The sequence below is a fragment of the Actinotalea sp. genome, from assembly GCF_041597215.1.
Lineage (GTDB): Bacteria > Actinomycetota > Actinomycetes > Actinomycetales > Cellulomonadaceae > Actinotalea.
Window position 1 is genome coordinate 1 of sequence record NZ_JBFHHB010000001.1, and the last position, 56,533, is coordinate 56,533.

Here is a 56,533-nt window from a genome sequence, read left to right on the forward strand (position 1 = left end):
CCCCGCCCGCGGAGGGGTCCTGCACGGCGTGCACGGCACTAGGCGGGCTGTCCGAGCGGACTGCCCGGGGTGAGCGTCCGCGATCGCCACAGGTGCGCGCAGAGCACCGCCCCACCGGCGGCGAGCAGCCCCAGCCAGACCAGCCGCGGCCCGGGGGCCACTCCGTCGACCAGTCCCTGCAACCCCGCGGTGACCAGCGCGGCCAGCACGAGGACCGCCGTGACGTCGACGGCCTGCGCGCGGGCCAGCGCGGCGAACCAGGTGGCGACGTAGCCCGCGAGGATCAGCCCCGTGAGCAGCACCCACGCCCACTGGGTCGCGTTCGCGGGGACGACCGCAGCGAGCCCACCCCGGACGGCGGCCCAGCCGAGCAGGACGACCGAGCCCACCCCCATCCGCACCACGCCGAGCGTCCACGACGACAGGTCCCCCAGCAGCCGCTTCGCGAGGACCACCTCGACGGACCACATCAGGGTCGCCGCGAGGATCATCAGCTCGCCGGAGCCGATCGCTGCGGTGACCCCGCCGACCAGACCGACCTGCCCCACCACGAGGAGCACGATGGCGACCCCGTGCGCCGCGCTGAGCCGCTCACCGAGCAGAGGCACGGCGAGCACGGCCACCCAGATGACGAGCGTCTTGTGCAGGAAGGCCGACTGCGCCGACGACGCCCGCGCGAGCCCCTCGAAGAAGAGCAGGAAGGGGACGCTCCCGCCGACGACGCCGATCACGGCGAGAGCCGTCCACTGACGTGCCCCGCGCGGACGGGTCAGGCGACGACGAGGTCCGGCTGCCGTGACCACCGCGATCAGCACCAGCGCGGCGACGAGGTTCTTCGCCGTCGTGTACGCCGAGGCGTCGCCGTAGGCGCGCACGCCGTTGCCGTTGAGGAAGACCGCGACCCCGCTGATCCCGGCGGTGGCCAGGGCGAGCAGCAGTCCGGTCCGTCGGGTCGTGGTCATCGCGGCACCTGTCTCGTCTCGTCGTCACCGCGCAGGCCTCGTGCCGTCGCGGCCTCCTCCGGCTCCAGCCGGGCGAGGGCGAACCCCGCGTGCACCAGCAGCCACTGGCCCACCTCGGGCGTCGCGTCCAGGGTGAGGGCGCTGACCCGGACCGTCCGCCCGCGGTCATCGGCCCAGAGCCCCTCGGCGTCCACGGCCGTGACCTGGACCAGCTCACCCAGGCACACGGTCGCCCCCAGGTCCGCCGTCCTGCTGTGCCATGCCGACCGCCGGGGTCCTCGTCCGCTTCGCCACGGCCACGCGGGCCCCGGACGGGGCGGCGTTCTGCGCGCGCGGTGGCAGGGTGCAGCTCGCCGCCAGCGGAGCCTGTGCCGCAGAGGTGCGGGTCACGGCGACGACCTCCGACTGGATCTGGTGGAGGGCTCGATGGACCTCGCGCGAGAGTCCTGGCCGGTGGTCGGTGACGGCGACCTCGACGCCCACGACGACGAGCCGGTCGGGGAGCCGACCGAGGGCTCGCCCCAGCTCGATCGCCGCCGCGAGCCCGAAGGCGTGGGTCCCGCCCCGGCCGGTCCTGGCCCAGGCCTTGTCGGCCACCGGCCCGGCCCGCGGCCCGACCTCCATGGTCACGATCGTGCCGGGCGGCGCACCCGTGCGGATCGCGTCCACGACGACCACGCCGTCGTAGGCGAGCCACAGGTCGAGCAGCCCGGTCGGGTCCTCGTGGACGAGGACGTCGACACCGTCCATCCCGAGTCCGGCGATCCCCGCGGCGACCACCGGGCCGACGGCGTCGTCGCCCCGGTCGGCGTTACCGAGTCCCACCACGAGCCACGTCATGATCGCTCCACCGTCAGGTCCAGGAAGTGCGTGGCGCAGGAGATGCAGGGGTCGTAGTTGCGGATCGCCTCCTCGCAGCGGTGCGAGAGGTCGTGGTCGGAGAGCCGCACCCACGCCTCCGCGAGCTCGCGCAGGTCTGCCTCGATGCTCGGCTGGTTCTGGGACGTCGGCGGGACGATCTGCGCGTCGAGGATCGTGCCCGCCTCGTCCAGCGTGTAGCGGTGGAACAGGACCCCGCGCGGGGCCTCGGTCGCCCCGAAGCCCTCGCCGGCCCTTGCCGGCACCGGGACCGAGGGCGGCACGCCGTCGCGCCAGCCGTCGATGATCCGCAGCGCCTCGTGCAGCACCTCGACGAGCTCGACGGCCCGGACGATGATCGACCGGAACGGGTTGCGACAGGTGGTGCCGAGCCCCGCCTCCGCTGCCGCCTGCTGGGCGAGCGGCGAGAGCCGGTCGTGGTTGAGGGTGTACCGCGCGAGCGGTCCGACGACGTAGGGCCCTTCCCCGTCGAGGGTGGCGTGCAGCGCGTTGGAGTGGGCCACGTGGTGCTCGGTGATGTGCTGCGGCCACTCGCGCACGTCCCAGTCGCCGCCGGCCGTGGTGACCACGCGTCCGGCCTCGATCGGGTAGCCGCTCGCGGGACGGAGGGACAGGTAGGTGTAGGGCTGCTGCATCTCCGGGAAGTCGAAGGTCGAGACCAGGCGCACCGTCTCCAGCGCGTCCTCGAGCCCCTGCTCCAGCGCCGGGCGCAGGCCGCGCAGCTCGGCGACGGAGGGCATCCGGTAGAAGCCTCCGAGCCGCACGTTGATCGGGTGCACCGAACGCCCGCCGACGAGGGTCATCAGCTGGTTGCCGACCTTCTTGAGCCGCAGCCCGCGCTCGACGACCGGTCCGTGGTCCTTGGCCATCTCGATCGCCCCGGGATAGCCGAGGAAGTCGGGGGCGTGCAGCAGGTAGACGTGCAGGGCGTGGCTCTCGATCCACTCGCCGCAGTACAGCAGCCGGCGCATGGTGCCGATCGCCTCCGGCACGCTCACCCCGCAGACGTCCTCGAGCGCCATGCAGGCGGAGAACTGGTAGGCCACCGGGCAGATCCCGCAGATCCGCGCGGTGATGTCCGGCGGCTCGGTCCAGGCCCGGCCCCGCAGGAAGGCCTCGTAGAAGCGCGGCGGCTCGAAGATCCGCAGCTCGACCTGGGTCACGTGCCCGTCGTGGATCTCGAGATGCATCCCGCCCTCGCCCTCGACCCGGGCGAGGGTCCCGACGTGCAGCACCTGCCCGCCGTCGGTCAGCTTGTGGCTCATGGCCCCTCCCCCTCGGCGGTCGGCGCGAGCGCGTGCTCCTGCCGTTCGCTCTCCTGGCGGAACGGCTCGGACGCCGCGTTGAACGTCCGGTAGATCCGCATGACGTCCTCGTGCGCCATCCCCTGGGCGAGCAGGCGGTCGGCGAGGGAGGAGGTGTTGGGCGTGTCCTGCGGGCCGAAGCAGCCGTAGCAGCCCCGGGCGAACAGCGGGCACAGCGCTCCGCAGCCGGCCTGGGTGACCGGTCCGAGGCACGGCGTGCCGTGCGCGACCGCGACGCACACCACGCCCTTGCGCTTGCACTCCACGCAGACGCTGTAGGTCGGCACGCGCGGACGGCGGCCCTGGATCGAGGCGGCGAGCACCTCGAGGAGCTGGTTCTTGTCGATCGGGCAGCCCCTGAGCTCGAAGTCGACGCTCACGTGCGCGGAGATCGGGGTCGACCGGGACAGCGTGGACAGGTACTCGGGGTGCGCGTAGACGATCGACCGGAACTCGGCCACGTCGCCGAAGTTGCGCAGGGCCTGGATGCCGCCACTCGTCGCGCAGGCACCGATGGTCACCACGAGCCTCGACATCTCCCGGATCCGCCCGATCCGCTCGATCTCCTCCGGGGTGGTCACCGACCCCTCCACGAGGGAGACGTCGTAGGGCCCCTCGACGACCGCCCGCGTGGCCTCGGGGAAGTAGGCGATGGTGACCGCCCCGGCGAGCGCCATCAGCTCGTCCTCGCAGTTGAGCAGGGTGAGCTGGCAGCCGTCGCAGGACGCGAACTTCCACACCGCGAGGGTCGGCTTCCCGTGGGCGGCGCTCGTGTACATCACAGCTCCCGGGTGGCGAGAAGGGGGGCCAGCCGGTCGTAGCCGAGCACCGGCCCGTCGACGCAGAGGAACAGCTCGCGCAGCTGGCAGTGGCCGCACAGCCCGATCCCGCACTTCATGTTGCGCTCCATGGACAGGCGCACCCGGTGGGCGGGGACACCGCGGGCCACCAGGGCCTGGGCGGCCGGCCGCATCATCGTCTCGGGGCCGCAGACCAGGGCCAGGGTCGCGTGCGGGTCGAACCCGGCGCGGGGCACCAGCTGGGTGACGTACCCGACCTTTCCCTGCCAGGCGTGCTGCCCGTTGTCGACGGTGACCTCCACGACGATCCCGTGGTCCCTCGCCCACCGGCGCAGGTCGTCGCCGAAGAGGATGTCCTCGGGGGTCCGCGCCCCGTAGAGGAGGACGACGCGGCCGTACCGCTCACGCTCGGCGACCACCTGGAGCAGGGCGGGGCGCAGCGGCGGGAGCCCGAGGCCACCCGCGACGAAGACGATGTCGCCCCCTGCCCCGTCGGTCACGTCCCAGGTCGTGCCGAACGGTCCGCGCACCCCGAGGACGGCCCCGACCGGCGCGGCGACCAGGGCGTGCGTGACCGACCCGACGTCCCGGATGGTGTGCTCCAGCGGACCCGGCCGGGTCGGGTCCCCGCTGATCGAGATCGGCACCTCCCCGATGCCGAACGCGTCGAGCATCGTGAACTGGCCGGGTCGGTAGACGAGCATCGGCCCGTCCAACGGCTCCAGCTCGAGGGTGAACACGTCGCGGGTGTCCTGGCGCGTGCGCCTGATCCGGTAGCGACTCGGCAGCATCGCGTCCGTCGGGGGCGCCGCAGGCGCAGGGGCGTGGGCCAGGCTCATCCGCTCCTCCTCACCTCGTCGCGGGCTGCGGCGTCCACCGCAACGCCGCGGCCTCCACGGTGATGTCGATCGCCGCCGGGCACCAGGTGATGCACCGTCCGCAGCCGACGCAGCCGGACATGCCGAACTGGTCCTCCCAGGAGGCGAGCTTGTGCGTGAGCCACTGGCGGTACCGCGAGCGCGTCTCCTGCCGCACGCTCCCGCCGTGGATGTAGGCGAAGTCCTGCGAGAAGCACGAGTCCCACACCCGATGGCGCTCGGCGACGTCCCCGGAGAGGTCGGCGACGTCCTCGACCGAGGTGCAGAAGCAGGTGGGGCAGACCATCGTGCAGTTCGTGCAGGCCAGGCACCTCGCGGCGACGTCGTCCCAGCGGGGGCTCTCGGCCGCGGCGTAGAGCACCTCGCGCAGCCCGTCGGTCTCCACGGTTCGTCCCATCCGGCCCGTGGCGTCCTCGACCACTGCGGCGGCTGCCTCGAGGTCCGCCACCGTCGCGGGCGGGGCCGCGAGGTCCGCGAGCACCTCCGCCCCGCGCGCCGAGCCGACCTCGACCACGAAGCGGTGCCCGCCGTCGAGGAGCTCGGTCAGGGCGAGGTCGAAGCCGCCCTCCGGGTGCGGGCCACCCCCCATCGACACGCAGAAGCAGGTGCCACCCGGGTCGGAGCAGGTGATCGCGACCAGGAAGGCACCCTCAAGGCGTGCGACGTAGCGGGCGTCGGCGAACTGCCGGCCCGCGAGAACCGTGTCGTGCACGGCCAGGGCCCGCAGGTCGCAGGGACGGACCCCGACGAAGGCGTAGGGACCCCCCTCGGACGGAGTCGCCTCGTGCACCTCGAGCTCGGTGCCGGTGCGCCGGCCCCGCCAGATGACCTCCTCCGTGGGGAAGAGCACGGGCTTGACCGCCTGGGCCGGGGCAGCGAAACCGAACAGGGCGTCGTCCCCGCGGTCACGGAGCCGGTACAGCGCCGCGTCCTGCTCGTCCCCGACACCGTGCGGAAGGTCGTCGACAGAGGACACCGGCGCCATCACCACCGCGCCCTCGCGCACGCGCGGACCGATCACCTGGTAGCCGCGCGCACTCAACACGTCCAGGAGCCTCTGGAGCCCCTCGAGGCCGATGACCGTCTCGTCCGCCATTGGACGCCTCCCGTGTCACTTTCCACGCTCGCCCCGGGTCCGGGCCCCCACCAGGGACCTAGGTCATGGGTGGGTGGAGGGCAGGACCGCAGGGCGGACCGGGGTGCCGTCCCGCTGACCACAGGCCGTCCACGGACGGCGGACCTCGCGTCGGGAGGTCAGACGACGACGTTCCTCGGCACCCCGGAGAGGAAGGCCTCCACGTTGCCGACGGCGCCCTCGGCCATCCGGGCGAGGGCCGCGGGAGTCCTGAACCCGAGGTGCGGGGTCAGGACGGTCCCCGGCACGGTGAGCAGCGGGTCGTCGGGGCGCAAGGGCTCGGGGTCGAACACGTCGAGGGCCGCCCGGACGTCACCCCTGGCCAGGCGGGCCGCCAGGGCGCCCGGCTCGAGGATCTCGCCCCGAGCCGTGTTGACCAGGATCGAGCCGGGTCGCAGCAGGTCGAGCTCCGCGGTGGTGATCATCCCCCTGGTCTCGTCGGTGAGCGGCAGGTGCACGCTGACGACGTCGGCGTCGAAGGCCTGCGCCCAGCCGAGCGGTTCGACCCCGGCGGCGGCCATGGCCTGCGGGTCGGTCACCTTGTCCCAGGCGCCGACCCGCATCCCGAGGGCGACGCCGAGCCGCGCGACGACCCGCCCGATCCCCCCGAAGCCCAGCACCGCGAGCCGTGACCCGGCCAGCTCCCGACCCGACCACCCGGCCCACTGCCCCGCGCGCACGGCGCGGTCACCTGCCGGTACGTCGCGGGCCGCGGCGAGCATGAGGGCGAGGGTGAGCTCGGCCACCGCCTGGTCGCCGTAGTGCGTCACGTTCGTCACCGTGACGCCGAGCTCCCGGGCCAGGTCGAGGTTCACGTACGACGCGGCGCCCGTCCCGGTGAAGGAGACCAGGCGGAGCCGACCGGCTGCGGCGAGCAGCGCCTCGTCCGGCAGGTGCGTGGCGAGCAGGACGACGTCCGCCCCGGCCACCCGACGCACCAGCTCGGCCTCGTCGGGGACGTCGGGGGCGAGCCCGACCTCGCCGATCGCCGCCAGGCGGGAGCGCAGGGGTTCGGCGGCGAACAGCTCGGTGAAGTCGCCCTCGGCACTGGGACAGACGATCCGTGGTCTCACGGGCACCGACCGTAGTCCGACCGTGTGTCCTGCGTGTCACGCGACCAGGGCCGGCCGCGCCGGTGCCCCGCGCCCCCCGTCAGGACGCGGCGTCGAGCGCGGCCAGCAGGTCCGCGGCCGGCACCGTCCCCGCACCGCGGCCCGCCGCGAGCGCCTGGCGGGCCCTGCGCTGGAGCAGGGCGTTGACCGGGGTCGCCACGCCGTGCAGCGCCCCGAGGAGCACGATCTCGCCGTTGAGCCAGTCGGTCTCGATCGACCCGGATCCTCGCTGGAGCGACTGCCACGAGGACCCGCCGCCGCGCGTCCGTCCGGGGGCTGCGCGCATCTCGAAGCCCGCGAGCCCGCTGTCCTGCTCCTCAGGCGAGGCGGGCCGCACGCCCGCGGCGGCGAGCACCTCCCGACCCTCCTCGACGGCCAGCGCAGCGAGCTCGCGCCATGCCTCGTCGCGTTCGGTGCCGCACAGGGCCTCGACCGCGTTGGCCAGGTTGCTCAGCAGCTTCGCCCACTTCCAGGCCATGACGTCCTCGACGACCGGCGCCCGGAACCCGGCGGACGTGAGATCGGCTGCGATCGCCCTCGCGTCGCTCCTGGCCGTGGTGCTCCCCGTGACGGCCGGACCGATCGGCAGCACACCTGCGACGGGCGTCCCGATCGCCTGCACCTTCCCCGGCTCGAGGTAGGTCGACGGGAGCCAGACGCACATCCCCAGCACCCGGGAGAAGCGCCGCAGCGCCGCCCGCTCGTTGTCGACGCCGTTCTGGGCGCAGACCAGGACGAGGTCCTCGGCCGCGGTCCCGCCTCCGTCCACGGGGCGGTCGGCCCAGTCGGCGAGGGCTGCGGCGGTGTCCTGGCTCTTGACCGCGAGGACGAGCACGTCGTCACGGCGCAGGGCGAGCTCCTGCGGGCCGGCGGCAACCGGCGGCCGCACCTGGTGGACACCCCGGTGGGTCCACACCTCCAGCCCGTCGGCCCTGATCGCCTCGAGCTGGCGCCCACGAGCGACGAGCACGACCTCGTGCCCGTCGGCCGCGAGCAGCCCGCCGATCGTCCCGCCGACGGCACCTGTCCCGATGATCACGTATCGCACGGGGACCACCGTGCCACACCGTCCTGCCGCACCGGGCAGCGCACGGGGCCCCGGCCGCGACCGGGGCCCCGAGGGCTGTCGTGCGGGTGGGCGATCAGCGCGCGCGGTGCGCCAGGTAGTAGTCGATCAGCCCACGGGTGGACGGGTCCTGCGCCTCGAGCGCAGCGGTGTCCCCGGCGACGGCGGGTGCGATCTGCGCCGCGAGCTTCTTGCCGAGCTCGACACCCCACTGGTCGAAGGAGTCGATCCCCCAGACGATGCCCTGGACGAAGGTGATGTGCTCGTACAGGGCGATGAGCTGGCCGAGGACGGACGGCGTCAGGGCAGGCGCCATGATCGACGTCGTCGGCCGGTTGCCGGAGAACACCCGCGCCGGGACGATCTCCTCGGCCGTGCCCTCGGCGCGGACCTCCTCTGCCGTCTTGCCGAAGGCCAGCGCCTTCGTCTGGGCGAAGAAGTTCGCCAGGAAGAGCTCGTGCACGTCCGGTGCACCCTCCGCCGCGTCGTCGACCAGCGGGTGGGCAGGGGTCGCGACCGCGAGGAAGTCGGCGGGGACGAGCCGGGTGCCCTGGTGGATGAGCTGGTAGAACGCGTGCTGGCCGTTCGTCCCCGGCTCGCCCCAGAAGACCTCACCGGTCTGGGAGGTGACCGGGGTGCCGTCCCAGCGCACCGACTTGCCGTTGGACTCCATCGTCAGCTGCTGCAGGTACGCGGCGAAGCGGTGCAGGTACTGGGCGTAGGGCAGCACCGCGTGGGTGTGCGCGTCGAAGAAGTTGACGTACCAGACGTTGAGCAGGCCCATGAGGACCGGGACGTTGCGCTCGAAGGGGGTGCTGCGCAGGTGCTCGTCGACGGCGTGGAAGCCCGCGAGCATCTCGCGGAAGCGCTCCGGGCCGATCGCGATCGCCAGCGAGGTCCCGATGGCGGAGTCCATCGAGTAGCGCCCGCCGACCCAGTCCCAGAAGCCGAAGGCGTTGGCCGGGTCGATCCCGAACTCCGCGACCTTGTCCAGCGCGGTGGAGACGGCGACGAAGTGCTGAGCGACGGCGTCCTTCTTCGCCTGCTCGCTGTCGTCGATCACGCCCTCCTCCTGGAGGCGGCGCCACAGCCAGGCCCGTGCGAGGCGCGCGTTGGTGAGGGTCTCCAGCGTGGTGAAGGTCTTCGAGGCGACGATGAAGAGCGTCGTGGTCGGGTCGAGGTCGGCGACCGTCTCGGCGAGGTCCGTCGGGTCGATGTTGGACACGAACCGCACCTGGAGCCCCGGCTTCACGTAGGGCTTGAGCGCCTCGTAGGCCATCACCGGGCCGAGGTCCGAACCGCCGATGCCGATGTTGACGACCGTCTCGACCCGGCGACCCGTCACCCCGCTCCAGCTGCCGTTGCGCACCTTCTCCGCGAAGTCGCCGACCTGGGCCAGGACCGCCTGGACGTCGCCGTCCACGTCCTGGCCGTCCACCAGGAGGCTCGGCTCGGCGCCGGCCGGGCGACGCAGCGCGGTGTGCAGCACGGCGCGGTCCTCGGTGACGTTGATGTGCTCGCCGGAGAGCATCGCCTGGATCCGCTCGGCGAGACCGACCTGCTCGGCGAGCTCGACCAGCAGCCCGAGGGTCTCGTCGGTCACGAGGTTCTTGGACAGGTCGACGTGCAGGTCGCCGACGGTGCGGGTGAGGCGAGCGGCACGGTCGGGGTCGGCGGCGAACCAGCCGCGCAGGTCGGGGATGAGCGCTGCGTGGTGCTCGGAGAGCGCCGTCCAGGCAGGGGTGGTCGTCGCGTCGACGGGGGTGCGGGTCACAGGTCCTCCAAGGTTCTCGTGGTCCACCGTAGTGATCGTCGGACGGGGGCAGTACCGGACCCCGACCGGGACCCGTGCCCGTCACGCAGCGGTGAGCGCCCGGAGGCGGACGACGGCCTCGTCGAGCACCGCTCGCTCCTTCACGAACGTGAAGCGCAGGGAGGAGCGCAGCGCCGCCTCCGTCGGGGAGCCCTCCCGGCAGAAGGCGCCCACCGGGACGCCGACGACACCGGCGAGCTCCGGCAGGCGCCTGCACAGCTCGGTTCCGTCGTCGAAGCCGAGCCGAGCGCCGTCGACCACGACGAAGTAGGTCCCCTGCGGCACGACGACGTCGAACCCCGCCCGGTCCAGCCCCGCGCACAGCAGGTCCCGCCGGTCACGCAACGAGGCGGCGTGCGCCAGCACCCACGCCTCGGCGGCGCCGTCCTCGTCGCGCAGCGCCGAGGCGACGGCGACCTGGAACGGTGCGCCCGAGACGTAGGTGAGGAACTGCTGGACGGTGCGCACGGCGGTCACCAGCGCGGCGGGTCCGCTCACCCAGCCGACCTTCCAGCCGGTGAAGGAGAACGTCTTGCCTGCCGAGGAGATCGTCAGGGTCCGCTTGGCCATCCCGGGCAGGGTCGCGATCGGGAGGTGGGTGGCGCCGTAGGTGAGGTGCTCGTAGACCTCGTCCGTGACGACGAGGAGGTCGTTCTCGCGAGCGAGGCGGGCGATCTCCGCCAGCTCGTCAGCGCTCAGGACGGCGCCCGTCGGGTTGTGCGGGGTGTTCAGCAGGATCATCCGGGTCCGCGGGCCGACCGCCGCGCGCAGTGCCGCGAGGTCGACGGCGAACCCCTCGGGGCCGGGGACGAGGGGAACCGTCCGGTGGTGTGCTCCTGCCATCGCCAGCACGGCGGCGTACGCGTCGTAGAAGGGCTCGAGGGTGAGCACCTCGTCGCCCGGGTCCACGAGCGCGAGTACGGTGGCGGCGATCGCCTCGGTCGCCCCCGTGGTCACCAGGACCTCCGTCCGAGGGTCGGGGTGCAGCCCGTAGTGACGAGCCTGGTGCGCCGCGACCGCCGCGCGCAGCTCCGGCTCTCCCCCGCCGGGCGGGTACTGGTTGCGACCGGCGAGGATCGCCGCGACCGCGGCGTCGCGCACGGCGACCGGGCCGTCCACGTCGGGGAAGCCCTGACCGAGGTTCACCGCCCCGGTGCGGGCGGCCAGTGCCGACATCTCGGCGAAGATCGTCGGCCGGACGACGCCGTCGGCTCCTGCGAGCCGTGCGGCGCGGGCCACCTGCTGCCATCGGTGCACGGGACAAGCGTAGGTCGCTCAGCCCTTGCCGAGCTCGACCCAGCCCTGCCGACGGTAGGCGGGGGTCGCGCACGCCAGGACGAGCACGGCGACGACGAGCGCACCCAGGATCACGGCCGACATCGCGACGGCGTCCCCGCCGAGCACGCCGACCAGGGGGCTGATCCCGCCGGCGAGCCCCGCCTGGAGGAAGCCGATCGTCGCGGCGGCCGTGCCGGCACGCTCCCCGTGCCGGGTCATCGCGAGGGCGGAGGCGTTCGCGGACAGGAACCCGAGGAGGAGCAGGACCAGCCACAGGGTCGAGACCAGCCCGACGAGGCCACCGCGTTCCGTCACGGCCAGGAGCAGGAGCACGCCGGCGGCCGCTGCGGCGGTCGGGGCCGAGGCCCGCAGCAGGCGTGCGGGGCCGACCCGTCGGACCAGGGCGGCGTTGAGCTGGGCGCCCAGCACGAGGCCGATCCCGCCGAGCGCGAAGACGAGCGAGAACTGCACAGCGCTCAACCCGAACTCCTCCTGCAGCACGAACGGCGAGCCGGAGACGTAGCTGATGATGACGACCAGCCCGAGGCCGGGAAGCACCGCGAGCGCGACGAAGCGTCGGTCCGCCAGGAGCGTGAGGTAGCCGCGGGCCAGGGTGGCCGCCCCGGAGTGCACCCGGCGCTCGCGCGGGAGTGTCTCGGGCAGGGCGACCGCCACGACGGTCACGAGGACGGCACCCAGCACCGCGAGGACCACGAAGACCCCGCGCCACCCCCAGTGCGCGGCGACCACGCTTCCGACGGACGGCGCGAACAACGGGGCGACGCCGATGACGAGCATCAGCCGTGACATGAGGCTCGCCGCATCGGCACCGGTGTAGCGGTCGCGGATCATCGCGATCGCCACCACCGTGGCCGCAGCGGCGACGAAACCCTGGAGCACCCGCAGCACGACGAGGACCGCGATGGTCGGGGCCATGGCGCACAGCACGGAGAGGACGGCGTGCAGGCTCACCCCCACCAGGACGGGGCGACGTCGCCCGAACCGGTCCGAGAGCGGCCCGATGACGAGCTGGCCGAAGGCCCCGCCCAGCACCATCCCGGTGATCGTCAGCTGCACACCGGCCGTCGACGAGAGCAGGTCCCTCCCGACATCCGGCAAGGAGGGCAGGTACATGTCCGTCGAGACGGCCGGGAGCATCGCGAGCGACCCGACCAGGAGGACGAAGCCGACCGTCGGTCCGGACGCGACGAGGGGCTCGGAGGTCCGGGTGGGCATGGGCAGAGCGTATCGGCGAATCGATTCGATCGGCTCGCGGATTGTCCGGCGGGCGGGGGTGTCGGGGTGCCCGGGCCGGCTCTCGGCACCTCGCGGAGGTCCGGGAGCGGGGGCATGCTGGGCGCATGTGCGGCCGCTACGCCTCCTTCCGCGAGGCCCAGGACCTCGCCGACGCGTTCGCCCTCGAGGACCTCGCGGACGACGCCGCGACCCTGCCGCCCTCGTGGAACCTCGCCCCGACGGACCCCGTCCGGATCGTCGTCGAACGGACCGCGAGGGACGCGCCGCCGGAATCGCCGCCGGTCCGCTCGCTGCGCCTGGCGAGGTGGGGGCTGGTCCCCGGCTGGGCCAAGGACCCCTCGGTCGGGGCTCGGATGATCAACGCGCGCGCGGAGACGCTCGCCGAGAGGCCGGCCTTCCGGCGCGCCCTTGCCTCCCGCAGGTGCCTCGTCCCCGCCGAGGGGTACTACGAGTGGACTCCCCCGCCGCCGGGCAGCCCCGCGCGGACGCCGAAGGTGCCCCACTGGATCCACCCCGCCGACGGTCGGGTCCTGGCGTTCGCCGGGCTCTACGAGTTCTGGCGCGATCCGACCCTCGCCGACGACGACCCCGCGCGCTGGCTCGTCTCCACGACGATCGTCACCGGCGGGGCGGGTCCGGACGGCGCCGCCGCTGCCCTGCACGACCGCCGACCCGTGATCCTCGCGCCCGGACGCTGGGATGCCTGGCTCGATCCCGGCACCGATGCGCCCACGGCACTCGGTCTGCTCGACGACCCGGCACCGAGCCTCGACGCGTGGACGGTCTCGACCGCTGTCAACAGCGCGACCTCCGAGGGCCCGGAGCTCATCGCGCCCGTCTGACTCCGCGGGGAGTCAGACGACGTCGAGGAGCCGCACGACGGGGACGGTGCCGACCCCCGGGATCATCCGCTCGCCGAGGGTCTCCAGCACGGCGCCGGGCACGGCTCCGAGCGCCGTGGCGGTGCCGCCGTCCAGGAGGACGGTCCCCGGTTCCGCGACGTCCGAGAGGCGGGCGGCGAGGCTGACCGCCGGACCGAAGACGTCGCCGAACCGCGACAGGACCCTGCCCCAGACCAGTCCGACGCGCACCGGGGACTCCGAGCCGACCGAGAAGGTCCGCGCCAGCTCCGTCGCGACGCGTGCGCCGGCTCCGGCGTCGTCCGCGACGAACAGGACCGCGTCCCCCACCGTCTTGATCACCCGTCCGCCGCCGGCGGTCACCACGTCCCTGGCGACGGCCTCGAAGTCGTGGACGAAGTCCGCGAGGGCGTGCGAGCCGAGGTCAGCCGTGCGCCCGGTGAACCCCACGATGTCGGCCAGGCCGACGGCACGCAGCAGCGGGAGCTCGTCGGACTCCTCCATGCGGTGCGCCTGGCCGAGCTCCGCGTCGATCCGCGCCGCCAGTGCGGCGAGCTGACGGCGCCAGCCGTGCAGGAGCTGCGCCTCGAGCAGGGAGATGATGGAGGGGAGCCGGTCCAGGACCATCAGGCGGGCGCTGGCGTCGTCGAGGCGGTACCGCTCGCGCATGTGCTCGACAAGACCCTCGACCTGCCAGGAGACGAGGCGGTCCGTCGTGTGCCCCACCGCGCGGACCAGGCTCACCCCGGTCCGGTCGGAGACCTCGAACTCGCTCTCGGCCGCGTGCAGCTGCCGGACGAGCCAGACGTCGGCGCGGGTGAAGCCGCCGACCTCGGGCACCACCAGTCCGAGCGCGTTCCAGATCCGCCGGATCTCCGCGCTCGGCACCCCTGCCATCCGGGCGGCCTCGGCCAGGTCGATCGACGCGGGGCCGCCGAGCAGCACCCGCTCGATCTCCGCGAGGGTCGAGTCCTCTCCTGCAGGGTCCTGCGGGGGCGTGGCCACCCGTCAAGGCTAGACCGCCGGTCCGTCCTCGACCGTCCGGAGCATGACGTCTCCCGCGTGCACGGGCACCACCCGCCCGCCCGACTCGACCAGCAGGGCGCCGTCGTCCGCGAGCGCGACGGCTGTGCCCCGCAGCAGCTGACCCCCCGGCCGCGTGACCTCGACCGTGCGGCCGAGGGTCATGCACGCCGCCGTGCAGGCGTCGGCGAGACGACCCGTCACCCGCCCGTCCTCGCGGCGCCACTGCGCCGTTCGCTCCCACCACCGGTCCAGCACGGCGGCCAGCACCCGGGCTCGCGACGCGGGGGCACCGGCCAGCGCCACCGAGGTCGCGCTGGCGACGGGGAGCTCCGCGGACTCCTGGTGCACGTTGATCCCGATCCCCAGGACGACGGCCGGCGCAGGCTGGGCGACGAGCTCCGCGAGCACCCCGGCCACCTTGCGGTACGGACCCCAGCCCGGGAGCGAGGTCCCGGCAGGGAGCAGGACGTCGTTCGGCCACTTGAGGACCGGGTCGAGACCGAGCGAGCGCAGCCCCTCGACGACGGAGAGACCCGCGAGCAGCGGTGCCCAGCCGAGCCGCTCCACCGGGACCTGCGGACGCAGCAGGACCGAGAAGGTGAGCGCGCGCCCCGGCGGCGTCGTCCAGGTGCGCCCGGCGCGCCCCCGCCCGCCCACCTGGTCGTCGGCGAGCAGCACCGAGCCGTCCGGCCACGGGTCGGCTCCGACGGCCCGTGAGCGCAGCTCGGTCGAGGTCGACCCCACCTGCTCGAGGACGAGGAGCCGTCCGGGAGGGCTCACCCCGGCGGCGGCGAGGGCCCGCTCGACGCTCGCGGTGTCGAGGAGGTCCTGGGCCATGCCCCCACGGTAGTGGCGCCCCGGAGCGCGAGGCCGTCGACCGGCGCCTCGGACGGGGGGCCGTTGTGGGGACCGGCACAGACGGACCGGCCGACACGGTGCGGACCCACACTGAGCATGTGGGGTTCCGACAACTAGCCTTCGTTGCGTGAGCGAAGCAACGGCCCGGACCAGTCCGACGACCAGGAGTCGGCTCGCCGACCTCGAGCAGCGCGCGGCCGAGCTGGAGGCGGCCGAGACGGCCGCGGCCGCCAAGCAGCACGCCCGCGGCAAGAAGAGCGCACGCGAGCGGATCGACGCCCTCCTCGACGAGGGCAGCTTCACCGAGCTCGACGCCATGGTCCGCCACCGCTCGACGAACTTCGGTCTCGATGCTCGCCGGATCCCCGGGGACGGCGTGGTCACCGGCCACGGCACCGTCGACGGTCGCCCCGTCGCGGTCTACAGCCAGGACTTCACCGTCTTCGGCGGCTCCCTCGGCGAGGTGCACGGGGAGAAGATCAGCAAGGTGATGGACCTCGCCCTGCGCACGGGGATGCCGCTGGTCGGCATCCTGGACGGCGGCGGGGCGCGGATCCAGGAGGGCGTGGCCGCCCTGACGCAGTTCGCCGAGATCTTCCGGCGGAACGTGGCCGCCTCCGGCGTCATCCCCCAGATCTCCCTCATCCTCGGGCCGAGCGCCGGCGGTGCGGTCTACTCCCCGGCCCTGACGGACTTCGTCGTCATGGCGGACGGCACGTCGAACATGTTCATCACCGGACCCGACGTGATCCGTGCCGTCACCGGCGAGGACGTCGGCTTCGAGGAGCTCGGCGGCGGGCAGACCCACAACGCGCGCTCCGGGGTGGCGCACTACCTCGGCTCCGACGAGGACGACGCGATCGACTACGTCCGCGCCCTGCTCGGCTACCTGCCGTCGAACAACCTCGCCGACCCGCCCGTCTGGACGGAGGACGTGGGTCGGCCCGAGGCGCTCGACGTCACGGATCAGGACCTCGAGCTCGACGCCCTCGTCCCCGACTCCGACTCCCAGCCCTACGACATGCGCACCGTCGTCGAGCAGGTGCTGGACCACGGCGACTTCCTCGAGGTCCAGCCGCTCTACGCCCGCAACGTGCTCATCGGCTTCGGCCATGTCGAGGGCCGCGCGGTCGGCATCGTCGCGAACCAGCCGCTGCACATGGCGGGGACCCTCGACATCAACGCGGCCGAGAAGGCCGCTCGCTTCGTGCGCACCTGCGACGCGTTCGGCCTGCCGGTCCTCACCTTCGTCGACGTGCCCGGGTTCCTGCCCGGCACCGACCAGGAGTGGAACGGGATCATCCGGCGCGGGGCCAAGCTGATCTACGCCTACGCCGAGGCCACCGTCCCGCTCGTGACGGTCATCACCCGCAAGGCCTACGGCGGTGCGTACATCGTCATGGGCTCCAAGCAGCTGGGTGCCGACGTCAACCTGGCCTGGCCCACCGCGCAGATCGCCGTCATGGGCGCCTCCGGCGCGGTGAACATCCTGCAACGCTCGGCCCTCAAGCAGGTCGCCGACTCCGGCGGCGACGTCGAGGCCGAGCGCGCCCGGCTGGTCGCGGACTACGAGGAGGCCCTGGTGAACCCCTACGACGCCGCCGACCGCGGCTACGTCGACGCCGTCATCGCGCCGTCGCAGACCCGGGTCCAGGTCGTCCGCGCCCTGCGGACCCTGCGCACCAAGCGCGCGTCGCTGCCCGCCAAGAAGCACGGGAACATCCCGCTGTGACCCCCGACGTGCGCGTGGTCAGGGGCGATCCCGACGACGTCGAGCTGGCCGCCCTGGTCGCGGGGCTGGCGGCGGGCTCGGCAGCGCTCTCGGCGGTCAGTGCCACCTCCGACACCGAGGCCGAGGGCAGGGCGGCCCGGCGACGCTGGCAGGGGATGGCCGATCGTCTCGACGGCGGACCGACCCCAGGACCCGACTCCTGGCGGTGGAGCAGGCCCTGAGGACCGGGCCCTGCGCGCCACTACGGTGGTGCCATGATCACGCCCGGCCAGCCCCGCCCGTCCACGCCGATCGACGCCATCGCCGACGCCTGGGTCACGACCCTCGCCCGGCTGGACCCGATCGCCGCCACCGGGATGGGCATCCCGGGGCACGATCACCGGTGGCCCGACTTCTCCCCCGCCGGGCACGAGGAGATGGCCACGGCGATCCGCGAGGTGCTCACCGCGCTCGACGCGACGAGCCCCGCTGACGAGATCGACCGGGTGACCGTCGCCGCGATGCGTGAGCGACTCGGCCTGCACCTGGAGCTGCACGAGGCAGCCGAGCTCATGGGAGAGCTCAACAACATCGCCTCCCCGATCCAGGCGGTGCGCGACAGCTTCGACCTCATGCCCACGGACACCGCTGCGGACTGGGAGGCGATCGCCTCCCGGCTCGGCGCCCTTCCCCAGGCCGCGGACGGAATCATCGCCTCCCTGCGCGAGGCGGCGTCCCGCGGGCGGGTCGCCGCAGCGCGGCAGGTGGCCGAGTGCGCTCGCCAGTGCGAGGGCTTCGCGGGCGAGGACTCCTTCTTCACCCCCTTCGTCCGCAGCGCTGCGGTGGACGCGGCCCTCGTCGGCGCCGAGGACCCCGCCGGCCTCGCGTCCCGTCTCGAGGAGGGCGCGGCGGCGGCCCGCACCGCGTACGCCGACCTCGCGGCCTTCCTGCGCGAGGAGCTGGCACCCCAGGCGCCGGCGGCGGACGCCTTCGGCCGCGAGCGCTACGCCCTGTGGTCCCGGTACTTCCTCGGCGCGCGCGTCGACCTCGAGGAGACCTACGCCTGGGGGCTCGCCGAGCTGGACCGCATCATCGCCGAGCAGGAGGCGGTCGCGGCCCAGGTCGCCGGTGAGGGTGCGAGCATCGCGGAGGCGATCGCCGTCCTGGACGCCGACCCGTCCCGCCTCCTGGCGGACTCCACCGCCCTTCAGGAGTGGATGCAGCAGACCTCCGACGCCGCCATCGAGGCGCTGGACGGCGTGCACTTCGACATCCCCGGCCCGGTGCGGACCCTGGAGTGCCGGATCGCCCCGACCCAGAGCGGTGCGATCTACTACACGCAGCCCTCGGACGACTTCTCCCGGCCCGGCCGCATGTGGTGGTCGGTGCCCAAGGACGTGACGAGCCACACGACCTGGCGTGAGCGGACCACCGTCTACCACGAGGGCGTCCCTGGCCATCACCTGCAGATCGCCCAGACCGTCTTCGACCGCGAGCGCCTCAACTCCTGGCGGAGGCTCGCCTGCTGGGTCAGCGGGCACGGCGAGGGCTGGGCCCTGTACGCCGAGCGCCTCATGGCGGACCTGGGGTTCCTCGACGACCCGGGCGACCGCCTCGGGATGCTCGACAGCCAGCGCATGCGCGCGGCTCGCGTCGTCTTCGACATCGGCGTGCACCTGGAGCTGCCGTGCCCCGAGCGCTGGGGCGGCGGGACATGGGACGCGGACAAGGCATGGGACTTCTTCCTGGCGAACGTGGCCATGCCGGAGAGCTCCCTGCGGTTCGAGTGGATGCGCTACCTCGGCTGGGCCGGGCAGGCGCCGGCCTACAAGATCGGCCAGCGCCTGTGGGAGCAGTCGCGCGACGAGGCCCTCGACGCCGCCGAGGCTGCGGGCGGGCAGCGTGACCTCAAGGAGTTCCACCGCCGGGCGCTCGGACTGGGCTCGGTCGGCCTCGACGTCCTTCGCGAGGCCCTCGCCGGGTAGCCTGCGCCGGTGACCTCGCTGCTGCTCGCCTCCGCCTCCCCCGCCCGCCTCGCGACCCTGCGCTCGGCGGGGTTGGCACCGTCGGTGCTCGTCTCCGGGGTGGACGAGGACGCCGTCCTGGCCGCGGCGGAGCAGCGCTTCGGCGCGCTCGACCCTGCCGACGCCGTGCTCGTGCTCGCCAAGGCCAAGGCGGAGGCGGTCGCCGGCCTGCTCGGCCGGCAGGACGAGGCGGACCCCGAGCTCCCGGACGAGGTGATCGTGCTCGGCTGCGACTCCTTGCTCGAGCTGGACGGTGCGGCGTTCGGCAAGCCGCGCGATGCCGCCGAGGCCGCCGCGCGCTGGCGCACCATGCGGGGCCGCTCGGGAGTGCTGCACACGGGGCACTGGATCGTCGACGCCCGGGCCGACGGCGTCGCCACCCTCGGGGCGACCGCCTCGACGACTGTCCACTTCGCCGACCTGTCCGACGCGGAGGTCGACGCCTACGTCGCGACGGGTGAGCCCCTCGCGGTCGCCGGCGCATTCACCGTCGACGGCATCGGCGGCCCGTTCGTCACGGGGATCGACGGCGACTACCACAACGTCGTCGGCGTGAGCCTCCCGCTGCTGCGCGAGCTCTTGGCCGAGGTCGGCGTGTCGATCACGGACCTCTGGCGGGCCTCCGGCCCCGACGCGCCTACCGGATGACGACAAAGCGCGCCCGTGTCGTCTTGTCGATAGGCACAGTCTTGAGCCGGCGGGGGTGCCGGGGGTGAGCCGAGAGGCCCCCTGACGTTACGGTGAGCCGTGCCCGACATCCGCAAGGTCCTCATCGCCAACCGTGGTGAGATCGCCGTCCGTATCGCCAGGGCCTGCGCCGACGCCGGGATGACCAGCGTCGCCGTCTACGCCGACTCCGACCGCGAGGCCCTGCACGTGCGGCTCGCCGACGAGGCCTACGCGCTCGGCGGCCAACGCGCAGCCGAGACCTACCTCGCGATCGACAAGATCATCGACGCCGCACGGCGCTCCGGTGCGGACGCGATCCACCCCGGGTACGGCTTCCTCGCCGAGAACGCCGAGTTCGCGCAGACCGTGATCGACGCCGGTCTCGTCTGGATCGGCCCGCCGCCCGCGGCGATCGAGGCCCTCGGCGACAAGGTGAGCGCGCGGCACATCGCCCAGCGCGCCGGCGCGCCGCTCGCCGCAGGAACCGCCGACCCCGTCTCGGGTGTCGCGGAGATCGAGGAGTTCGTCGCCGAGTTCGGGCTGCCGATCGTGATCAAGGCAGCGTTCGGCGGTGGCGGCAGGGGGATGAAGGTCGTGCGCGAGCACGACGAGATCGCCGAGCTCTACGAGTCCGCCGTCCGCGAGGCCGTCGCGGCCTTCGGACGTGGCGAGTGCTTCGTCGAGCGGTACCTCGACTCGCCCCGGCACGTCGAGACGCAGTGCCTCGCCGACGAGCACGGCGGAGCCGTCGTGGTCTCGACCCGCGACTGCTCCCTGCAGCGTCGCCACCAGAAGCTCGTCGAGGAGGCACCTGCGCCGTTCCTCACACCGGCCCAGGAGCAGCTCCTGCGGGAGGCCTCCGTCGCGATCCTGCGCGAGGCCGGCTACGTCGGCGCCGGCACCTGCGAGTTCCTCATCGGGCTCGACGGCACGGTCTCGTTCCTCGAGGTCAACACCCGGCTCCAGGTCGAGCACCCGGTGACCGAGGAGGTGACCGGGATCGACCTCGTGCGTGAGCAGCTGAGGATCGCCGCGGGCGAGCCCCTCGGGTACACCGAGGTGGCGACCCGCGGGCACTCGATCGAGTTCCGGCTCAACGGGGAGGACCCGTCCGCCGGCTTCCTGCCGATGCCCGGCACCATCACCCGCTTGCGTTTCCCCTCCGGACCCGGGGTGCGCGTGGACAGCGGCGTCACCGAGGGCGACACGGTCTCCGGCGCCTTCGACTCGATGATCGCCAAGCTCGTCGTCACCGGTGCCGACCGCACCCAGGCCGTCGAGCGGGCCCGTCGCGCGCTCGCCGAGCTCGAGATCGCCGGCATCCCGACGGTCGTGCCGTTCCACCGCGCCGTGCTGCGGTCCCCCGACTTCGTGCCCGCGGACCCGGCCCAGCCCTTCGCCGTGCACACCCGCTGGATCGAGACGACGTTCGCCGACACGCTCGCGGGCCTCGACCGCTCCCCTGCCCCCTCGCCCGTGGCCGAGGAGGCGGCCGCGCCGGCCGGGACGACCGAGCGCGTGGTGGTCGAGGTGGGCGGCAAGCGGATCGAGGTCGTCCTTCCCGCCGGCCTCGGGCTGATCCCCGGCCGTGGGCGTCCCGGGGCACCTGTCCGCCCCCAGCGTGCCCGCCGCGGTCCGGTCCGTGCGGTCAGCGGGACGACGCTCACGACCCCCATGCAGGGCACGATCGTCAAGGTCGCCGTCGTCGAGGGCGCCGTCGTCGCCGAGGGCGATCTCGTCGTGGTGCTCGAGGCGATGAAGATGGAGCAGCCGCTGGTGGCCCACCGGTCGGGAACCGTGCAGGGGCTGGCCGCAGCTGTCGGCGTCGGGGTCACGGCCGGGAGCGCCATCTGCGAGATCGTCGACTGAGCGGCCGCATGACGCACCGCCGGGCTCCTCAGCCGGGTGACGGATGGCTGGAGTGCGCCTGCGGCCGCCGGCACTGGGGTCTGCACGGCGCCGCGGGACTGCTGCTCGCCAGGAGCACCGGGAGCGGGCACGAGGTGGTCCTGCAGCACCGCGCTCCGTGGAGCGATCAGGGCGGCACCTGGGGCGTCCCCGGAGGGGCCCGGATGCCCCACGAGAGCGCGGTCGACGCGGCCCTGCGCGAGTCGGCGGAGGAAGCGGGGATCGACCCGAGCGGGGTCGAGGTCGTCTCGACGACGGTGCTCGACCACGGATCGTGGAGCTACACGACCGTGCTCGCCCGCGCCGTGGCCGACCAGGACCCGAGGCCGACGGATCCCGAGAGCCTGGAGATCCGCTGGGTCGACACGGCGCAGGTGACCGGACTCCCGCTCCTCGGCGCCTTCGGCGACGCCTGGCCGGGGTTGCGCGCCGCCGTCGAAGAGCTCTGAGCGTTCTCCCGATCCGGACCGCGGATTGACAGCGCCCGTCCGTCCGCTACTCTCGCCGAGTTAGGTAAGGCATACCTCACTTCTGGAGAGACATGGTCGCCAACTTCCTCATCGGTCTTCGCGAGGGACTGGAAGCCGCGCTCGTCGTCGGCATCCTCGTCGCGTACCTGGTGCGGACCGGGCGTCGTGAGCTCCTCCCCCAGGTCTGGCTCGGCGTCGGAGCCGCTGTCGGCGCCTCGCTGGCCGTCGGGGCCCTGCTCACCTTCGGGCCCCAGGGCCTGTCCTTCCGGGCCCAGGAGGCGATCGGCGGCAGCCTCTCCCTCCTCGCCGTCGGCCTCGTGACCTGGATGATCTTCTGGATGGCCCGGACCGCCCGGCACCTGCGCGCCGACCTCACCGGACGGCTCGGCGACGCGGTCGCCGCAGGCCGGTGGGCCGTCCTGGTCATGGCCCTGCTGGCCGTCGGTCGCGAAGGGCTCGAGACGGCCCTGTTCCTGTGGGCGGCAGCCCAGGCGACCGGCTCGACGACCTCACCCCTCCTGGGCGCGGGGCTCGGACTGGCGACGGCGAGCGTCGTGGGCTGGGCGCTGTACCGCGGTGCGATCCGGCTCGACCTCCGGTCCTTCTTCGCGTGGTCCGGGCTGGGCCTCGTCCTCATCTCGGCGGGTGTCCTGGCCTACGGGATCCACGACCTCCAGGAGGCCGCCCTCCTCCCGGGCCTGCACTCGCTCGCCTTCGACGTCTCCGCAGCGGTCCCGCCCAGCAGCTGGTACGCGACCCTGCTCAAGGGCACGGTGAACTTCACTCCCGCCACCACCTGGCTCCAGGCCATCGCCTGGGTCGCGTACACCGTCCCGGTGACGGTGCTCTACGTGCGCCAGGTCTGGCCGCGCAGCCGCCCGGCCACCCGCGCCCGGTTCGAGCGCACGCCCGCGACCGTCTGAACCCGGCCGGCCCGGCCGGCCCTGCGCCACCCTCACCACCCCACCTCACGCCAAGGAGCCCTCCGTGGTCCCCGCACGCCCTGCCCTCGCCCGCCCCGCCGACCCCCGCACCTCCCGTCCCGGCCGCGGCCTCGCCGCCCTCGGCCTCGCCGGCCTGCTCGGCGCGACCGGTTGCGTGGCCAACGAGCCGGACGGTGCCGCCGCCCTGAGCGTGGACTCCTCCGCCACGGCCTGCACCGTCTCGTCACCCGAGGCGCCCTCCGGGACGATCACCTTCTCCGTCACCAACACGGGCTCCGAGGTCACCGAGTTCTACCTGCTCGCCGACGACCGGCTCCGCGTCGTCTCCGAGGTCGAGAACATCGGCCCAGGGCTCACGCGCGACCTCGTGGTGCAGGTCCCGGCCGGGACGTACTGGACCGCCTGCAAGCCGGGGATGGTCGGCGAGGGCATCCAGTCGGAGTTCACCGTCACCGACTCCGGAGAGGCGGTGGGCGCCACCGGCGCCGTCGCCGAGCAGCTGGCCGAGGCAGAGGCGTCCTACGTCGCCTACGTCAAGGACCAGGTCAGCAGCCTCGTCGCGGGAACCCAGGCCTTCGCCGACGCGTACGCCTCGGGGGACGACGACACGGCCCGCTCGCTCTACGCGGCCACCCGGGTGCACTGGGAGCGCGTGGAGCCCGTCGCGGAGTCGTTCGGCGACCTCGACCCGCTGCTCGACGCCCGCGAGGCCGATCTCGCCGACGGCGAGGAGTGGAGCGGCTGGCACTACGTCGAGAAGGACCTGTGGCCCCCGGCCGCCGAGGCGAACGGCGGTGTGGAGTACCACGCCCTGACCTCCGACGAGCGCACGGCCGCCGCAGCCGACCTGGTCGCGTACACGGACCGGCTCAGCGAGGCGGTGACCGACGAGAGCTTCACCTTCGCTGCCTTCCAGATCTCCAACGGCGCCAAGGAGCTCCTCGACGAGGTCGCCACGGGGAAGATCACCGGGGAGGAGGAGATCTGGTCCCACACCGACCTGTGGGACGTGGCGGCGAACGTCGACGGCGCCTCGGTCGCGCTGGGCGTGCTGCGCGAGGTGGCCACGGCACGCGACCCCGAGCTCGTCGCCGAGCTCGACGCCCGGTTCGAGGCGCTGGGCGCCCTCCTGGCCCAGCACGGCTCCTACGAGGAGGGCTTCACCCCCTACGACGAGCTGTCCACGGCGGAGGTCACGGATCTCGCCGCAGCGGTGGACGCCGTCGGCGAGCCGCTCTCCCGGTTGACCGCCACGATCACCAGCGCGGCCTGAGCGATGGGACGACGGCAGGACACCGTCCCGGCACAGGACGACCGGGGACCCGAGGGCCTGTCCCGCCGTGCCGTGCTCGGCATCGCGGGCGGGGGGCTCGCGGCGGCAGGCCTCGCGGGTGCCGCCGGGTTCGGTGCCGGCCGGGTGACGACGCCCGAACCGAGCCTCGTCGCGGAACGCCGCACCTACCCGTTCACCGGCGCCCACCAGGCCGGGATCGTCACCCCGGCGCAGGACCGCATGTACCTCGCGGCCTTCGACCTCACGACCACGAGCCGAGAGGAGGTCATCGGACTGCTGAGGACCTGGACCACGATGGCGGCCCGGCTCACCCAGGGCCTGTCCGCCGGGCCGTACGGCTTCGCCGGTGGCCCGTACGACGCCCCGCCGGACGACACGGGTGAGGCCGCCGACCTCCCGGTCGCCGGGCTCACGATCACCGTCGGGTTCGGCCGGTCCCTCTTCGTGGGGGCCGACGGCTCGACGGACCGCTTCGGGCTGGCCGGTCGGTTGCCCGCCGCGCTCGTCGCGTTGCCGCACTTCTCCGGGGACGACCTCGACCCCGCGAGGAGCGAGGGCGACCTGCTCGTCCAGGCGTGCACCGACGACGCCCAGGTCGCGGTCCATGCGATCCGGAACCTCTCCCGGGCCGCGTTCGGCACGGCGAGGATCCGGTGGACACAGCTCGGCTACGGGCGGACCTCGTCCACCTCGACGGCGCAGACCACTCCGCGCAACCTCTTCGGCTTCAAGGACGGCACCGCGAACCTCAAGGCGGAGGAGACCGATGCGCTGGACGAGCACGTGTGGGTGCAGCCGCAGGATGCCGCGGAGACCACCGGGACGGACTCCACGTGGATGGTCGGCGGGAGCTACGTGGCCGGCCGTCGCATCCGGATGACGATCGAGACATGGGACCGCACCTCCCTGCGCGAGCAGGAGGCCGTCATCGGCAGGGACAAGGCCGAGGGAGCCCCGCTCTCGGGCGGGACGGAGCACAGCGAGCCCGACTTCTCCCTCGCGGGACGTGGTGGCATCCCGCTGATCGACCCGAGCTCGCACGTCCGCCTCGCCCACCCGAGCAGCCACGGCGGTGCCCGCATGCTGCGCCGCGGGTACACCTTCACCGACGGGAACGACGCGCTCGGTCGTCTCGACGCCGGCCTGTACTTCCTTGCCTATGTCCGCGATCCCCGCACCGGGTTCATCCCCGTGCAGACCGCTCTCGCGAACGACGACCTGCTCTCGGAGTACCTGGTCCACACGGGGTCCGTGCTGGCCGCCGTCCCGCCGGGCGTCCCTGACGGCGCGCTCGCAGCCGACGGCTCCCTGCTCGACCCGTCGGTCCACCTCGGCGCCGGCCTCTTCTCCTGAGCTTCCCTCGCCCGGAGCGCGACCCCTGGGCGGCCGGCTCAGCTCCGCAGGCTGTGCGCGATCCGCGCGACCTCGGCGACCGAGCCGGACAGCGACGGGTAGACGGTGAAGGACTGGGCGATCTCGTCGGCGGTGAGGCGCTGGGCGACCGCGATCGTCAGAGGGAAGATCAGCTCGCCCGCGCGCGGTGCCACCACGACCCCGCCCAGCACGATCCCGGTGGAGGCGTGCGCGAACACCTTGACGAAGCCGTCGCGGATGCCGAGCATCTTCGCCCGCGGGTTGCGGCCCAGGTCGAGCCTGCTGGTGACGAACTGGGTTCCCGACTCCTCCAGGCTGCGCTCCGAGGCCCCCACCGTGGCGATCTCCGGGGCGGTGAAGATGTTCGCCGCGACCGTTCCGAGGTCCAGCGGGGTCACCGCGTCGCCCAGGGCGTGCGCCATGGCGATCCGGCCCTGCATCGCGGCGACCGAGGCGAGCGGGAGCACCCCGGTGCAGTCACCGGCGGCGTAGACGCCCCGCACGCTCGTCCGTGAGACGCGGTCGACCTCGATGTGCCCGCCGCGACCGAGCCGCACTCCCACGCGCTCCAGGCCGATCCCGGCCGTCGAGGGGACCGAGCCCACCGCGACCAGGCAGTGCGAGCCGGTGACCTCCCGCCCGTCCTCGAGGGTCACCAGGACCCCGTCGTCGGTCCTGGTGACAGAGACCGCGCGCGAACGGCCCATCACGGTCATCCCCCGCCCGCGGAAGACCTCCTCGATCACGTGCGCCGCGTCGGCGTCCTCACCCGGGAGCACACGATCGCGTGAGGAGACCAGGACGACGTCCGCCCCGAGCGCGTTGTACGCCCCGGCGAACTCGGCACCTGTCACACCCGACCCGACGACGATCAGCCGTTCGGGTAGGGCGGGCAAGCCGTACAGCTGGGTCCAGCTGAGGATCCGCTCGCCGTCGGGCTCCGCGGCCGGCAGGGTGCGCGGGACGGCACCCGTCGCCAGCAGCACGACGTCGGCCCGGAGCTCTGCGACGACCGCGCCGTCCGCGCCGAGGACGGAGACCTGCTCGGCGCTCTCCAGCCGTCCGGTCCCGTCGACCAGGTGGACGCCCTCCCGCTCGAGCCGGGCGCGGATGTCGTCCGACTGCGCCTGAGCGAGTTCGACGACGCGCGCGTTCACCCGCGCGAGGTCGACCTCGTGGGCGTGCGCGACGCCGTCCGCCGGAAGGCCGACCGAGCGGATGCCGAGCTCGGCGGCGCGATCGGCGATGGTCATCCACTCGGCTGTCGCGATGAGCGTCTTCGACGGGACGACGTCCGTCAGGACGGCGGCACCGCCGAGGCCGGTGCGCTCCACCAGGGTGACCTCCGCCCCGGCGCGGGAGGCGACGAGCGCGGCCTCGTACCCGCCTGGGCCCCCGCCGATCACCACGACCCGTGGGGTGGCCTGCGTCCCTTCGCGGGAGGACCCGTGCTCGGGCGAGGGAGAGGGTTCGGCCAGGCCGGGCGTGGTGGACGTCACCCTCGGCATTGTGCCGTGCGCACCTCCCGGGCGCACCGTCCTCCCGCGTGCCACCGCCCGGGACCCGCGACCTCCCGCCCGGCGCCGTGGGCCGGGACCCCCGAGGCGACGCCCCGAGCCGAGCGGCGATAGCCTGCGACCATGACTGACCTGAGCCGGCTCGACGAGCCCGACACCGATCCCTTCGACGTCGCCCGCGAGGCCGCCGAGGCGATCGCCGTGCGGACAGGTGTCGAGCGGCACGACCTCGCGCTGGTGCTCGGCTCCGGATGGGGCGAGGCCGCCGAGCACCTGGGCGAGACCGTCACCGAGATCCCGAGCCACGAGATCCCCGGGTTCAGCGCCCCGGCCGTCGTCGGCCACTCCGCGATGACCCGCTCGGTCCGGATCGCGGGGACCGACCGCTTCGCGCTCGTGCTCGGCTCGCGCACCCACCTGTACGAGGGCAAGGGCGTGCGCCACGTCGTGCACGGCGTGCGCACCGCTGCGGCCACCGGGGCTCGTGCCGTGGTCCTGACCAACGGCTGCGGTGGCCTGAACCCGCAGTGGGCACCGGGGACCCCCGTGCTGGTCCGTGACCACCTCAACCTGACCGCGACGTCCCCGCTGGAGGGCGCGACCTTCGTCGACCTCACCGACCTCTACTCGCAGCGTCTGCGCGACCTCGCCCACGAGGTCGACCCGACGCTCGCGGAGGGCGTGTACGCCCAGTTCCGCGGCCCGCACTACGAGACCCCCGCCGAGGTCCGGATGGCCGGGATCATGGGCGCCGACCTGGTCGGCATGTCGACGACGCTGGAGGCGATCGCCGCGCGGCACGCCGGGCTCGAGGTGCTGGCGATCTCGCTCATGACCAACCTCGGGGCGGGCATCAGCCCCGTCCCGCTGTCGCATGCCGAGGTCATCGAGGCGGGGCAGGCGGCGGCACCGCGCATCGGCCGCCTGCTCGCCGAGATCGTGGGGAGGATCTGATGGGCACCCGAGCAGCAGGAGAGCCGGACGACCTGATCGACGGCGTCCGTGCCTGGATCGCCGACGACCCGGACCCGCAGACCGCTGCCGAGCTCGAGGGCCTGGTCGCCGCGGCGCTCGGCGAGGACGCTGCCGCCTCGACGGCCGCGCACGCCGACCTGGAGGACCGCTTCTCCGGGCTCCTGCAGTTCGGCACCGCGGGACTGCGTGGCGCGTTGGGCGGTGGCCCTGCGCGGATGAACCGGTCCGTCGTGATCCGCGCGGCCGCCGGCCTCGTGCGCTACGCCGTCGACGCCCTTGCCGAGCTCGGCCAGAGCACGCCCCGCGTGGTCATCGGCTACGACGCCCGGACGAACTCCGACGTCTTCGCCCGCGACACCGCGGCCGTCGTCGTCGCGGCGGGCGGCGAGGCGCTGCTGCTCCCGAGCGCGCTGCCCACCCCTGTCCTCGCCTTCGCCGTGCGGCACCTGGGCGCCGACGCCGGTGTCATGGTGACGGCGAGCCACAACCCTCCGCAGGACAACGGGTACAAGGTCTACCTCGGGGGGCGGATCGTCACCGACTCCGGGAGCGGTGCGCAGATCGTCCCGCCCTACGACGCCGAGATCGCCGCGCGTATCGCCGCCGTCCCGAGCGTGGCGGAGGTCCCGCGCGCGGAGGAGGGCTGGACGGTCCTCGGCGAGGACGTCGTCGACGCCTACGTCGCCGCCGTCGCGACCCTCCGCGAGCCCTCGGTGCCGCCGCTGCGGATCGTCGTCACCCCGTTGCACGGCGTGGGAGGGGTGCTCGCGGAGCGCGTCCTGCGTGGTGCCGGCTTCGACGACGTGCGTCTGGTCCCCGAGCAGGCGGAGCCCGACCCGACCTTCCCCACCGTCCCCTTCCCGAACCCCGAGGAGCCCGGCGCGATCGACCTCGCCGTGGCGCTGGCCCAGGAGGTCGAGGCTGACCTCGTCCTGGCCAACGACCCTGACGCCGACCGGTGCGCCGCGGCCGTGGTCGACCCGCACACCGGCGCCTGGCGGATGCTGCACGGTGACGAGGTCGGCGCCCTGCTGGGTCAGGAGCTCGCCCTGCGGCAGGCGGACGGCGCCGGCGTCCTCGCCAACTCCATCGTCTCCTCCCGCCTGCTCGCCCGGATCGCCTCCGCGCACGGGCTCGCGCACCGGAACACCCTCACCGGCTTCAAGTGGATCTCCCGGGTGGACGGCCTGGTCTACGGCTACGAGGAGGCGCTCGGCTACTGCGTGGACCCGGAGCACGTGCGGGACAAGGACGGGCTGTCCGCCGCGCTCCTGCTGGCCCAGCTCGCCGCCCGCACCAAGGCCGAGCACCGGACCCTGGTCGACGTCCTGGACGATCTCGCCCGCCGGCACGGCCTGCACCTGAGCGACCAGCTCTCGCTGCGCTTCACCGACCTGGACAAGATCCCCGCGACGATGGCCCTGCTGCGCAGCGCCCCGCCCGCCACGCTCGCCGGCTCGCCGGTGGTCGAGGTCGTGGACCTGGCCCAGCCCCAGGCCGACGGGATGCTGCCGACCGACGGGATGCGCCTGGTCGCGCAGGACGGCACCCGCGTGGTCGTCCGCCCCAGCGGCACCGAGCCGAAGGTCAAGTGCTACCTCGAGGTGATCCTGCCCGTGGAGGAGCACGCCTCGGCCGGGACCGTCGGCGAGGCCCGGCGCGCGGCGCGAGCCCGGCTCGACGCCGTCCGCCTGGACATGGCCGGGGCGCTGGGCAGCAGCCCGGACGCCTAGCCGCCGGCCGTCAGCCCTCGACCCACTCGTCGCGCTCGACCAGGACCTCCCGGAGCAGGTCGGCCCGGTCGCTGACCAGACCGTCCACGCCGAGGTCCAGGAGGCGGTGCATGTCCGCCGGGTCGTTCACGGTCCAGACGTGGACCTGGACGCCCGCGGCATGGGCTGCGGCAATGGTCCGGCTCGAGACGACCCTCAGCGGTCCGGCGCTCTCCGGCACCTGGAGACCGCCGACCTCGCTGATCGCCTTGCGCGCACGGCCTCTCGCCCCGGTGAGCGACCCCAGGACGAACCGGCGCACCACTCCGGTCCCGCCGGAGGTGGCGACGGGTCGCGAGAGCCCCCGCAGGGTGGCGAGGCGGCGCGCGTCGGAGAACGAGGTGAGGCAGACGCGCTCGTGCGCCGACTCGCGCTCGATCACGTCGATCGTCGGGCCGATCGCCGCCGCCGACTTCACGTCGATGTTGACCTTCAGCCGCGGCCAGGTGTGCAGGACCTCTGCGAGCGTCGGCACGGGCTCGCTCCCGCCGATCCTGGCCCGGCGCACCTGCGACCACGGCATCTTGGCGATACTTCCCGAGCGGTCCGTCACGCGGTCGAGCGAGGAGTCGTGGAAGGCGACGGCGACACCGTCGGAGGTCGCGTGCACGTCGGTCTCGACGTACCTGTACCCGAGGTCGACGGCAGCCTGGAAGGCGACCATCGAGTTCTCCAGCCCGTCGAGCGAGAAGCCTCGATGCGCCAGTGCGATCGGCGCTCCCAGGTCGAAGTAGCCCATCCGAACCCCCTTCCGATCCCGCCCGCGGGCTCCTCGCGCCGCCCGCGCTCAGTACCCCGAGCCGTCGTCCTGCGCCGGCGCGTCCGTCTCACCCAGGCTGTCGAGGACGGCAGCCGTGCCCGAGAGGCCGAGCCGGGTGGCACCCGCCGCGATCATCGCGGCAGCTGCTGCCCCGGTGCGGATGGCCCCGGAGGCCTTCACCCCGAGCCGTCCGCCCACGGTCGCTGCCATGAGGGCGACGGCGTGCTCGCTCGCACCGCCCGCCGGGTGGAAGCCCGTCGACGTCTTGACGAAGTCCGCACCCGCGGCCTCGGCCGCACGGCAGCAGCCGACGATCTGCTCGTCGGTGAGCGCGGCGGACTCGATGATGACCTTGAGCACCTTCCCGGCGGGGACGGCGGCGCGCACGGCCGCGATGTCCGCCTGGACCGCGTCGAAGCGCCCCTCGACGGCGGCGCCGAGGTCGATCACCATGTCGACCTCGTCCGCCCCGTCGGCGATGGACCGTGCGGCCTCTGCCGCCTTGATCGCGCTGTGGTGCTTCCCGGAGGGGAACCCGCAGACCGTGGCGACCTTCACCGATCCGGCGTCGAGCGGGAGCATCGACGGAGAGACGCAGACGGAGAAGACCCCGAGCCGCTGCGCCTCCGCGACCAGCGCGGCGACGTCGGCGGCCGTGGCCTCGGGCTTGAGCAGGGTGTGGTCGACCATCGCGGCGACGGTCGTGGGGTCCAGGGGTGTTGCGGTCATGCGCGGTGCCGTCCGTTCGATGGGAGGAGATAGGCGGGAAGGATGACGTCCTCGACGAGGCGTTCACGTGCGTCGTGGGGAAGGAAGGCGTTCCAGGCCGCGGTGACGGTGACGTCCCGCAGGTCGTCGTGGGTCCAGCCGGCGTGCTCGACGAGCAGGCCCAGCTCGCGGCTCTGGCTCGTCCCGGACATGAGCCGGTTGTCGGGCGAGACGGTGACGGCGAACCCGAGCCGGAGCAGCGCTGTCATCGGGTGATGGGCGACGGTGTCCACGACGCCGGTGTGCAGGTTGGAGCTCGGGCACAGCTCGAGCGGGACCTGCTGGTCCAGCACCCACCGCGCGACCCGGCCCAGCACGGCGCCGTCCAGGCCCCACGGGTCGTCAGGGGTCGGCTCGCCGAAGGAGATGTCCTCGACCAGTCGCGCGCCGTGACCGATCCGGATCGCCCCACCGAGGTGCAGCGCGTCGGCGATCGACCCCACGCCGTCCGCCTCACCTGCGTGGATCGTCACGGGCATGCTGGCCTGCCGCAGGATCCGCAGCGCGCGCTTGTGCGCCGAGACGGGGTACCCGGCCTCGGGCCCTGCCAGGTCCGCTCCGCCGACACCCCGGTCGCGGTTGGCCAGCACGAGCTCCGCCGTCTGCCTGCCGTGCTCACCGTTGCGCATCATCGTCAGGATCTGCACGACGCTGATCGGGTGCCCGGCGGCGGCGGCGAGCGCCACGCCCTCGTCGATCCCCTCCTGGACGGCGTCGACGACCTCCTGCCCGGACAGCCCGCCCCGCTGGTGGAGCTCGGGGGCGTACCGCTGCTCGGCGTGCACCACTCCGTCGGCTGCGAGGTCGACCACGGCCTCAGCCGCGATGCGGCGCAGGTTCGCGGCGCTCTGCATCACCGCGAGGGTGTGCTCGAAGGTCCGGATGTACGTCTCGAGATCACCGGAGGACGCCGCCTCGACGTACCAGGTGGCCAGCCGGTCCGGGTCGGTGAACGGGAGCTCGTGCCCGATCTCACCGGCCAGCTCGACGAGCGTCTGCGCACGCAGGCCCCCGTCGAGGTGATCGTGCAGGACCACCGTCGGCAAGCCCCGCGGTGGGCGGTCGGCGGACGTCATCCGTCCACCGTAGTGCTCCCCGGCCCCTGTCCGCCGCTCGGCCACCCCGCCGTGCGGACGGGGTCCCGGCAGACCGTCGCCCGGCTCAGGTCTCGCGGTAGGCCTCCTCGTCGAGGCTCGCCTCGAGTGCCTGGTCGACGACGTCCGGCTCGGTCGCCTCGTCGCGCAGATCCGGACGCGGGGCCTGCGGCACGGCCTCGAGATCGGCGGGATCCGTCGGCTCGACGGCAGGGAGCTCCGCGTCCTTCGGCGGTACGAGGCCTGCATCGGTCCACGAGCTCTCTCCTGGGATCGTGCTCATCGTCCCTCCTCGGTCGGGCGGTCCACCCCATCGTGACCCCCGTGGAGCCAGGCCGCCACCTACCGGGGAAGGACGGCCCAGACCAGGTGCGACCAGCCACCGAGCGCGGGCAGCGGAGCACCGCCGCGCAGGAGCTCTGCGCGGCTCACCTCGACCACGGCCCCGACCGACGGCTCCCACACGCGGAAGCCGGCGGGGCCGTGCCCGACGGCGAGCACGACATGGCGGGGCACAGCGGTGGACCACCCGCGGGAGGTGTCCCCGCCCGCGTACAGCGGCAGCGGCACACCCGCCTCGACGACCCGTGCCACCGTGTCGAGGACCGGTGCGAGGTCCGCGGTGTCGGTGTCGTCCAGGAGCCGGTGCCGGAAGGCGAGCCCGAGGAACCTGGCCTCGCGCGCCGCCCCCCATGGCGGAGTCCCGAGAGCGGCGGGCCAGGGCAGGCCGAGGACGGACCTCGCGTTCGTCCGGTGCTGGACCACGCGCTGCACCGCCCCGTACCTGGCAGCGGCGGGGAGCGAGGCGAGCCGCGCGAGCACGGCCGGGTCCGCCGCACCGAGCTCCGGTGGCACACCGAGCCGTGGGACGGTCCCTGCCGCGAGCCACCCGGCGAGGCCAGGGTCCCCGGCAGCGGCGAGCAGGACGAGGCATGCCGAGCCGCAGGTCGTCTGGTCCGTCTGCCGGGCAGCCGTGCCCGACCTGCCGATCGGGTCGAGGACGACGGCCCGCACCTCCGGCGCCCAGGAGTCCCAGCTCTCGGCCAGCTCGGCCACCGCCGCGACGCTCCCGGTCGCGGCGAGCCGTCGGCGCAGCAGGACGCGGGCCTCCGGGCGGGCGTCGGCGACCTCGTCCCACCGACGTCGCTCCGTCGCCGCCAGACGCGCCAGCACCCGGTCGGCCACCTCGTCCGCCCAGGCCCCCGTCGTGCCGATGGACGGCCCGGCCGCCGAGGGTGCCTGCCCGGCGCCCACCAGCCGCATCACCCGATGCGCGAGGCCGGTCAGCTGGAGGCCCGGCATGTCAGTCCGCCGCGATCCGCTCGAAGACCATCGTCGAGGTCCGCGCCGACGCAGCAACGGGATCGATGCGTACGGCACCGGCGAGTGCGTCCTTGGCCCGGGCGAACCGGTCCGGGGTGTCGGTGTGCAGGGTCATCAGCACGTCGCCGGTGCGCACGGTCGCGCCCGGCTTGGCGTGCAGCTCGACGCCGGCGCCCGCCTGGACGACGTCCTCCTTGCGCGCCCGGCCCGCTCCGAGGCGCCAGGCGGCCACACCGACGGCGAGCGCGTCCAGCTCCGTGAGCACCCCGTCGGCCTCGGCACGCACGGTCTCGGTGTGCGCCGCGGTGGGGAGCGTCGCGTCGGGGTCGCCTCCCTGGGCGCGGATCATGCGCTTCCAGACGTCCATCGCCCGACCGTCGGCGAGCAGGTCGGCCGGGTCGATCCCCGCGGTGCCCGGGTGGCGGGCGGCGTCGAGCATCTCCCGCGCCAGGGCGACGGTGAGCTCCACGACATCGGCAGGACCGCCGCCGGCGAGCACCTCGACGGACTCGCGGACCTCGAGGGCGTTCCCGGCCGTGAGGCCCAGCGGGGTGGACATGTCGGTGAGCAGCGCCGTGGTCCGCACCCCGGCGTCCGTGCCGAGTGCCACCATCGTCTGCGCGAGCTCGCGCGCCCGGTCCAGGTCCTTCATGAACGCCCCGGAGCCCACCTTGACGTCCAGCACCAGGGCGCTGGTCCCCTCGGCGATCTTCTTGCTCATGATCGAGCTCGCGATCAGCGGGATGGCCTCGACCGTCCCGGTCACGTCCCGGAGGGCGTAGAGCTTGCGGTCGGCAGGGGCGAGCCCCGAGCCCGCCTGGCAGATGACCGCGCCGACGTCCTCGAGCTGCGCGAGCATCTCCTCGTTGCTGAGCGCCGCGCGCCAGCCGGGGATCGACTCGAGCTTGTCCAGCGTGCCGCCCGTGTGCCCGAGCCCACGACCGGAGAGCTGCGGGACGGCGAGCCCGCAGGCAGCGACGAGCGGGGCGAGCGGCAGGGTGATCTTGTCCCCCACGCCGCCGGTGGAGTGCTTGTCGACGGTCGGCCGCGACAGGCTCGAGAAGTCCATCCGCTCGCCGGAGGCGATCATCGCGGCTGTCCAGCGGGCGATCTCCGACCGCTCCATCCCGTTGAGCAGGATCGCCATCGCCAGGGCCGACATCTGCTCGTCGGCGACCGCCCCGCGCGTGTACGCGTCGATGACCCAGTCGATCTGCTCGTCCGACAGGCGACCCTGGTCGCGCTTGGTCCGGATGACGTCGACGGCGTCGAACGGCTCGCTGGTGCTCATGGTGGTCCTCAGGCTCGGGTGATCAGGTCGGCGGGCCCGAACGCGTCGGGCAGCACCTCGGTCATCGGGCGGATCCCGCTCACGGTCTCGACGAGGAGATCGGGTCCCCCGTGCTCCCACAGGAGCTGGCGGCAGCGCCCGCAGGGCATCAACGCGGTGCCATGGCCGTCCAGGCACACGAAGGCGACCAGCCGGCCCCCTCCGCTCACGTGCAGCGCGCTGACCAGGGCGCACTCGGCGCACAGGGTCAGCCCGTAGGAGGCGTTCTCCACGTTGCAGCCGACCACGATCCGGCCGTCGTCGACGAGCGCGGCGACCCCCACCGGGAACTTCGAGTACGGCACGTACGCCCGGGGCAGGACCTCGGCGGCCGCGGCGCGCAGGGCGTCCCAGTCGATCTCGCGCCCCTGCGGGCCGGCACTCTCGTCGGTGGGCGTCACGGAACTCACTTCTCGTAGGGCTTGCCCTCGGCGGCGGGCGCACGCACCCGCCCGACGAGGCCTGCCACGGCGAAGATCGTGGCCAGGTACGGGAGCATCGCGAGGAACTCGCTCGGGATGGGTGAGCCGAGGTTGCCGAGCACGCGACGCAAGGAGTCGGCGAAACCGAAGAGCAGGGCTGCCGCCAGGGCACCCTTCGGGCTCCACCGGCCGAGGATCATCGCGGCCAGGGCGATGTAGCCCTTGCCGGAGGTGAGCTCCTTGGTGAAGGCCAGACCCGCGGCGACGAGCGCGGAGCCACCGAGACCGGCGACCGCCCCGCCCAGCACCGTGTTGCGGATCCGGGTCCGGTTGACGTTGATGCCCACGGTGTCGGCCGCCTTGGGGTGCTCGCCGACCGAGCGCATCCGCAGTCCCCAGCGGGAGCGGAAGACCATCACCTGGAGCACGGCGACCAGGACGTACATGAGGTAGATCACGGCGGACTGCTGGAACAGCACGGGCCCGATGACCGGGATGTCGCCGAGCACCGGGATCGCCAGCGTCGGGAGCCGCGGCGGGGAGTTGAGCGTCTGCGGGTTCTGGGTCAGGACCGTCGAGAAGAGGTAGTTCGTGACACCGATGACGAGCACGTTGAGCACGACGCCGACGATGATCTGGTCGATCTTGTACCGCACGGCGAACATGACGAGGATCCACCCGACGAGCGCACCGGCCAGGGGTGCCGCGATCATCCCGGCATAGGCGTTGCCCGTCGTGCTCGCGACGACCACCGCGAGGAAGGCGCCGGCGAGCAGCTGACCCTCGATCGCGATGTTGATGATCCCGGAGCGTTCGCAGAGCAGGCCGGCCATCGCCCCGAAGGCGAGCGGGACCGCAGCCGTCAGCGCGCCGGCGAGGAGCACCGTCAGGGGCAGCGCGTTGCTGTTGCCCGCCATGACCCAGATGAGGAACGCGGTCAGGACGAGGGCGCCGAAGACCGCAGGGATCCACGCGGCGTTGCGCTTGCGGTTGGCCGTGTTCCACGCGACCCATCCGGCCAGCCCGAGCGCCACGAGCGAGAGCAGGACGGCGGTCAGCCGCGAGGGCACGGCGAAGGTGTCGATCGTGAAGACGTCGGTCGCCGACGACACCTGGATCCGGGTGCGGTCCTCCCCAGGGGTCAGGACGCCGAAGACGAGCAGCGACAGCAGCCCGAGCGCGCCGTAGATCGCGGGGTTGCGCCACGCGATGCGGGCCTCGACCCGGGGCAGGGTGCCGACCTCAGCCGTGACCGCGCTCATGCGCGTGCCTCCTTCATGCGGTAACCGAAGAGCTGGGCGATCCGGTGCACCAGGGAGAGCTCCTTGACCAGCACGGGTGCGGCGATCAGGAGCACGATCGATGCCTGGATGACCAGCACGATGTCGATCGGCGTCCCCGCCGAGGTCTGCATGAGCGGTGAGCCCGCGCGCAGGGCTCCGAAGAGGAGGGCAGCGAGCACCGTCCCGAGCGGCTTCGATCGACCGAGCAACGCCACCGTGATGGCGTCGAAGCCGATCGAGCCCGCGGATCCGGCCTGGAGCGTCTTGTCCGTCCCGAGCACCTGCGCGGCACCGCCGAGCCCGGCGAGGCCGCCGGCCGTGAGCATGACGAGCACGAACACGAGGTTCACCTTGATGCCGGCCGTGCGCGCCGCTCGCTGGTTGACGCCCACCGCCCGGAACTGGAAGCCGAGGGTCGACCGCTCCATCAGCCACCAGACACCCACCGCCGCGAGCAGCGCGACGATGAAGCCCAGGTGCAGCCGGAAGCTCGAGCCGAGCAGCAGGGGGAAGGTCGCGTTCGCGGCGACCGCCGGCGAGATCGGTCGGGACCCACCCTGGCGCAGCAGGCTCGTGGTCAGCAGGTAGGAGATGAGGTAGAAGGAGATCGAGTTGAGCATGATCGTCACGATCACCTCGTTCGCCCCGGTCCTGGCCTTGAGGAAACCGGCGATACCGGCCCACAGGGCACCGGCGATGGCGGCTCCGAGGCACGCGGCCACGAGGTGCACGCCGACCGGCATGGAGAACGTGATGCCGACCCAGGTCCCCGCTGCGGCGCCGAGGAGCACCTGGCCCTGGGCACCGATGTTGAACAGACCGGACCGGAAGCCGACGGCCAGTCCGAGCCCGGCGAAGATCAGCGGGACGGAGGACGTCATCGTCTCGGTGATCGGCCGGATCCGGCGGGCCCCACTGGCCTGGTAGTCGAAGATCGAGCCCCGGAAGAGCGCGGAGTAGGCCGAGGAGATCGAGTCCCATGCCGCACCGAAGAAGTCACCCGGCCGGGCGAAGATGTAGGTCGACGCCTTCTGGACGTCGGCGTTGGCTGCGGCGATGAGCACCGAGGACAGCAGCAACGCGATGACGATCGCCGCGGTGATCGTCAGCCACGAGGAGTCCAGGATCTGCGCCAGGACGCTCTTGCGCTCCTCGTGGTGGACGGGTGCCGAGTGGCCCGCCGTCTCCGTGGTCGTCGTCACAGCTCTGCCTCCGGCATCTCTGCATCGTTCTGCGTGGGGTGGTCGCCCGCGTCGCGCAGGGCGTCCTCATGGGTGGAACCCGCCATCATCAGTCCGAGGACCGCGCGGCTCGTGTCCGCAGGGACGATCCCGATGATCCGTCCGCGGTACATCACGGCGATGCGGTCGGCGAGGGCGAGCACCTCGTCGAGCTCCGTCGAGACGATGATCACCGGCGTGCCGCTGTCGCGTTCCGCGACGATCCGCTTGTGCACGAACTCGATCGACCCGACGTCGAGCCCGCGGGTGGGCTGCGAGGCGACGAGCAGCCGCAGCTCACGGGACATCTCACGGGCCAGGACGACCTTCTGCTGGTTCCCGCCGGAGAGCGTGCTGATCGGGTCCTGGACCGAGGTCAGCCGGACGTCGAACTCCTCGGTCTTGACCGCGGCGTTCTCCGCCACCACCCGGGGGCTCAGGCTCCCGGCCTTCGCGAACGGCGGCTTGTCGTAGAGGTCGAGGATGAGGTTCTCGGCGACCGAGAAGGACGAGATGAGCCCGTCGGTGCTGCGGTCCTCCGGGACGAACCCGACCCCGGCGCTCAGCACGTCGCCGACGCTCTTGCCCAGGAGCTCGGTCCCGTCGAGCCGGATCGAGCCGGCGGTCGCGTGCCGGAGCCCGAGGATCGTCTCGGCGAGCTCGGACTGCCCGTTGCCCTGCACACCGGCGATCGCGAGGATCTCGCCCCGGTGGACGTCGAAGGAGACCGCGTCGAGGGAACGGGCGCCGTTCGGCTCGATGACGGTCAGGTCCTTCACGACGAACGTCGCGTCCTGGGGTTGCGCCGGCTCCTTCTCCACGCCCAGGTCGACGGTCCTGCCGACCATGAGCGATGCGAGCTCGACGGCGCTCGCGTCGGGGGTGGCCGTCCCGACGACACGACCGCGGCGGATCACCGTGATCTGGTCGGCGACGGCCTGGACCTCACGCAGCTTGTGCGTGATGAAGACGATCGAGGTCCCGGCGTCCTTGAGCTGCCGCATGATGCCGATCAGCTCGTCCGTCTCCTGCGGGGTGAGCACGGCGGTCGGCTCGTCGAGGATGAGCACCTTCGCGTCCCGCGAGAGCGCCTTGATGATCTCCACACGCTGCTGCACGCCGACGGGCAGGTTCTCGACGAGCTCGTCGGGATCCACCTCGAAGCCGAAGCGCTCGGAGATCTCCTTGACCAGGCCGCGCGCCTTCGGGAGGTCGATGAGGCGACCGGCACCGTGGATCGGCTCGTGACCGAGCACGACGTTCTCGGCCACCGTGAACACGGGGACGAGCATGAAGTGCTGGTGCACCATGCCGATGCCGGCGGCCATCGCCTCACCGGGTCCGGCGAAGGTGACCGGGACGTCGTCCACGAGGATCTCGCCGCCGTCGGGCGCGTAGAGCCCATACAGCACGTTCATCAGGGTGGACTTGCCCGCACCGTTCTCACCGAGCAGGGCATGGATCGTGCCCGGTTCGAAGGTGAGGTCGATCGAGTCGTTGGCCACCAAGGGGCCGAACCGCTTGGTGATCCCCCGAAGCTCCAGCTTCACGACACCCTCTCCTGTGCTCGACGGCTCTCCCTCGGCGCCGAGGGAGACGGAAAAGACTACCGCCCGGTACGGCGCCCTCCGGACGTGACGCCCTCGTGCCGTCGATCATGTCGCGTGCGACCGTCCACGGCCAGGGCGGAGCTCAGCTCCCCTGGCAGGCCGATGGCCCGGGACGACAGGCGTCCCGGGCCATCGGACCGGATCAGTTCTGGCTGGGCGACTCGACGACGAGGCTGCCGTCGATGATCGCGGCCTTGAGGTCGGCGACCTTGGCCTGCAGGTCGGCGGGAACGGTGGCCTCGAAGTCGTGCAGCGGGGCCACGTCGACGCCGCCGTTGGCGAGCGTCCCGACGTACGGGTCGGACGAGAAGCTGCCCTCGGTGGCGGCGGAGATCGTGTCGAAGACCGCCGTCCCGATGAGCTTGGTGACCGAGGTCAGGATGAGCGACTTGTACTTGTCGTTGGCCGGCTGGAGGTAGCCGTCCGAGTCGACCCAGATGACCGAGACGCCGTCGGCCTGCGAGGCCGCGTTGAGCGAGCCCGCACCGACCGGGCCGGCGACCGGGAGGATGACGTCGGCGCCCGAGGCGATGAACTGCTCGGTCGTCGTGCGCCCTGCCTCGGTGTCGGAGAAGTTCCCGATCATCGAGCCGGTCTGCGCTTCCTTGTCCCAGCCGAGGACCTTGACGCTCGCCCCGTTGTCCGTGTTGTACTCCGCGACGCCGTCGACGAAGCCGTCCATGAAGATGGTGACGGACGGGAAGGGCATGCCGCCGAAGGTGGCGACGGTGCCGGTCTTGGAGACGCCCGCTGCGTAGTAGCCGGCGAGGAACGCGGCCTCCTGCGTGTTGAACAGGAGCGGCTTGGCGTTGTCGAGGGTGACCGGGTTGAAGTCCGCGTCACTGAACGCGGAGTCCACCAGGGCGAAGTTGATGTCGGGGTTCGCCTCGGCGGCGGCCTGGATGCCGTCCTCCAGCGCGAAGCCGACACCGATGATGAGGTCGCAGCCCTCCTGGACCATCGAGTCGATGTTGGTCGTGTACTGGCCCGGGTCCGTGGACTCGGCCGACTTGATGGTGATCCCGAGCTCGCTCTCGGCCCGGGTCAGGCCCTCGTAGCCGGACTGGTTGAACGAGGCGTCGTCGAAGCCGCCCTCGTCCGAGACCATGCAGGCCGTGTAGTCCATCGTCTCCGACGCCGTCGTCTCGGTGTCACCCGGCGTCGTGGTCGTCGCCTCGTCCTCGGGTGCCGAGGCACATGCAGCCAGGGCCAGGGCTGTCGCAGTGGCCAGCACCGCGGCTCGCGTCCATCTCTTCACGTCGTCACTCCTGTTTGTCTCTGCCACGCCGTACCGGCACCGGCACCTCGAGCTGCGCCGTTGCGGCGCGAGGCGCGACCCGGGGGAGGTCGGCTGCTGTACCTCGCACCTTAGTCACGTCCATGTGTCGGAACGGTTACCCGCTGGTACGCCCGGGTGGTTGTTACCCAACCGGAATGTTGCCGACCCCCGCCGTCGCGAGGACGGCGGCAGCGGCGAGGACCCGCGCGCCGACGCCGATCGACCGCTCGTCCACGTCGAGGTCCCCCTGGTGGATGTCGAAGGTCCGGCCGCCGGGGGTCCTGGTGCCCAGGCGCAGCATCGACCCGGGCGCTCGGGTGAGCAGCCAGGCGAAGTCCTCCCCGCCGAGCGACTGCTCGGTCAGCACGACCGCGTCCGGTCCGAGCATGCGGCGCGCTGCGACGTCGAGCAGCCGGGTGGACGCGGCGTCGTTGACCACCGGGGGCACGCCCCGCAGGTGCTGGACGTCGACCTCGACCCCGTACGGCGCCGCGATCTGCTCGACCGTGTCGCGGAGCACGGCGACCGCCTGCTCCCACGCCGAGACGTCGAGGCAGCGCAGCGTCCCGCGCACGGAACCCACGGCGGGGATCGCGTTGTGCGTCGAGCCGGCGTGGATCTCCCCCCAGGTGAGGTTCACCCCCGAGCGCGGGTCGAGCCGGCGCCCGAGCACGGCGGGCACCTGCGTGACCACCTGGGCGAGAGCGAAGACGACGTCCGCCGTGAGGTACGGCCTGCTGGTGTGCCCGCCCGGCCCGGTGAGGGTGACCGTGACCGGGTCGGAGGCCGAGGTGAGCGGCCCGATCCGGGTGCCGATCCGTCCCACGTCGATCTTCGGCTCGCAGTGCACCGCGAAGACCTCGCCGACCCCGTCCATCGCCCCGGCGTCGACGGCGTCGATCGCACCGCCCGGCTGGATCTCCTCCGCGGCCTGGAAGAGCAGCCGGACCCCGCCCGGCAGGAGCCCCTCCTCGTCGAGCGCCGCCACGGTGAGTCCCGCGCCGAGGACGACGGCCGTGTGCACGTCATGACCGCAGGCGTGGCACATCCCGTGCACGGTCGAGCGCCAGGGGTGAGCGCACGAGTCGGGCACCGGAAGCGCGTCCAGGTCGGCCCGGAGCAGGACCCGACGGCCGTGGGCCGGGCCGATGTCGCAGACGAGGCCGGTGCCGGGAAGGAGCCGCGGCCGCAGTCCTGCGGCCCGCAGCCGCTCGGCCACGACGCGGGTGGTCCGGTGCTCGGCACGGCCGACCTCGGGATGCGCGTGCAGGTCCCGTCGCACGGCGACGAGCTCGGCGTCGAGGCCCGTCAGGAGGGCGTCGATCCGGTGGGCCGTCGTGTCGTCGAGCACACGAGGAGCCTAGCCACCCGCTCAGGCGGGCTCGGCGGGGCGTCCGGCGTGGCGCACGCCGACCTCACAGCAGGTCGGTGCGCCCCCGCTCGCGCAAGGCGTCCACCACGCGCTTGACCTCCTGCGCCCGCTCCCTGGTGGTGACCAGCACCGCGTCAGGCGTGTCCAGCACGACGACGTCCGGGACGCCGAGAACGGTGACCACCCGCCCACCGCGCGCCGCGACGAGCGCCCCCGGCGCGTCGATCGTGAGCACGTCGTCGACCGCCCCGAGGACGGCCGGGTCGCCGGTCAGCATGTCGCGGAGGGAGGCGACGTCACCGATGTCGTCCCAGGCGAAGTCACCGGGGACCACCGCCACCCCGCCCTCAGCGGCGACGGGCTCGGCGATGGCGTGGTCGATGGCGATCTTCGTCAGCCCCGGCCAGACCTCGGCCATCACCTCGTCGCGCCGCTCGGTGTCCCAGGCCGCGGCGATCCGGCGCAGACCGTCGTGCAGCGTCGGCTGGAGCCGGACCAGGTGCTCCAGGAGCACCTGCGCCCGCACGAGGAACATGCCGGCGTTCCAGCGGTGGCGACCGGCCTCCAGGTAGCGGGCGGCGGTGAGGGCGTCCGGCTTCTCCGTGAACGCCGCGACATGCCGCGCACCCGGCGCGTCGTCCAGGCCCAGGCTGTCACCGAGCTCGATGTACCCGAAGGCGGTCGACGGGCCGGTCGCCGCGATGCCGATGGTCGTGACGTACCCGGCCCGAGCGGCGACGACACCCTGCCGCACCGCCTCCGCGAAACCGTCCCCCTCGATGACGTGGTCGGCGGCGAAGGACCCGAGGACCACGTCCCCCTCGCGCTCGGCCAGCACGGCTGCCGCGAGACCGATGGCCGCCATCGAGTCGCGAGGAGAGGGTTCGGCGAGCACGGCGCCCGCCCCGAGCTCCGGCAGCTGCTCGCGCACGGCGCGCTCATGGGCGGCTCCGGTGACCACGACGACGCCCTGCGGGCCCGCGAGCGGAGCGAGCCGGTCCACCGTGCCCTGCAGCAGCGTGCGGCCGGTGCCCGTCAGGTCGTGCAGGAACTTGGGCGAGCCGACCCGGGACACGGGCCACAGGCGGGTGCCGGCTCCCCCGGCCGGGACGACGGCGCGGAATCCGTCGATCACGCGTGAGTTCGTCATCGCGTCATCGTGCCAGAGTCGGCCACGCGCGGCGGTCCGTCGGACGTCCTGGACGACGTGTCGTTCATGTCGTCTAGAGTCGGAGCCGCAGCGTGCGGCGCACCCCGCCGACGCACTGGCCCCGACGACGGCGCCCGTCGTCACCGACCCGTAGGAGGTCCGTCGTGCCCGAAGCCCCGGCCGGCACGCTCTACCGCGGCCGCGAGGGAATGTGGACGTGGCTCGCCCACCGGGTGACCGGGTTCGCGATCTTCTTCTTCCTGCTCGTGCACGTGCTCGACACGTCGCTCGTCCGCATCTCTCCCGAGTCGTACAACGCCGTCATCGGCACGTACAAGAACCCGATCATGGGGATCGGCGAGGCCGGACTGGTCGCCGCGATCGTCTACCACGCGCTCAACGGCGTGCGGATCATGCTCATCGACTTCTGGTCGAAGGGCGTCAAGCACCAGAAGACGATGTTCTGGATCGTGCTGGCGGTCTTCGTCGTCCTGATGGCCGGCTTCCTCCCGGTGCATCTGAGCCACGTCTTCGGGGAGGGCTGATGACCGCGACCACCGTGCGCGTCCCTGCTCCGCGGAGCCCCCGCGGCAGCACACGCACGAACGCCGAGCTCTACGGCTGGATCTTCATGCGCGCCTCCGGCGCCCTGCTGCTGGTGCTGATCTTCACGCACCTGTTCGTCAACCTGCTCATGGGCGGCGGGGTCAAGGCGATCGACTTCGGCTTCGTCGCCGGCAAGTGGGCCAGCCCCGTCTGGCAGGTCTGGGACCTCGTGATGCTCTGGCTCGCGATGATCCACGGCACCAACGGCATGCGGACGATCATCAACGACTACGCGACCAAGGCCGCGACGCGCATCACGCTCAAGTCGGTGACCTACCTCGCCTTCGTCGTCATCGTCGTGCTCGGCACGCTCGTGATCTTCACCTTCGACCCGTGCCCCCCGGGCGCCGACGTCGCCCTCCTGCCGAGCTTCTGCACCGCCTGAGGACCCGACACCCTGAACGCTCCCCGACCGGCCAGCCAGCACGAAGGACAGTGATGCAGACCCATCAGTACGACGTGGTCATCGTCGGCGCCGGCGGCGCCGGGATGCGCGCAGCCCTCGAGTCCTCCACCCGCGCGCGGACCGCCGTGCTGTCCAAGCTCTACCCGACGCGCTCGCACACCGGTGCGGCCCAGGGCGGCATGTGCGCCGCGCTGGCGAACGTCGAGGAGGACAACTGGGAGTGGCACACCTTCGACACCGTCAAGGGTGGCGACTACCTCGTCGACCAGGACGCGGCGGAGGTCATGGCGAAGGAGGCCATCGAGGCCGTCCTCGACCTCGAGCGGATGGGACTGCCGTTCAACCGCACGCCCGAGGGCACGATCGACCAGCGGCGCTTCGGCGGGCACACCCGCAACCACGGCGAGGCGGCCGTGCGCCGCGCGTGCTACGCCGCCGACCGCACCGGCCACATGATCCTGCAGACGCTCTACCAGCAGTGCGTCAAGCAGGACGTCGCCTTCTTCAACGAGTTCTACGTGCTCGACATCCTCATGGACCACGACCTGATCCGGGACGTGGAGCCCGGGGCAGAGGTCAAGGTCGCGGGTGTCGTCGCGTACGAGCTCGCCACGGGAGAGATCCACGTCTTCCGCGCCAAGTCCGTCGTCCTGGCGACCGGCGGCTCCGGGAAGATCTTCAAGACGACGTCGAACGCGCACACGCTCACCGGCGACGGCATGGCCCTCGCCCTGCGGCGCGGCCTCCCGCTGGAGGACATGGAGTTCTTCCAGTTCCACCCGACGGGCCTCGCCGGCCTGGGGATCCTGCTCTCCGAGGCCGCCCGCGGCGAGGGAGCGATCCTGCGCAACGGCGAGGGCGAGCGCTTCATGGAGCGCTACGCCCCCACGATCAAGGACCTCGCCCCGCGCGACATCGTCGCCCGGTCGATGGCCAACGAGGTGCGCGAGGGCCGCGGTGCCGGCCCGAACAAGGACTACGTCCTGCTCGACCTCACGCACCTGGAGCCCGAGCACATCGAGGCCAAGCTCCCGGACATCACCGAGTTCGCCCGCACCTACCTCGGCATCGAGCCGTTCACCGAGCCGGTCCCGGTGTACCCCACGGCGCACTACGCGATGGGCGGGGTGCCCACGACCATCGAGACCGAGGTGCTGCGCAGCAACACCGAGACGGTCTCCGGCCTCTTCGCCGCGGGAGAGGTCGCCTGCGTCTCGGTGCACGGGTCGAACCGCCTGGGCACCAACTCCCTGCTCGACATCAACGTCTTCGGCAAGCGCGCCGGCATCTCCGCCGCGGCCTACGCGAACCGGGCCGACTGGGTCGAGCTCCCGGAGAACCCGGCGGGCCTCGTCGTCGAGCAGATCGAGGCGATGCGCTCCGCCCCCACCGGCGAGCGGGTCTCGGAGCTGCGCAAGGCCCTCCAGGAGACCATGGACACCAACGCCCAGGTGTTCCGCACGGCCGAGTCGCTGACCACGGCGCTGGCCGACATCAGGGCCCTGCGGGCGCGGTACCCGGACGTGAGCGTCCAGGACAAGGGCACCACGTTCAACACCGATCTCCTCGAGGCCGTCGAGCTCGGCTTCCTGCTCGACCTCGCCGAGGTCGTCGTCGTCGGGGCCCTGGCGCGCGAGGAGTCCCGTGGCGGGCACTTCCGGGAGGACTTCCCGACCAGGGACGACGCCCGCTTCATGGAGCACTCCATGGCGTACTCCCGCCCCGCCCCGTCCGGCGGGACGGAGATCAGGCTCGAGACCAAGCCGGTGACCGTGACGCGCTACCAGCCGATGGAGCGGAAGTACTGATGACTGTGCAGACCTCACCCGCCCCCAAGGTCGGCGCCGTGCCGAGCTTCGACGTCACCCTGCGGATCCGCAGGTTCGACCCGGACTCCTCCCGGGCCGACGCGTACTGGGAGGAGTTCACGGTCACCGCGCACGGGACCGACCGGATCCTCGACGCGATGCACAAGGTCAAGTGGGACCTGGACGGCTCGCTGACCTTCCGGCGCTCCTGCGCGCACGGGATCTGCGGCTCCGACGCGATGCGGATCAACGGCCGCAACCGCCTGGCCTGCAAGACCCTGCTCAAGGACCTGGACCTCACCAAGCCGATCACGATCGAGCCCATCAAGGGCCTGCCGGTGATCAAGGACCTGGTCGTCGACATGGAGCCGTTCTTCGCCTCCTACCGCGAGGTCATGCCGTTCCTCATCACCGGAGGCAACGCGCCGTCCGCCGAGCGTCGTCAGTCCCCCGAGGACCGCGCGCGCTTCGACGACACCACCAAGTGCATCCTGTGCGCGGCGTGCACCACCTCGTGCCCGGTGTTCTGGACGGACGGGCAGTACTTCGGCCCGGCAGCGATCGTCAACGCGCACCGATTCATCTTCGACAGCCGGGACGAGGGCGCCGCACAGCGCCTGGAGATCCTCAACGACAAGGAGGGCGTGTGGCGGTGCCGCACGACCTTCAACTGCACCGACGCCTGCCCGCGCGGGATCGAGGTCACCAAGGCGATCGCCGAGGTCAAGCGGGCGATGATCACCCGCTCGTTCTGAGCGGAGAGCAGGGCCGCCTCTGAGCACGGAGCAGGACGGCCCTCGGCCGGTCGGGTGACGCCCGACCGGAGTGCTGCGGCAACCTCAGGTCACCCCGCCGTCCGACGATCGTCGACCGTCGGCCGCGCTCGCCTGCGCCCCGACGACGGAGTCCACCTCGGACTGCTCGTCGGACCGCTCGTCTGCCGACCCGGCGGCGGTCTCGAGCGGGGGGTCGGCCGCCCACGCCGCGGCGAGCAGGACGATGCGCGCGATGAGGTTGATCCAGATCAGCAGGGTCACGATCACCGCGAACGACGCGAGCAGCGGGTTGCGCTCGGCCGAACCGGCGACGACGGACGCACCGAGGAAGCGCACGACGCCGATGCCCGTCGCAGCGATCACCGCTCCGCCCAGGAGCGCCCGCCTTCGAGGATGCTGCCCCGCGAGCACCACGACCACGAGCACGAAGGTCAGCCCGTCGACGAGGAAGGCCACCGCCCGGCCGAGCACGGTGAGCGCCAGACCCGTCCCGGCGTCGAGACCGACAGCCTCCAGCACCCACGAGGCCGCCGCCCCGGTCGTCGTCGTCAGCACGGCGGAGATCAGCACGACGACGGCCATCCCGACGGCGCCCGCCAGCTCCCGACCCTTGGCGACCAGGGCGTTGACCCCGACGGTCGGGGCGTCGAACATCGCCCTGACGGCCGTGCGCAGCGCGGCCATGGCCGAGATCGCGGTGACGACCAGGACGACGACCGAGACCGCACCGGCGACGCTGAGGCCGCTCGTCAGCACGAGGTCGTCCGGGGAGATCAGGCCGTCGGTCGTCCCGGTCTCGATGAGTCCCGGCAGCGCCCGGGACAGCGTCCGCACGAGACTGTCCCGCAGGCCCTCGTTCCCGCCGAGCACGGCCATGGCCACGGTCCAGCCGAGGGTGAGACCGGCGAAGAGGGAGAACAGCGCCGAGTAGGCGATGCCCCCCGTGAGCACTCCCCCACCCGCTGCCCCGAACCGGGCGTTGGCCCGGAGCGGACGGGTGCCCTTGGCCCAGGTCAGCGCAGCCTTCGCGCGGGCGACCAGGGACCGTGGCGGCGCCTGGGGTTCCTGCCCCAGCGCCCGGCTCGCCGCGAGGTGAGCGCTCCCTGCGCCACGGGGCTCGTGGTCGGTCCGATCACTCATCCGACGACCCTAGGCGCGCGAGGCGTCGACGGCAGCCGGAACGAGCAGGTCGTTCAGCCGCCGAAGGCGATGCGACGCTCGACGCGCCAGACGCCGTCGTCCCCGTGAGCGAACACCTCGAGCCCCGTGACCGGGAACATCGCCTCGAACTCGGCGAGCTCGGTGAAGGCCCGGTCGAGCGCCGGCTCCGGGACGTCATGGGCGACGGTCACGTGCGGGTGGTAGTGGAAGCGGAGCTCCTGGGCGAGCGGACCCGTCCGCAGCCCCCGCTCCAGCTGCTCGCACTCGGCGATCCCGCGCACCACCTGGACGAAGACGACGTCCGAGACGGGCCGGAAGGTCCCGGTCCCCCGCAGGTGCAGCTCGAAGGGTGCGTGCTCGGCCGCCACCGCGGTCATGTGGGCGTACAGCGCCTGCATCTCGTCCGGCTCGGCGACCGTCGGCCCCACGAGGGTCACGTGCGGGGGGATCGACGAGGCGAGCGGGTCGCCGAAGTCGGCCCGCGCGGCCTGGAGCCGAGCCGCGTGCGGCTCGGGGACCAGCAGGGCGACGCCGAACCGGACCTGGTCGCCGGTCCGCTCCGGGAGGTTCATCGCGACCTCGGGAGCAGGCCGATCCGGTCGTAGACACGTTCGAGGGTCGGGACGGCGATCGCACGGGCACGCGCCGCCCCCTCCGCGAGCACCGCATCCAGGTGATCGGGGTGGTCGAGGTACTCCCTGACCTTCGCCTGGAAGGGCTCGAGGAAGGCGACGACCACCTCGGCGAGCTCCTTCTTCAGGTCCCCGTAGCCGCGGCCCGCGAAGCTCTCGACGAGGGCGTCGACCGGCGTGCCCGAGAGCGCCGAGTGGATCGTCAGCAGGTTCGCCACCCCGGCCTTGTGCTCGCGGTCGAAGCGGATCTCCCGCTCCGCGTCGGTCACGGCGGACCGGATGCGCTTGGCGACGACGTTCGGCGGGTCGAGGAGCTCGATGAGCCCGTTCGGCGACGCCGTGGACTTGCTCATCTTGCTCGTGGGGTCCTGCAGGTCGTAGATCTTCGCCGTCGCCTTGACGATGTGCGGCTCGGGGACGGTGACCATCGGCCCGAAGCGGGAGTTGAGGCGCTGGGCCAGGTCCCGGGTGATCTCCAGGTGCTGGCGCTGGTCCTCGCCCACCGGCACCAGAGCGGCGTCGTACAGCAGGATGTCGGCCGCCATCAGGACCGGGTAGGTGAAGAGCCCCACCGTCGTCCCCTCGGCTCCCTGCTTGGAGGACTTGTCCTTGAACTGGGTCATCCGCGACGCCTCGCCGAAGCCCGTGTGGCAGGACAGGATCCAGGCGAGCTCCGCATGCTCGGACACGTGGCTCTGCACGAAGAGGATCGAGCGTTCCGGGTCCACCCCGGCCGCGAGGTACTGAGCGGCCGTGCGTCGGGTGCGGTCGCGGAGCACCGCCGGATCCGGCGCGACCGTCAGCGCATGCAGGTCGACGACGGAGTAGATCGCGTCGTAGTCGTCCTGGAGGGCCACCCAGCTGGTCAGCGCCCCGAGGTAGTTGCCGAGGTGCAGCGAGTCAGAGGTCGGCTGCATCCCGGAGAAGATCCTGGGCCGGGTGGGGGCTGACGGTGCCATGGCCGACATTCTCGCAGGTCCGCCGCGAGGGATCGAACCACCTGCGCGCAGCGAGCTCAGGTGGCCTCGTCGTCGAACGGGGTCGGCAGGTCGGCCTCCTCGGCGGTCTGCGCGGAGGCCGTGGCCGCCCCTGTCGCCGCGGCCGCTCGGCCCGCTCCGCTGGTGTACCGGCGGCCCGTGGTCGGCACCGGCCGCGGGGGTTCGAGCAGGGCGTCGCGGACGATCCTGCGGGGGTCGTACTGCCGCGGGTCGAGACTCGCCCAGTCGACCTCCTTCGCCTCCTCGCCGAGCTCCTCGGCGACCCGGTCCTTGGCCTGCGTGAACATGTCACGCAGGGCCCGGACCCAGGTGCCGAGCTGCTGGGCGTACCGAGGGAGCCGCTCGGGCCCCACGATGACCACGGCGACGATCAGCAGGATGAGGAACTCGCCCCCGTTGACGCTCGGCACGGGGCCAGGGTACGTCAGCCGTCAGCTGCTGGAGACCTCGTCGAGAACGACGCGCACGTCGGTGGTGCTGCTCCCGCTGCGGACGCTCAGCGTCACGGAGTCACCCGGCGCCTTCGCCCTGATCGCGACGATGAGCTCGTCGGCATCCGTCACGGGCCAGCCGTCGATCGCCAGGATGATGTCGCCCTCGACGATCCCGGCGCGCTCGGCCGGGCCGTCAGGGATCACGCTCGGCGAACCGTCCTGGGTCTCGGTCGCGACCTGGACGCCTTCGCCGGTGTACCGCGAGTCCAGCAGCACGCCGATGACGGGGTAGGTCGCGACCCCGGTCTCGATGAGCTGCTCGGCGGTGCGGCGCGCCTGGTTGGACGGGATCGAGAAGCCGAGCCCGATGCTCCCTGTCGTCAGGCCGGAGCCGGAGGCCTGGGCGATCGCGGAGTTGATGCCGATGACCTCGCCCGAGGCGTCGACCAGCGGGCCGCCGGAGTTGCCGGGGTTGATCGCCGCGTCCGTCTGGATGGCGTCGATGAACGCGGGTTGGCTCGCGTCCCCTGCGGTGACCGGGCGGTGCAGCGCGCTGACGATCCCGGTGGTCACGGTGCCCTGGAGCCCGAGCGGTGCGCCGACGGCGACCACCGGGTCACCGACGACCACCGTGTCGGAGTCACCGAGGACGAGCGGGGTCAGTCCCGTGCGATCGACCTTGAGCACGGCGAGGTCGTAGTCGCTCGTGGCGCCCACCAGGCGCGCCTCCGACTCGCTGCCGTCGGCGAAGACGACGGTGATCACCGAGCTCCCCCCGACGTCGGCGGAGACGACATGGGAGTTGGTCAGGAGGTACCCGTCCGCCCGCAGCACGAAGCCGGAGCCGGTCGACTCACCGGAGTCCCCACGGACCTCGATCGTCACGACGCTCGGCTGCACGGCAGCGGCGATCGCTGCGACGCCCGTGAGGTCCCCTCGGATGGTCTCCCCGCCCGCGACGGTGGGCAGAGCGGCGTCGGCCGGCCGGCGGTCCGCCGTCCAGCGCGACCCCAGGACCCCGCCGACGGCCCCCGCGACGAGGGCGAGGACGATCATCGGCACGAGCACCCACGCCCGCAGTCCGCCCCGCTCCCGAGGAGGGGCGACAGGCCTGCCGGTGGAGTCCACGCTCCACGGGACGGGCGCGAGCGCCGGCTCGGGGTAGCCCACCCCCGGTGCCCGGTGCGCGGCGCCCCCCTGGCGGCCCCATCCGGGGCGGAGCGTCTCGTCGGGGGCCGGTGCTCCCGCAGCCGTCTCCGGCCATCCCGACGGCGCCCGACCGTCCGGGGCGGCGTGCGCCCCCACGGGTGCCACGGGCTGTCGGTGCCCGGGCGCTGCGAAGGGGTTGACCGGGGCCACGGGGCCCTCCGGCTCGCTCACAGGCTGCTCCAGCTCTCGATGAGGTTCTGCCAGCCGCGGACCACTCGCGCCGAGGCGCCGTCGTCGTAGGCCTGGACGGGTGCGGTGAGGACGAGGTCCGCCACGGCGGTCGACGGGACCTCGGCGACGACGTCGACCATCACGTCTCCGGACTGCCAGACGACATGCCAGGGCGCGGTCGAGAGCACGGTCACGGCGCGGTCGGCGAGGAGCACCTCCACCCCGTCGCTCCCGCCGAGGTCGAGCCGGGCCAGGCGCTGGGTGACCACGATGACGCCGCTCGGCCCGACGAGGTCGATCTCGACCGTCGGCACGGCCGCCTCGACCGTCCGGACAGCGGCCACGCGGTACCCCTCGGGGACCGGGACGGGATGCGCCCAGGCCGCCGTCGCCTCCTGCTCCACGACGGCCGGTCCGCTCCCGTCCGCGTCCGCCGCGACCTGCTCGAGGAGGTCGGTGGCACCGGCCACGTCCTGGGCCACGGTGACGGCACGGGCGCTACCGTCGGCCGCGTCCGCTGCCCTGCTGAGCAGACCGAGCGCTTGCGCCGGGTGGCGCTCCGGAGTGGTCGTCGGCTCACCACCGAGGACGAAGAGGACCGAGACGAACCCGAAGGCCAGCGCACCGGCCGTCAGTGCTGCGACCGGGAGGCGGCGCGGGCGGACATCACCCCGCAGACCGCCCGCGGGGAGCCCACCACGCCCGGTGGGCAGGGGGACGCACCGGCTGCCCGCCCACGCGGCCGCCGGGTCCTCGTCCGCGGCCGAGGCGGCCGCACGGGGAGCCGGACCCTGCCGGTACCCGCCCTGGTCGGCACCGAGCGCGAGCAGCCGCGCGGTGAGGTCGGCGGTCGGCCGGACCTCGAAGGCGTCCGCGAGCGCCCGCCGGGCCTCCCGAGCCGCGACGAGACCTTCGGTGCACTCGGCGCACGAGGCCACGTGCGCCATCGCGCGCTCGGCAGCGCCCGGGCCGAGCTGACCGTCGGCAAGGGCGCTGAGCTGCGTCCCGAGGTGCCCTGGACCGCTCATGCGCGCCACTCGCTCGTCACGAGGTTCAGCAGCTCGTCCACCTCGGCCGACCCGCCGGGCGGGACCTCGTGCTCGCGTGCGGGGTCGCGGTGCGCCAGGCTCTCGCGCAGCTGGGCGCGCGCCCGGTGGATGCGGGAGCGGACCGTGCCGAGCTTGATCCCGAGGGTCACGGCGATCTCCTCGTAGCTCAGACCCTCGATGTCGCACAGCACGACGGCCGCCCGGAACTCCGGGGAGAGGGCGTCCAGGGCCGACTGGACGTCGAGGTCCAGGTTCGCGTGCTCGAAGCCCCGCTCCGGCGTCCCGAGGCCGACGGCACCGGGAAGGCGGTCGGCCTCGTCGCCGAGGCTGTCCATCCGGATGCGGGTGCGGCGACGCGCCTGGTCGAGGAAGAGATTGGTGGTGATCCGGTGCAGCCAGCCCTCGAAGGTCCCGGGGGTGAAGCTCGACAGTGATCGGAACACCCGGATGAAGGTCTCCTGCGTGAGGTCCTCGGCGTCGGCCTTGTTGCCCGTCAGCCGGTAGGCGAGCCGGTACACCCGTGCGGAGTGCTCGGTGACGATCTGCTCCCACGAGGGCGCGACCCAGGTCGGCGTGTGCGTCGACTCCTGCACGTCACCTCCTGACCTCGGCCCCCAGTGTCCCCCGACGGGGCGTCCTCGCGCACCTCGGCGGTTCGACCGTACGAGCGCACGCGTGGCAACCGCTCGGCGGGTCGGTTCGCGACTAGCATCGGGGCACCGCACGAACCACCTGCAGCACACCCCCGGGAGGGCACCATCGCCGCCGACACGTCCGCGAGCTGGGCCTACTGCGAGGACTTCCGCACCCTGGACGACGTCCTGCTCCGCGCGATGGACCGTGCGGACGAGCTCGGCTGCGGAGCCGTCTCCCCGGGAACGGGCGCCCTCCTGCAGGTGCTCGCCGCGACGCGACGCGCCGGCGCCGTCGTGGAGATCGGCACGGGTGCCGGTGTCTCGGGCCTGTGGCTGCTGCGCGGGATGGCTCCGGACGGTGTGCTCACCACGATCGACTCCGAGGCCGAGCACCACCGCGCTGCCAAGGCCGCCTTCGCCGAGGACGGCGTCCGCGCCACCCGGACCCGGACGATCACCGGCCGGGCACTCGACGTCCTGCCGCGCCTGACCGACGGCGCCTACGACCTCGTCCTCGCCGACGCCGACCCGCTCGAGCTCGCCGCCCAGGTCGAGCAGGCCATCCGCCTGCTGCACCCGGGCGGTCTCCTGGTGGTCGCGCACGCCCTGCACCACAACCGCGTCCCGGACCCCGCACGCCGCGACGAGCTCACCACCGCGCTGCGGGAGGTCGTCCGCTCGATCCGCGACGACGAGCGCCTCATCCCGGCGATGCTCGGGCTGGGCGACGGGCTGCTGGTGGCCTCGCGGCGCTGAGGAACGCGCCGGCAGGCCCGGCCCGGGAGAGGCGGGGCCTCAGCCGGCGAGCGGGCCCGAGAGCCAGCGGAGCAGCACCCGCGTCCCGAAGCCCGTCGCGCCCTCGGGCAGCTCGTGAGCCGCCGTGCCGGACCGCGCCGGGCCGGCGATGTCCAGGTGCGCCCAGGTGCGCGTGCCGACGAAGCGCTGGAGGAACAGCGCGGCCACGACGGAACCGGCGCTGGTGCCGTCAGCAGCCATGTGATGGATGTCGGCGACCTCCGACCGCAGGGCCGGGCGGTAGTCCTCGACCAGCGGCATGCGCCACAGCCGCTCGCCGGCGGCCTCGCCGGCCGCCTGCAGGGCACGGGCGAGCGCGTCGTCGGCGCTGAACAGGGCACCGTGGGTCCTGCCGAGCGCCATGGTCGCCGCTCCGGTCAGCGTCGCCACGTCCACCAGGACGTCGGGCTCGAGCTCCTGGTCGGCGAAGGTGAGCGCATCGGCGAGCACGAGACGCCCCTCGGCGTCGGTGTTGGTGACCTCGACGGTCGTGCCCCCGTACATCCGCAGCACGTCGCTCGGCCGGTAGGACGAGGCACCGAAGGCGTTCTCCGCCAGCGGCAGCACGGCCGTGACGCGGTGACGCACGCCGGCAGCAGCGGCCCCCAGGACGGTCGACAGGGCGACGGCAGCGCCGGCCATGTCCGTCTTCATCGGGACCATCGACTCGCGCGGCTTGATCGACAGGCCGCCGGTGTCGTAGGTGATCCCCTTGCCGACGAGGACCACGTGGGCGGGTTCCGGCCCTGACCGACGGGCCGGCGGGGTGTACCGCACGACCACCAGTCGCGGCGGGGTCGCCGAGCCGGAGCCGACGGCGAGGATCCCGCCGAAGCCCTGCTGGGCGAGCTCGGTCGGACCGAGGACGTCGACCTCGAGCCCGGCTTCCTTGGCGAGGGCCGAGGCACGATCGGCCAGCCAGGCGGGGCTCTTCGTGTCCGAGGGCGTCACCGTGAGCTCCCGCGCCGTCCACGTGGCGGCGGCGATCACCCGGGCCTGCTCCACGGCCTCGGCCGGGTGCGCACCGAGCAGGACGAGCCGTTCGGCAGCCGCCGGAGCAGGAGTGCCGGTCGCCCGCGTGGGGTGACGGTAGGCGCCGAGCAGGTAGCCCTCGACGAAGGCCCGCACCGACTCGGCACCCGCGCGCGCGACGGCCGTGGTCACGACCGTGCGCAGTCCGCGCGTCTTCCGGGACACGGCCGCGCCCGCCTTGCGCAGCTCGTCCGGCTCCCCCGCCCCGATGCCGACGAGCACGAGCCGGGTGGGCAGACCCGTCCACGGGAGGGTGACCCCCGACCCGGCCGGGCGCGGGAGGTCGATGCTGTGCACGTCGCCGGCGACCCCCGTGGCGTGCAGGCGCTCGGCGAGGTCCGAGAGGTCGATCCCGTAGCGCGCGGCTGCGTCGGCGGTCCCCGTGCGTGGCTGGGGATCGGTGTCTCCGTCAGCGGGCGGGGCCAACGGGAGGACGAGCGCGTCGACGTCGCCGTCGGTCAGCGCGGCGCTGGTCGCGACGGCACCCGCCACGACGAGCACCTCGGGGAGCGCCGGGACGCCCGGCATCGCTACCGGGGCGGTCCGGCGTCGTGCTGGGGCCGGCACGGAAGGGTCAGCCGACGACGGCGGTCAGAGCCTCGGCGAGCTCGCCGGCCTCGGTCGCGTTGAGCTCCACGACGAGACGACCGCCGCCCTCGAGCGGGACGCGCATGACGATGCCACGGCCTTCCTTCGTGACCTCGAGCGGTCCGTCGCCCGTCCTCGGCTTCATCGCGGCCATCGCTGGCTCCTCCTCGTCAGTGCCGGCCCGCCCCCAAGGCCGCTGCGCCCGCCAGAGCATCGGTCGGGCACGCGGCGAGGACGGTTGTCCGTGATCAGTCTAGTTCACCCGGTGCACCAGCCGGACCGCTTCTCATGGCGGCCAGCCGGACGGCGGGACGAGGCGCCACAGGAGCCCGATCCACGCGATCTGCCCCAGCACCCCCACCACGACCAGCGCCGCCACGGCACGGCCCCGATGCCGCGAGGTGGCCACCGGTTGGGCGAGTGCCGCCCAGAAGGGCACGGCGAGGATCGCGAACCGCGCAAGGCTCGTGCCCGGTTCGACCACGACGAGCAGGTAGCCCACGTAGCCGATCGCCCAGCCCAGCAGCTCGGGCCCGAGCCGTCGCATCGGGCGGCTCGCGAGCGTGACGACGAGGGTCGCGACCAGGACGCCCAGCGCGAGGATCCCCCAAGCGCCGAGCAGCCAGCGCGCCACGTCGAGCCACGGGAGGAGGAGGACGACCTCCTGGCGGGCGCGCCAGGCCCCCTGGGTCAGCGTGTAGGCGTCGGGGACCCCCGTCAGCCGACCGACGACGGC

The 56,533-nt window shown here is 73.0% G+C and carries 55 protein-coding genes (1 of these 55 cut by a window edge); 17 read left to right on the plus strand and 38 right to left on the minus strand.

Annotation, left to right across the window (positions count from 1 at the left end; all coding sequences use genetic code 11):
• Positions 1-38: 38 nt before the first annotated feature.
• From ABWK99_RS00005 to ABWK99_RS00060, 12 genes are all read right to left on the minus strand, one after another.
• Entirely contained in the window at positions 39-962 is a 924-nt protein-coding gene (locus ABWK99_RS00005; protein WP_372592629.1) for a DMT family transporter, read from the minus strand.
• The gene (locus tag ABWK99_RS00010) at positions 959-1,189 is read right to left on the minus strand and encodes a HypC/HybG/HupF family hydrogenase formation chaperone (protein ID WP_372592630.1); all 231 of its coding nucleotides are present in this window, start codon (positions 1,187-1,189) and stop codon (positions 959-961) included. Before ABWK99_RS00010 ends, ABWK99_RS00005 begins: the two co-directional genes overlap by 4 nt.
• Positions 1,176-1,802 (minus strand): hydrogenase maturation protease, encoded by a 627-nt coding sequence (locus tag ABWK99_RS00015; RefSeq protein ID WP_372592631.1) that lies wholly within the window; start codon positions 1,800-1,802, stop codon positions 1,176-1,178. The genes ABWK99_RS00010 and ABWK99_RS00015 overlap by 14 nt, the downstream gene beginning before the upstream one ends.
• Positions 1,799-3,106: a Ni/Fe hydrogenase subunit alpha gene (locus ABWK99_RS00020; RefSeq protein WP_372592632.1), complete on the minus strand. Its 1,308-nt coding sequence runs from the start codon at positions 3,104-3,106 to the stop codon at positions 1,799-1,801. The genes ABWK99_RS00015 and ABWK99_RS00020 overlap by 4 nt, the downstream gene beginning before the upstream one ends.
• Entirely contained in the window at positions 3,103-3,924 is an 822-nt protein-coding gene (locus ABWK99_RS00025) for a hypothetical protein (protein ID WP_372592633.1), read from the minus strand. Before ABWK99_RS00025 ends, ABWK99_RS00020 begins: the two co-directional genes overlap by 4 nt.
• Complete coding sequence (locus ABWK99_RS00030) at positions 3,924-4,784, minus strand: FAD/NAD(P)-binding protein (protein ID WP_372592634.1); 861 nt, start codon at positions 4,782-4,784, stop codon at positions 3,924-3,926. The genes ABWK99_RS00025 and ABWK99_RS00030 overlap by 1 nt, the downstream gene beginning before the upstream one ends.
• Before the next feature lie 10 nt (positions 4,785-4,794).
• Positions 4,795-5,919 (minus strand): 4Fe-4S dicluster domain-containing protein, encoded by a 1,125-nt coding sequence (locus tag ABWK99_RS00035; RefSeq protein ID WP_372592635.1) that lies wholly within the window; start codon positions 5,917-5,919, stop codon positions 4,795-4,797.
• A gap of 158 nt (positions 5,920-6,077) precedes the next feature.
• Positions 6,078-7,031 carry an NAD(P)-dependent oxidoreductase gene (locus tag ABWK99_RS00040; RefSeq protein ID WP_372592636.1) on the minus strand — a complete coding sequence of 318 codons (954 nt, stop codon included), beginning with the start codon at positions 7,029-7,031 and terminating at the stop codon, positions 6,078-6,080.
• Between the two features lie 79 nt (positions 7,032-7,110).
• Positions 7,111-8,127: a ketopantoate reductase family protein gene (locus ABWK99_RS00045; protein WP_372592637.1), complete on the minus strand. Its 1,017-nt coding sequence runs from the start codon at positions 8,125-8,127 to the stop codon at positions 7,111-7,113.
• An 85-nt stretch (positions 8,128-8,212) separates the two neighbouring features.
• Positions 8,213-9,910 carry a glucose-6-phosphate isomerase gene (gene pgi / locus ABWK99_RS00050; protein WP_372592638.1) on the minus strand — a complete coding sequence of 566 codons (1,698 nt, stop codon included), beginning with the start codon at positions 9,908-9,910 and terminating at the stop codon, positions 8,213-8,215.
• 81 nt (positions 9,911-9,991) lie between these two features.
• Complete coding sequence (locus ABWK99_RS00055; protein WP_372592639.1) at positions 9,992-11,206, minus strand: pyridoxal phosphate-dependent aminotransferase; 1,215 nt, start codon at positions 11,204-11,206, stop codon at positions 9,992-9,994.
• Positions 11,207-11,224: 18 nt separating this feature from the next.
• Entirely contained in the window at positions 11,225-12,463 is a 1,239-nt protein-coding gene (locus tag ABWK99_RS00060; RefSeq protein WP_372592640.1) for a multidrug effflux MFS transporter, read from the minus strand.
• A gap of 125 nt (positions 12,464-12,588) precedes the next feature.
• On the opposite strand from ABWK99_RS00060, the gene ABWK99_RS00065 reads away from it, so the two are divergent.
• Positions 12,589-13,326 (plus strand): SOS response-associated peptidase, encoded by a 738-nt coding sequence (locus ABWK99_RS00065; protein WP_372592641.1) that lies wholly within the window; start codon positions 12,589-12,591, stop codon positions 13,324-13,326.
• Between the two features lie 12 nt (positions 13,327-13,338).
• On the opposite strand, the gene ABWK99_RS00070 is transcribed toward ABWK99_RS00065, so the two are convergent.
• A complete protein-coding gene (locus ABWK99_RS00070; protein WP_372592642.1) occupies positions 13,339-14,349 on the minus strand; it encodes an adenylate/guanylate cyclase domain-containing protein in 1,011 nt (336 codons plus the stop codon).
• 9 nt (positions 14,350-14,358) lie between these two features.
• Positions 14,359-15,207: a biotin--[acetyl-CoA-carboxylase] ligase gene (locus ABWK99_RS00075; RefSeq protein WP_372592643.1), complete on the minus strand. Its 849-nt coding sequence runs from the start codon at positions 15,205-15,207 to the stop codon at positions 14,359-14,361.
• Positions 15,208-15,355: 148 nt separating this feature from the next.
• Between ABWK99_RS00075 and ABWK99_RS00080 the strand changes: the two genes are divergently transcribed.
• The 9 genes from ABWK99_RS00080 to efeB all read left to right on the plus strand — a co-directional run bounded on the left by ABWK99_RS00080 (position 15,356) and on the right by efeB (position 25,601).
• Complete coding sequence (locus ABWK99_RS00080; RefSeq protein WP_372592644.1) at positions 15,356-16,960, plus strand: acyl-CoA carboxylase subunit beta; 1,605 nt, start codon at positions 15,356-15,358, stop codon at positions 16,958-16,960.
• Positions 16,957-17,181: an acyl-CoA carboxylase epsilon subunit gene (locus ABWK99_RS00085; RefSeq protein WP_372592645.1), complete on the plus strand. Its 225-nt coding sequence runs from the start codon at positions 16,957-16,959 to the stop codon at positions 17,179-17,181. The genes ABWK99_RS00080 and ABWK99_RS00085 overlap by 4 nt, the downstream gene beginning before the upstream one ends.
• 33 nt (positions 17,182-17,214) lie before the next feature.
• Positions 17,215-18,924, plus strand: coding sequence for a DUF885 domain-containing protein (locus tag ABWK99_RS00090; RefSeq protein WP_372592646.1), 1,710 nt, complete (start codon positions 17,215-17,217; stop codon positions 18,922-18,924).
• A 9-nt stretch (positions 18,925-18,933) separates the two neighbouring features.
• Entirely contained in the window at positions 18,934-19,611 is a 678-nt protein-coding gene (locus ABWK99_RS00095) for a nucleoside triphosphate pyrophosphatase (RefSeq protein ID WP_372592647.1), read from the plus strand.
• A gap of 99 nt (positions 19,612-19,710) precedes the next feature.
• The gene (locus tag ABWK99_RS00100; protein WP_372592648.1) at positions 19,711-21,501 is read left to right on the plus strand and encodes a biotin carboxylase N-terminal domain-containing protein; all 1,791 of its coding nucleotides are present in this window, start codon (positions 19,711-19,713) and stop codon (positions 21,499-21,501) included.
• Between the two features lie 8 nt (positions 21,502-21,509).
• Positions 21,510-21,989, plus strand: a complete 480-nt coding sequence (locus ABWK99_RS00105; RefSeq protein WP_372592649.1) for an NUDIX domain-containing protein — start codon at positions 21,510-21,512, stop codon at positions 21,987-21,989.
• Positions 21,990-22,081: 92 nt separating this feature from the next.
• Positions 22,082-22,933, plus strand: a complete 852-nt coding sequence (gene efeU, locus ABWK99_RS00110; protein WP_372592650.1) for an iron uptake transporter permease EfeU — start codon at positions 22,082-22,084, stop codon at positions 22,931-22,933.
• Between the two features lie 64 nt (positions 22,934-22,997).
• Positions 22,998-24,227 carry an iron uptake system protein EfeO gene (gene efeO / locus ABWK99_RS00115; protein WP_372592651.1) on the plus strand — a complete coding sequence of 410 codons (1,230 nt, stop codon included), beginning with the start codon at positions 22,998-23,000 and terminating at the stop codon, positions 24,225-24,227.
• A gap of 3 nt (positions 24,228-24,230) precedes the next feature.
• Positions 24,231-25,601, plus strand: coding sequence for an iron uptake transporter deferrochelatase/peroxidase subunit (gene efeB, locus ABWK99_RS00120; RefSeq protein ID WP_372592652.1), 1,371 nt, complete (start codon positions 24,231-24,233; stop codon positions 25,599-25,601).
• A gap of 38 nt (positions 25,602-25,639) precedes the next feature.
• Here efeB and ABWK99_RS00125 read toward each other — a convergent pair whose 3' ends face one another.
• Positions 25,640-27,121, minus strand: coding sequence for an NAD(P)H-quinone dehydrogenase (locus ABWK99_RS00125; RefSeq protein WP_372592653.1), 1,482 nt, complete (start codon positions 27,119-27,121; stop codon positions 25,640-25,642).
• 141 nt (positions 27,122-27,262) lie between these two features.
• On the opposite strand from ABWK99_RS00125, the gene ABWK99_RS00130 reads away from it, so the two are divergent.
• Both ABWK99_RS00130 and ABWK99_RS00135 read left to right on the plus strand, forming a co-directional pair.
• Positions 27,263-28,093 (plus strand): purine-nucleoside phosphorylase, encoded by an 831-nt coding sequence (locus ABWK99_RS00130; protein WP_372592654.1) that lies wholly within the window; start codon positions 27,263-27,265, stop codon positions 28,091-28,093.
• Complete coding sequence (locus ABWK99_RS00135; protein ID WP_372592655.1) at positions 28,093-29,847, plus strand: phospho-sugar mutase; 1,755 nt, start codon at positions 28,093-28,095, stop codon at positions 29,845-29,847. Before ABWK99_RS00130 ends, ABWK99_RS00135 begins: the two co-directional genes overlap by 1 nt.
• Positions 29,848-29,857: 10 nt before the next feature.
• Here ABWK99_RS00135 and ABWK99_RS00140 read toward each other — a convergent pair whose 3' ends face one another.
• The 13 genes from ABWK99_RS00140 to ABWK99_RS00200 all read right to left on the minus strand — a co-directional run bounded on the left by ABWK99_RS00140 (position 29,858) and on the right by ABWK99_RS00200 (position 43,497).
• Positions 29,858-30,625, minus strand: coding sequence for a glycerophosphodiester phosphodiesterase (locus ABWK99_RS00140; RefSeq protein WP_372592656.1), 768 nt, complete (start codon positions 30,623-30,625; stop codon positions 29,858-29,860).
• A gap of 48 nt (positions 30,626-30,673) precedes the next feature.
• Positions 30,674-31,375, minus strand: coding sequence for a deoxyribose-phosphate aldolase (deoC, locus tag ABWK99_RS00145; RefSeq protein ID WP_372592657.1), 702 nt, complete (start codon positions 31,373-31,375; stop codon positions 30,674-30,676).
• Entirely contained in the window at positions 31,372-32,490 is a 1,119-nt protein-coding gene (locus ABWK99_RS00150; RefSeq protein WP_372592658.1) for an adenosine deaminase, read from the minus strand. The genes deoC and ABWK99_RS00150 overlap by 4 nt, the downstream gene beginning before the upstream one ends.
• Positions 32,491-32,575: 85 nt before the next feature.
• Entirely contained in the window at positions 32,576-32,791 is a 216-nt protein-coding gene (locus tag ABWK99_RS00155; RefSeq protein WP_372592659.1) for a hypothetical protein, read from the minus strand.
• A 59-nt stretch (positions 32,792-32,850) separates the two neighbouring features.
• Positions 32,851-33,810, minus strand: coding sequence for a hypothetical protein (locus ABWK99_RS00160; RefSeq protein ID WP_372592660.1), 960 nt, complete (start codon positions 33,808-33,810; stop codon positions 32,851-32,853).
• Position 33,811: 1 nt separating this feature from the next.
• Positions 33,812-35,122, minus strand: coding sequence for a thymidine phosphorylase (locus ABWK99_RS00165; protein WP_372592661.1), 1,311 nt, complete (start codon positions 35,120-35,122; stop codon positions 33,812-33,814).
• Between the two features lie 8 nt (positions 35,123-35,130).
• A complete protein-coding gene (locus ABWK99_RS00170) occupies positions 35,131-35,571 on the minus strand; it encodes a cytidine deaminase (protein ID WP_372592662.1) in 441 nt (146 codons plus the stop codon).
• The gene (locus tag ABWK99_RS00175; protein WP_372592663.1) at positions 35,568-36,845 is read right to left on the minus strand and encodes an ABC transporter permease; all 1,278 of its coding nucleotides are present in this window, start codon (positions 36,843-36,845) and stop codon (positions 35,568-35,570) included. Before ABWK99_RS00175 ends, ABWK99_RS00170 begins: the two co-directional genes overlap by 4 nt.
• The gene (locus ABWK99_RS00180) at positions 36,842-38,068 is read right to left on the minus strand and encodes an ABC transporter permease (RefSeq protein WP_372592664.1); all 1,227 of its coding nucleotides are present in this window, start codon (positions 38,066-38,068) and stop codon (positions 36,842-36,844) included. The genes ABWK99_RS00175 and ABWK99_RS00180 overlap by 4 nt, the downstream gene beginning before the upstream one ends.
• Positions 38,065-39,636 (minus strand): ABC transporter ATP-binding protein, encoded by a 1,572-nt coding sequence (locus ABWK99_RS00185; RefSeq protein ID WP_372592665.1) that lies wholly within the window; start codon positions 39,634-39,636, stop codon positions 38,065-38,067. The genes ABWK99_RS00180 and ABWK99_RS00185 overlap by 4 nt, the downstream gene beginning before the upstream one ends.
• A gap of 202 nt (positions 39,637-39,838) precedes the next feature.
• Entirely contained in the window at positions 39,839-40,954 is a 1,116-nt protein-coding gene (locus ABWK99_RS00190) for a BMP family protein (protein WP_372592666.1), read from the minus strand.
• Positions 40,955-41,117: 163 nt separating this feature from the next.
• Positions 41,118-42,326 (minus strand): amidohydrolase, encoded by a 1,209-nt coding sequence (locus ABWK99_RS00195; protein ID WP_372592667.1) that lies wholly within the window; start codon positions 42,324-42,326, stop codon positions 41,118-41,120.
• A gap of 64 nt (positions 42,327-42,390) precedes the next feature.
• Positions 42,391-43,497, minus strand: a complete 1,107-nt coding sequence (locus ABWK99_RS00200; RefSeq protein ID WP_372592668.1) for a mannose-1-phosphate guanylyltransferase — start codon at positions 43,495-43,497, stop codon at positions 42,391-42,393.
• 164 nt (positions 43,498-43,661) lie between these two features.
• Between ABWK99_RS00200 and sdhC the strand changes: the two genes are divergently transcribed.
• From sdhC to ABWK99_RS00220, 4 genes are read left to right on the plus strand one after another with little or no spacing between them, the layout of a single operon-like run.
• A complete protein-coding gene (sdhC, locus tag ABWK99_RS00205; protein WP_372592669.1) occupies positions 43,662-44,042 on the plus strand; it encodes a succinate dehydrogenase, cytochrome b556 subunit in 381 nt (126 codons plus the stop codon).
• Positions 44,042-44,488, plus strand: coding sequence for a succinate dehydrogenase hydrophobic membrane anchor subunit (locus ABWK99_RS00210; protein WP_372592670.1), 447 nt, complete (start codon positions 44,042-44,044; stop codon positions 44,486-44,488). Before sdhC ends, ABWK99_RS00210 begins: the two co-directional genes overlap by 1 nt.
• 53 nt (positions 44,489-44,541) lie before the next feature.
• Entirely contained in the window at positions 44,542-46,317 is a 1,776-nt protein-coding gene (gene sdhA / locus ABWK99_RS00215; protein WP_372592671.1) for a succinate dehydrogenase flavoprotein subunit, read from the plus strand.
• Positions 46,317-47,072 (plus strand): succinate dehydrogenase iron-sulfur subunit, encoded by a 756-nt coding sequence (locus ABWK99_RS00220; RefSeq protein WP_372592672.1) that lies wholly within the window; start codon positions 46,317-46,319, stop codon positions 47,070-47,072. The genes sdhA and ABWK99_RS00220 overlap by 1 nt, the downstream gene beginning before the upstream one ends.
• Positions 47,073-47,156: 84 nt before the next feature.
• Here ABWK99_RS00220 and ABWK99_RS00225 read toward each other — a convergent pair whose 3' ends face one another.
• From ABWK99_RS00225 to sigE, 7 genes are read right to left on the minus strand one after another with little or no spacing between them, the layout of a single operon-like run.
• Positions 47,157-48,233, minus strand: coding sequence for a YihY/virulence factor BrkB family protein (locus ABWK99_RS00225; protein WP_372592673.1), 1,077 nt, complete (start codon positions 48,231-48,233; stop codon positions 47,157-47,159).
• A 53-nt stretch (positions 48,234-48,286) separates the two neighbouring features.
• Complete coding sequence (locus ABWK99_RS00230; RefSeq protein ID WP_372592674.1) at positions 48,287-48,826, minus strand: 2'-5' RNA ligase family protein; 540 nt, start codon at positions 48,824-48,826, stop codon at positions 48,287-48,289.
• Positions 48,823-49,845, minus strand: a complete 1,023-nt coding sequence (gene trpS / locus ABWK99_RS00235) for a tryptophan--tRNA ligase (protein WP_372592675.1) — start codon at positions 49,843-49,845, stop codon at positions 48,823-48,825. The genes ABWK99_RS00230 and trpS overlap by 4 nt, the downstream gene beginning before the upstream one ends.
• Before the next feature lie 56 nt (positions 49,846-49,901).
• Positions 49,902-50,294: a twin-arginine translocase TatA/TatE family subunit gene (locus ABWK99_RS00240; protein WP_372592676.1), complete on the minus strand. Its 393-nt coding sequence runs from the start codon at positions 50,292-50,294 to the stop codon at positions 49,902-49,904.
• Between the two features lie 21 nt (positions 50,295-50,315).
• The gene (locus ABWK99_RS00245; RefSeq protein WP_372592677.1) at positions 50,316-51,698 is read right to left on the minus strand and encodes a S1C family serine protease; all 1,383 of its coding nucleotides are present in this window, start codon (positions 51,696-51,698) and stop codon (positions 50,316-50,318) included.
• A complete protein-coding gene (locus tag ABWK99_RS00250; RefSeq protein ID WP_372592678.1) occupies positions 51,695-52,726 on the minus strand; it encodes a zf-HC2 domain-containing protein in 1,032 nt (343 codons plus the stop codon). Before ABWK99_RS00250 ends, ABWK99_RS00245 begins: the two co-directional genes overlap by 4 nt.
• Positions 52,723-53,340, minus strand: a complete 618-nt coding sequence (gene sigE, locus ABWK99_RS00255; RefSeq protein ID WP_372592679.1) for an RNA polymerase sigma factor SigE — start codon at positions 53,338-53,340, stop codon at positions 52,723-52,725. The genes ABWK99_RS00250 and sigE overlap by 4 nt, the downstream gene beginning before the upstream one ends.
• Before the next feature lie 165 nt (positions 53,341-53,505).
• Between sigE and ABWK99_RS00260 the strand changes: the two genes are divergently transcribed.
• The gene (locus ABWK99_RS00260) at positions 53,506-54,138 is read left to right on the plus strand and encodes an O-methyltransferase (protein ID WP_372592691.1); all 633 of its coding nucleotides are present in this window, start codon (positions 53,506-53,508) and stop codon (positions 54,136-54,138) included.
• A gap of 39 nt (positions 54,139-54,177) precedes the next feature.
• Here ABWK99_RS00260 and ABWK99_RS00265 read toward each other — a convergent pair whose 3' ends face one another.
• The 3 genes from ABWK99_RS00265 to ABWK99_RS00275 all read right to left on the minus strand — a co-directional run.
• Positions 54,178-55,737: a M17 family metallopeptidase gene (locus ABWK99_RS00265; RefSeq protein WP_372592680.1), complete on the minus strand. Its 1,560-nt coding sequence runs from the start codon at positions 55,735-55,737 to the stop codon at positions 54,178-54,180.
• 46 nt (positions 55,738-55,783) lie between these two features.
• Positions 55,784-55,951: a DUF3117 domain-containing protein gene (locus ABWK99_RS00270; protein ID WP_372592681.1), complete on the minus strand. Its 168-nt coding sequence runs from the start codon at positions 55,949-55,951 to the stop codon at positions 55,784-55,786.
• Positions 55,952-56,083: 132 nt separating this feature from the next.
• Positions 56,084-56,533: the 3' portion of a hypothetical protein gene (locus ABWK99_RS00275; RefSeq protein ID WP_372592682.1), read on the minus strand. It continues 771 nt past the right edge of the window; the window shows 450 of its 1,221 coding nt (coding positions 772-1,221); its start codon lies off the right edge, out of view — the gene reads right to left on this strand; it ends in the stop codon at positions 56,084-56,086.

Coding starts and splice junctions, on each gene's coding strand:
- ABWK99_RS00160 (WP_372592660.1), bottom strand. CDS start 33,810: ATGCCGGGCCTCCAGCTGACCGGCCTCGCGCATCGGGTGATGCGGCTG.
- trpS (WP_372592675.1), bottom strand. CDS start 49,845: ATGGCACCGTCAGCCCCCACCCGGCCCAGGATCTTCTCCGGGATGCAG.
- ABWK99_RS00005 (WP_372592629.1), bottom strand. CDS start 962: ATGACCACGACCCGACGGACCGGACTGCTGCTCGCCCTGGCCACCGCC.
- ABWK99_RS00210 (WP_372592670.1), top strand. CDS start 44,042: ATGACCGCGACCACCGTGCGCGTCCCTGCTCCGCGGAGCCCCCGCGGC.
- ABWK99_RS00140 (WP_372592656.1), bottom strand. CDS start 30,625: ATGGGCTACTTCGACCTGGGAGCGCCGATCGCACTGGCGCATCGAGGC.
- ABWK99_RS00200 (WP_372592668.1), bottom strand. CDS start 43,497: ATGACGAACTCACGCGTGATCGACGGATTCCGCGCCGTCGTCCCGGCC.
- ABWK99_RS00130 (WP_372592654.1), top strand. CDS start 27,263: ATGACTGACCTGAGCCGGCTCGACGAGCCCGACACCGATCCCTTCGAC.
- sdhA (WP_372592671.1), top strand. CDS start 44,542: ATGCAGACCCATCAGTACGACGTGGTCATCGTCGGCGCCGGCGGCGCC.
- ABWK99_RS00265 (WP_372592680.1), bottom strand. CDS start 55,737: ATGCCGGGCGTCCCGGCGCTCCCCGAGGTGCTCGTCGTGGCGGGTGCC.
- efeU (WP_372592650.1), top strand. CDS start 22,082: ATGGTCGCCAACTTCCTCATCGGTCTTCGCGAGGGACTGGAAGCCGCG.
- deoC (WP_372592657.1), bottom strand. CDS start 31,375: ATGACCGCAACACCCCTGGACCCCACGACCGTCGCCGCGATGGTCGAC.
- ABWK99_RS00135 (WP_372592655.1), top strand. CDS start 28,093: ATGGGCACCCGAGCAGCAGGAGAGCCGGACGACCTGATCGACGGCGTC.
- ABWK99_RS00165 (WP_372592661.1), bottom strand. CDS start 35,122: ATGAGCACCAGCGAGCCGTTCGACGCCGTCGACGTCATCCGGACCAAG.
- ABWK99_RS00025 (WP_372592633.1), bottom strand. CDS start 3,924: ATGTACACGAGCGCCGCCCACGGGAAGCCGACCCTCGCGGTGTGGAAG.
- ABWK99_RS00220 (WP_372592672.1), top strand. CDS start 46,317: ATGACTGTGCAGACCTCACCCGCCCCCAAGGTCGGCGCCGTGCCGAGC.
- ABWK99_RS00150 (WP_372592658.1), bottom strand. CDS start 32,490: ATGACGTCCGCCGACCGCCCACCGCGGGGCTTGCCGACGGTGGTCCTG.
- efeB (WP_372592652.1), top strand. CDS start 24,231: ATGGGACGACGGCAGGACACCGTCCCGGCACAGGACGACCGGGGACCC.
- ABWK99_RS00230 (WP_372592674.1), bottom strand. CDS start 48,826: ATGAACCTCCCGGAGCGGACCGGCGACCAGGTCCGGTTCGGCGTCGCC.
- ABWK99_RS00030 (WP_372592634.1), bottom strand. CDS start 4,784: ATGAGCCTGGCCCACGCCCCTGCGCCTGCGGCGCCCCCGACGGACGCG.
- ABWK99_RS00155 (WP_372592659.1), bottom strand. CDS start 32,791: ATGAGCACGATCCCAGGAGAGAGCTCGTGGACCGATGCAGGCCTCGTA.
- ABWK99_RS00020 (WP_372592632.1), bottom strand. CDS start 3,106: ATGAGCCACAAGCTGACCGACGGCGGGCAGGTGCTGCACGTCGGGACC.
- ABWK99_RS00225 (WP_372592673.1), bottom strand. CDS start 48,233: ATGAGTGATCGGACCGACCACGAGCCCCGTGGCGCAGGGAGCGCTCAC.
- ABWK99_RS00075 (WP_372592643.1), bottom strand. CDS start 15,207: ATGGCCCAGGACCTCCTCGACACCGCGAGCGTCGAGCGGGCCCTCGCC.
- ABWK99_RS00065 (WP_372592641.1), top strand. CDS start 12,589: ATGTGCGGCCGCTACGCCTCCTTCCGCGAGGCCCAGGACCTCGCCGAC.
- ABWK99_RS00250 (WP_372592678.1), bottom strand. CDS start 52,726: ATGAGCGGTCCAGGGCACCTCGGGACGCAGCTCAGCGCCCTTGCCGAC.
- ABWK99_RS00270 (WP_372592681.1), bottom strand. CDS start 55,951: ATGGCCGCGATGAAGCCGAGGACGGGCGACGGACCGCTCGAGGTCACG.
- ABWK99_RS00060 (WP_372592640.1), bottom strand. CDS start 12,463: ATGCCCACCCGGACCTCCGAGCCCCTCGTCGCGTCCGGACCGACGGTC.
- ABWK99_RS00035 (WP_372592635.1), bottom strand. CDS start 5,919: ATGGCGGACGAGACGGTCATCGGCCTCGAGGGGCTCCAGAGGCTCCTG.
- ABWK99_RS00090 (WP_372592646.1), top strand. CDS start 17,215: ATGATCACGCCCGGCCAGCCCCGCCCGTCCACGCCGATCGACGCCATC.
- ABWK99_RS00105 (WP_372592649.1), top strand. CDS start 21,510: ATGACGCACCGCCGGGCTCCTCAGCCGGGTGACGGATGGCTGGAGTGC.
- ABWK99_RS00015 (WP_372592631.1), bottom strand. CDS start 1,802: ATGACGTGGCTCGTGGTGGGACTCGGTAACGCCGACCGGGGCGACGAC.
- ABWK99_RS00175 (WP_372592663.1), bottom strand. CDS start 36,845: ATGAGCGCGGTCACGGCTGAGGTCGGCACCCTGCCCCGGGTCGAGGCC.